We start from the raw sequence: 55,527 nt of genomic DNA on the forward strand, positions 1-55,527 counted from the left end.
CGATAACAGCTTTTACAGCCGCACCTTTCGTTAATGTACCTTCTTCCACAACTACTTTGTGTAAGTTTTGACCATTTGGTGCTTTTTGTACATCTTTTACAACAACTTTCACGCCATCAGCAAGAAGGTAACCACGGTCTGCAATTTGTCCGCCGCTCTCAGCATAGAATGGTGTTACATCAAGCATTAACTGTCCTTCTTCACCTGCTTGTAAGCTATCTGTATACTCACCGTTTTTCACAAGTGCAACAATGTTACTTTCTGTTGCAACTGTACCGTAACCAACGAATTCGCTCGCTACTTTAACTTCACCAAGTACACCGCCTTGAACTTGCATAGAATCAACGTCTTGACGAGCAGCACGTGCACGCTCACGTTGTTTTTCCATTTCAGCTTCAAAACCTTTATGGTCAACTGTCATACCAGCTTCTTCTGCATATTCTTCTGTTAATTCAATTGGGAAACCGTACGTGTCGTATAAACGGAACGCATCTACGCCAGAAATAACAGTTGTTTTTTCTTCTTTCGCTTTTGCAATAACTTCAGCCAAAATAGCTTCACCATCATGAAGTGTTTCGTGGAAGCGTTCTTCTTCATTTTTCACAACTTTTGCGATGAAATCTTTCTTTTCCAGTACTTCTGGATAGAAGTCTTTCATTACTTCTCCAACAACCGGTACTAATTCAAACATGAATGGACGGTTGATGTTTAATTTCTTAGAATAACGAACAGCACGGCGTAATAAACGACGTAATACATAACCACGGCCTTCGTTAGATGGAAGAGCACCGTCACCAACAGCGAATGTTACTGTACGAATATGGTCAGCAATGACTTTAAACGCCATATCTTTTTCTAAGTCTCCATTACGATACTTCTCACCAGAAATTGATTCTGTTGCACCAATCATTGGCATGAATAGATCCGTATCAAAGTTCGTAGGTACATCTTGAACGATAGATGTCATACGCTCTAGACCCATCCCTGTATCAATGTTCTTCTTAGGAAGTGGTGTATATGAACCGTCTGGATTATGGTTAAATTGAGAGAATACAAGGTTCCATACTTCTAAGTAACGCTCGTTTTCTCCGCCCGGATATAATTCTGGGTCACTAAAGTCATTACCGTAAGCTTCCCCGCGATCATAGAAAATCTCTGTATTCGGTCCACTTGGTCCTTCACCGATATCCCAGAAGTTTTCTTCTAAGCGGATGATACGCTCTTTTGGAACACCCATTTTCTCATTCCAAATTGTAAATGCTTCTTCATCTTCCGGATGGATTGTAACTGATAGTAATTCTTTATCGAATCCAATCCACTTGTCGCTCGTTAAAAATTCCCAAGCCCAAGTAATTGCTTCTTCTTTGAAGTAATCACCGATCGAGAAGTTCCCTAACATTTCAAAGAATGTATGGTGACGAGCTGTTTTCCCTACGTTTTCAATATCGTTTGTACGAATTGATTTTTGAGCATTTGTAATACGTGGATTTTGCGGGATTACGCGTCCATCAAAATATTTTTTTAATGTTGCTACACCACTGTTAATCCATAGAAGAGATGGATCTTCATGTGGAACTAGTGATGCACTAGGTTCTACTGCATGTCCTTTTTCTTGGAAAAAGTCTAAAAACATTTGACGAATTTGTGCGCCTGTTAGTTGTTTCATTGTATTTTCCTCCTTAAATATAAAAAACTCCCGCCCCTATAAAAGGGACGAGAGTTAACTCGCGATACCACCCTAATTATGAATTGATTATTATAACAATCAATTCATCACCTCATGGTGCCGTAACGTGGCAAGACGGCAGTGATTAGCTGCTCTCAGGATTAGCTTTCTGTTACCCTTCATTTAAAGCTCCTTTCAGCCAGTGGAAGCTTCTCTCTACAAATGGACTGTAACGTACTTGTTCCGTCATTGATTTAATGTATTATATGACTAAATATAATAGAATTCTCTTAAGTTTGTCAATGTAGATAATCATTTATATTGTATCAATTGTTTATTACTCATAGTTATTCTACTATTCATTCTTAACAGCCTTTCAATATATTATGCATTTATTACTAAATAGGAATCTCCTCACAAAAAATACTTTATACAAATTTCTAAATATTACATTATTTGTTATAATTAAATTATTAACAATAAAGGAGCAATTACAATGACAACTTTATTGAATCAAGCTAGAGAAATGTTAACAACTGATGAAAAAATTCTTTTTTATGCAGCATGTTCATTAGACATATTTATTTATCGTTCCGTCGCAAGGCCAGGCCTATTGATTTTAACGGACAAAAGGCTATTCTTTTATGGACCAGATGTAAGTAAGAATCCAATATTTGAAGAGTACTCTTTCGCAAAAATTTCTAATCTAAAAGAACAAAAGCGCCTTTTCAGCAATCAAATTGTATTTATGTATGATACGGAATGGAAAAGAATAAAACATATTCAAACAACTGATGTGAGCTCTTTTGTTCAAAAAATAAAAAATCAGCTCACTAAATAATCATATGATTAGCCCTCTATTTTTTAAATAGAGGGCTTCATTTTAAACATCTTCTCTTTTCCAAAGAGGCCTCACATGAACAATCACTGTACGAATAACTGCTAAAATCGGAACCGATATTAGCAATCCTACAATCCCGGCTATCTCTCCTCCAACTAGTAAGGCAAGCATAATAATAACGGGGTGCATACGAAGCGACTTACCAACGATGTAAGGCGATAAAATGTTACTTTCCAAAAATTGCAAAATAGCAATTGTAATCCCCGCCTTAATGAGTAAACTCGTTGATACCGTTGCCGCAATCATCAACGTGGGAATCGCCCCTAAAATAGGACCAAAGTATGGGATTATATCCGTTACCCCAATAATAATGCCGAGCAGCAATGGATACTTCATACCGATAAACCAAAAAGAAAGAACAGATACTCCCCCTAATACTAAGCAAACAAATAACTGTCCTCGAATATAACTTCCGAGTGATTTATCAATTTCTTTCGCAAGCATTTGACCCGTACTACGCCACTTACTCGGAACTAGTTTCCAAAAGATATGATAAAACTCACCGTAATCTTTTAATATGTAAAATACAATGAACGGAATCAAGAAAATAATGAGCAATGAATCCAGTACACCACGGGCTGTGCTCATAACTTTATTTAAAAGCGTTTGTATCTTCATTTCTACACCAACGAAAATTTGCTTTACCTTTTCATGAATAAATGATGGGAAATTCGCTGTTTGTTCTGTAACGCCATCCATCCAAGAATCATACATTTTTGTGAACTGCGGAAATTGTTCATTAATTTCTTGTAACTGTTTAATAACAACTGGCGTTCCTTTATAAATCCCATAGCCAATCCCGCCAAAGAACAGGATGTAAATGAGCAAAATAGCGAGTGTGCGCGGCATCCCTTCCTTATGAATTTTTTCAATTAAAGGATGCAATAAATACGCAATAAAACAAGCGATAAGAAACGGTGTAATCGCCACTTTACATACAAAAATAATCGGCGCCCATAGTGGCTTGATCTTTAAGAAGACAAGCAAACAAAGAAATACAAGTAACAATAATCCTAAACGGTATATCCAAATGATTTTAAGATTCTTCACACGAAAAACCTCCTCCACCTTTATTTTGAAAATAAATAGGGTAGGTTATGTGCAAAACTTTTAAAATCTTTTCATACAGACCATACTGTTTTGTAAAGACGTACATATACATAACATAACAAGGACAACCATCCCTGAGAATGCAGCATGAAACAATATAATCAGGAGGACTCATAATGGTTTTATTTATGCTCGTATTATCAGCACTTTTTATGATTCTTGAATGGGTTTGTATCGGATTTGGTATTTGGAAAGGTTTCTTTATTCGTTCCTCACGAAAAGAGAGGGCGAAGCAATTATTTCATTACGGAATGCTTGGTGTTGGGTGTTACGGTCTATCTTATCTCTTCTCTGAAATTGGACTTTTATATTTGCATACGAGCGCATAAAAAAACTCCCTTATCATGAAGGGAGTTTTTTACGTTTATAAATAAGATTTAATCATCTTACGTGCTTTTTTCATATTGCGTTTTGAAAATACATCTTGCTTGCGAGCATATTGATATGCTGCAGCTCCAACACCTAATGCGATTAATGAATTGCGTAGATTCAAAGTAAATCCCCCTTTTCGTTATCCGATCGTTCTTTCATTCTCATCAAATAAATCATCAAGAGAGCTTAATGAACCATCTTCCTCTACTTGATGCGTATGGATTTTCCCCTTTGAAACCGATAATTCGATATAACAATTCCAGCAATAAAATTGGTTGACACCTATTTTTCCGATGTCTTTCCCTTTACAATTTGGACAAATAAACATATGGCTTTCATCTCCTTACAGTCTCCCAGATTCTATTCGCCATTATGTCCAAACCGCATTCATTTATACATTGCTGGAGCCTTTCAACGTTATACGTTTGAAAGTTTCACTATATAATTTCACCTCGTTACATGAAATCATACGGTGAAATGTTTTCCACGTCCATTTCCTCGCCATTAACCGTTACCATCTGCACCTCTCCTTGTGATTCTTGCAAACGACTAGCTAAAGTCGTTTGACGCATTGCATCGTCAAGGCGATTTACACCGGATTGAAAAGCCGCTTCCTCCCCACAAATAATAAGGAATTTCTTACTTCTTGTAATGCCCGTGTAAATTAAATTACGACGTAACATACGGTAGTAGCTCTTTACAATCGGCATAATAACTATTGGAAATTCACTACCTTGTGATTTATGAATCGAGCAGCAATATGCATGGGTAATTTGATTTAAATCCGGCTTTGTATACGTTACTTCGATTCCATCAAATGAAACGATAATCATGTCCTGTTGCTCAACATTTTCTTTTGCATAAAACACCGAAACAATTTCTCCAATATCACCATTAAATACTTGGCTTTCCGGCTGATTGACTAATTGAAGTACTTTATCACCTCTTCGATACACAACGTCACCGTAGGCGATCTCTTTACTTTTTTCTTTTTTCGGATTAAACACTTCTTGAAGAGCTTCATTTAACACATTAATACCTGCTGGTCCGCGGTACATAGGTGCCAACACTTGGACATCTCTTGCGCTAAACCCTTTCGTCTTCGCGTTTTCACATACTTTTTTTACAACTTCAACAATTTGAGCCCCTGCACAGCTGATAAATGAACGATCTTTTTTATTTTGCGCTAAATCCGGTGGAAGTGTTCCGTCTTTTATCGCATGGGCAAGCTGAATAACAGACGACCCTTCCGCCTGACGATAAATTTCTGTAAGTTTTACCGTTGGAATGGCTCCTGCATTTAATAAATCTTTTAACACTTGTCCAGGTCCTACAGATGGCAACTGATCTTCATCACCTACAACGATAACTTGAATATTTGTCGGAAGTGATTTGAATAGCTGATTTGCAAGCCAAATATCTACCATCGAAAACTCATCAATAATGAGTAACTTCCCTTGAACTGGATCGGTTTCATTACGCTGGAAAGACCCTTCTGGCGTCCAACCAAGCAGACGATGAATTGTACAAGCAGGGAGCCCGGTAGATTCACTCATTCGCTTCGCTGCTCTTCCTGTTGGAGCCGTTAATAATATTGGAAATGGATTATCATCACTGTATTCATTCGGATTTAATGATACCCCATGCAAGGACGCGTACATTTCAACAATTCCTTTAATAACTGTTGTTTTCCCCGTACCTGGTCCACCTGTCAATAACATCATCGGCTTATGAAGTGCCGTTTGAATTGCTTCTTGCTGAAACGGTGCATACTGCACCTTCAGCTGTTCTTCAATTTCACCTAATGTTTTTAACATTTCTGCTTCAGGAAATGAAGGGGTTTCCTCTTGATTCATAAGCCTACGAATAGACTTTACAACACCTTTTTCAGAGTAAAATAACGATGCTAAGTACACTCGTTCTTCTTCAATGATGACTTTCCCTTCACTTTGCATCATTTCAACACAGCCTATAATGTCTTCCTCAGTCACTCTACCTTCTTGATTATTTAAAAGTGATATCGTTTCTCTTACAAGTTGATCTTTCCCCATATAAACGTGGCCGAGCTGCAGTGAAACATTCTCTAACGTATAAAAACATCCCGCACGTACACGGTCATCATGATTACCCGATATACCTAACGCACGTCCTATATCATCTGCTCGTCCAAAACCAATCCCGTCCACTTCTTCAATAAGTTGATATGGATTATTACGAATCACTTCTAATGTCATTTCTTTATATTGCTGATAAATTTTAATAGAAAGCTTCGTTCCAAAACCGTAACCATTTAAAAAGCTCATTACTTTCTCTAACCCTTGATGCTCCACAATTGTCTCATATATTTCCTGTGCTTTTTGTTTGTTAACAACACCATTTAACGCATCAGGATCATCCATAATTTTAGAAATGGCATGCTCACCAAGGTGATCTACGATTTTTTCAGCCGTACGCTTTCCAATCCCTTTAAATAAATCGCTCGCTAAATATTGCACCATACCTGCTTTTGTTTGCGGCAATTCTTTTTTAAACGTTTCAACTAAATATTGTTTCCCATACTTCGGGTGGTCTTTAAAATGACCTGTTAATGTAAACACTTCATCTTCATGCATACGGGGAAAATGACCGTTTATCATTACTTTTTTTTCGTCGTATGTTTCATTCGTTTCAATGATTTTCATACTGACAACGGAATAGAGGTTTTCTTCGTTGTGGAAAATGGTATGAAGAACTTGCGCTTTTATAAATTTTTTCTCTTCCTCAAACAAATCCATGGCATGTTGATTTCCCATCTTTCCTCTCCTTCCCGAGTTCTTTTCACCTTAATGAGCAGTACATCCCCCACCTCTTTCACAATCTTTAGATGAGGGGTAACTGCGCATTAAACTATCATTTCACTTTATTCAGCTTCTTGCTCTAATAAACGAATACCATTACCAGCTAAAAAGTGGTCTGGCTGAATTTCAGTTGCTTTCTTAAATAAAGTAAGAGCTTTCTCGTTATTTTCTTCAAATACGTACGCAACACCTAAATTATAATACGCATCTGCATGCTCTTCATCCATTTCTAATACCTTTTCAAAATAAGGTTTTGCCTCTTGAATATGTTCTAGTCGCGCGAAGCAAAGTCCGCATTGGAAAACAGCTTCTACATCGTCTTCATCTAATTCCGTCGCCCTTTGTAAAAACGGTAATGCAAGACGATCATTTCCAAGTTGCACATGTGTAATACCTAACATAAATGTTACATCAGCTGACTGTAAGCCCGATTGCATTGCTTGTTCAAATACAGATTTTGCCTCTGCAAATTGCTCTTGACCGTAATATACGTTTCCTAAGCCATAATAAGCAGCCGCAGATTTATCATCTAACTCTAATGCACGCTTATAAAATAAAATTGCTCGTTCACTATCACCTAATACATCTAATAAATTCGCAAAGTTAATATATCCAAGCGCATCTTTCGGATTTTCTTCGATTGCTTCTGTAAAATTTTTAGCTGCCTCTTCCCAGTTTCCTTCTTGCATATACTGAATACCTGTTTCAAGTTTGTTTGACATGTCCTTCACCTCTACAACAAATTATAACAAAGAATGTATTTTCCAAGCGAACGAAAATTCGCTTTATGTAAAAGAAACCTCTAACCGCTAATCGGCAGAGGCTTCTCGTTTTATCCTAAATAATCTAATTTCTTACCACTATGATATACTTCATCAATTGTAGCGCCGCCTAAGCACTCATCTCCATCATAGAAAACAACTGCTTGGCCTGGCGTAATCGCACGAATTGGCTCATCACAAAGAATACGAACTGTATTTTCATCAACAATTTGAACCGTTACTTTATTATCTGCTTGACGATAGCGGAATTTCGCTGTGCATTTAAATTCTGTTTCTTTTGCTTTGTTACTTACCCATCCTACATTCGTAGCGATAACTTCATCACCATATAGAAGTTCATTATGGAATCCTTGATCAACATATAAAATGTTGTCTTTTAAGTTTTTCCCAACAGCGAACCATGGATCACCGTTACCACCAATACCAAGGCCATGACGTTGTCCAATTGTATAGTACATTAAACCGTCATGTTTTCCTTTCACTTCACCAGATAACGTTTGCATCACACCTGGTTGCGCTGGTAAATAGTTACTTAAGAAATCTTTAAAGTTACGCTCGCCAATGAAGCAAATACCAGTACTATCTTTCTTCGCCGCTGTCGCTAAACCAGCTTCTGTCGCCATTTCGCGAATTTGCGGTTTCTTTAATTCACCTAATGGGAACATTGTTTTTGATAATTGCTCTTGGCTTAATTGATTTAAGAAATACGTTTGGTCTTTATTGTCATCAACGCCGCGAAGCATTTTATATTCGCCGTCCATATAAGCAACACGTGCATAATGGCCTGTCGCTACATAATCAGCACCAAGCGCAATTGCATGCTCTAAAAATGCTTTAAATTTAATTTCTTTGTTACACATTACATCTGGGTTTGGTGTACGACCAGCTCGGTACTCATCTAAGAAGTACGTAAATACTTTGTCCCAGTATTGTTTTTCAAAGTTTACTGCATAATACGGAATACCGATTTGGTTACACACTTCAATTACATCATTGTAATCTTCTGTTGCTGTGCAGACACCATTCTCATCTGTATCATCCCAGTTTTTCATAAAAATTCCGATCACATCATAACCTTGCTCTTTTAATAAAAGAGCTGCTACAGATGAATCGACGCCACCGGACATCCCGATGACAACGCGTGTTTCGTGAGGTAGTTTGTTCATCATGTCACCTCCCATGCTAATTTTGTGTTAATCGCTTCACGATTTTCACTGTTTCGTACGCCGCTTTTTCAATTTGCTCTTTCGTATTTCCAAGACCGAAACTAAAGCGTACGGATGAACGTATTTGATCGGAGTCTTTTCCGAACATCGCCACTAATACATGTGATGGATCAATCGAACCAGCTGTACAAGCAGAACCACTTGATACTGCAATGCCAGCTAAGTCTAAGTTCACAAGAAATGGTTCAATGTTCATTCCTGTAAAACTGATATTCAACACATGTGGTAAGCGATATTCCAAGTTTCCGTTTACCTCGAAAGTAATGCCTTCATTTTTGAAGACAGATACCATTATATCTTTAAACTCTTCATATTGGGCATTTTTTTGCTCACGAGTTTTTTCAGCTAAAAGAATTGCATGTTGAAGTCCGACAATACTAGGTACATTTTCAGTACCAGCACGGCGTTTTCTTTCTTGCTCTCCGCCTATTAATAACGGTTCAAATTTCAAATTTGCACTAGCGTATAAGAACCCTACGCCTTTTGGCCCGTTAATTTTGTGCGCTGAAATTGATAATAAATCAATCCCAAACTCTTTCACATTTATTTCTACTAAACCGTAAGCTTGTACCGCATCTGTATGAAAATAAGCTTGATGCTCTTTTAGCAGTTTTCCTATTTCCGCAATCGATTGCATCGTCCCTACTTCATTATTCCCAAACATAATAGATACAAGAATTGTCTCTTCTGTTAATGCCTTTTGTATGTCAGAAAGTTGAACACGCCCCGTTTCATCGACAGGTAAATATGTCACTTCAAACCCTTCACGCTCAAGCAATTCACACGTATGCAAAATCGCATGATGTTCAATTTCCGTCGTTATAATGTGGTTACCTTTATGACGGTTTGCGCGTGCTACACCTATAAGCGCTAAATTATCAGCTTCTGTACCACCGCTCGTGAATATAATTTCATTCGGGTTCGCATGGATGCTTTTTGCACACACGCGTCTCGCCTCATCTACTGCATGGCGCGCTTGACGTCCATAAAAGTGAATACTAGACGGGTTTCCGAATGTTTCTGTCATATATGGAATCATCTTTTCGACCACTTCTGGGTGAGTCGGAGATGTCGCAGCATGATCTAAGTAAATGCGTTCCATTAAATCTCCTTCTTTCCAAATCGTTTCACAAGGAATTAAATGTAAAACATATAGCCCCCGTGATTTTCTTCCTCATAACGCACTAAATCTTCTAAAGTTGTACTATCTAACACTTCTTGCACCGCATCTCGAACACGCATCCATAATTGGCGCTGTGCTGGTTCTTCTTCTTCTATCATTTCTACAACACTAATTGGACCCTCTAGTACACGGATTACATCCCCAGCTGTAATGTTAGCCGGTTGATCAGATAATACATATCCGCCATATGCACCACGCGTACTCTTTACAAGACGAGCGTTACGAAGTGGTGAAATTAATTGTTCTAAGTAATGTTCCGATAAGTCATGTGCCTGTGCGATTGATTTTAATGAAATCGGACCTTCACCAAACTTTTTTGCAAGATCGATCATAATTGTTAAGCCGTAGCGGCCTTTTGTTGAAATCTTCATCTATTTTGCACCTCTTTTCAAATTTTCACTTCTATTGGTTATATCTTATTTATCCCGCTATTTGCGGGCAGTAAAACTCCCACCTCAAAATTCGGCTGGAGCAAAGAAGTTAGGTAGGGGATAAACAAAACCCCCACTGATTAAAGTTTCACTTTATAAAAGAACACAATTTAAAATCCTATGAAATTATAGCATAATATAGTATTATAAGAAATTTCAACTTGTGTATCAAAATGATAACATAAAATCGCATTGAAAAACTCGGAAATTATTAAAATTGAAAGAAAAATGAAAATATTCATATTCATCTTTCCCATAAAACAGCATCCTATTTCAAATTCCACTAAAAAAAATGATACGATAGAATGAGATTATATAGTAAGGGAGACGGTAAAAATGAAACAACCACTCGCACATCGAATGCGCCCTACAAATATTCAAGAAATTATTGGACAACAGCATTTAGTTGGTGAAGGAAAGATTTTATGGCGAATGGTCCAAGCAAATCATTTTCAATCTATGATTTTATACGGTCCTCCAGGTACAGGAAAAACATCAATAGCTAGCGCAATTGCGGGAAGTACTGGAACACCGTTTCGCCTATTAAATGCTGTTACTCACAATAAAAAAGATATGGAAGTTGTCGTACAAGAAGCGAAGATGCATCGACACCTCGTTTTAATTTTAGATGAAGTTCACAGGTTAGATAAGGCGAAACAAGACTTTCTATTACCTCATTTAGAAAGTGGACTCCTTACTTTAATCGGTGCAACGACGAGTAATCCATTCCATGCGATAAACTCTGCTATCCGAAGCAGATGTCAAATCTTCGAGTTACACGCACTAACAGAAGATGATATTTTAATTGGTTTAAAACGAGCTCTTGAAGATAAAGAAAAAGGGCTTGGGGAATATGATGTAACTGTTACGGATGGAGCATTACATCACTTTGCAAATGCATCAGGCGGAGATATGCGTTCAGCTTATAATGCACTTGAATTAGCTGTTTTATCTAGCTTTACAACTGACGACAAAGCTGCGGAAATCACGCTAGAAATCGCAGAAGAATGCTTACAAAAAAAGAGTTTCGTTCATGACAAAGGTGGAGATGCTCATTATGACGTATTATCGGCATTTCAAAAATCAGTGCGCGGAAGTGATGTAAATGCAGCACTTCATTATTTAGCACGCCTTATTGAAGCAGGTGATTTACAAAGTATCGGTAGACGCCTTCTTATTATGGCATATGAAGATATCGGACTTGCTAGCCCGCAAGCTGGACCGCGCACACTTGCAGCGATCGAGTCAGCTGAACGAGTTGGATTCCCAGAGGCACGCATACCACTTGCAAATGCCGTTATCGAGCTATGCCTATCACCAAAATCAAATTCAGCTTATAAAGCACTTGATGCTGCATTGCACGATTTACGTAACGGTCAAACAGGTGACATTCCAGGTCATTTAAAAGACAGTCACTATAAAGGCGCTGAATCGTTAGGTCGAGGCATTGGATACTTATATCCACATGACCATCCAAATGGCTGGGTACACCAACAATACTTACCTGATAAAATAAAAAACAAGCAATATTATAAACCGAAAACAACAGGGAAATTTGAGCAAGCACTTTCTACTGTTTATGAAAGATTACAAAGTTCGAATAAAACGAAAAATAAAGGGTAACATAAACGAAAACGTCACCATTACGGAGGCTTCGCTTATGAAAACACGTCAAGATGCATGGACAAGAGAAGACGATCTCCTTTTAGCAGAAACTGTTTTACGACATATTCGTAGCGGCAGTACACAAATCAAAGCATTCGATGAAGTTGGCGATGCTTTGAACCGCACTTCAGCAGCTTGCGGTTTTAGATGGAATGCTGAAGTACGAGCGAATTACGAAGATGCGGTACAGATTGCAAAAAAACAACGTAAAGAATTAAAACGTTCTGAAGCTAAAATAGAAAAAGAGCAGTTTACACAAACTCAGCAGCTCGTAATCGATGCCGAGTTTTCAGAAAATATCACGCCAAGTCAACAGGAACTTACAATGCAAAATGTCATCTCATTTTTGCAAAACATGGAACATAATAACCCTTCAACCGCAAAGTTGCAAACTGAAAATGAGGTATTACAAGATCAGCTTAATTCCTTGCAAAAAACGAATCATGAACTTGAAGCAAAATTAGCGGTACTCACAAAAAAACAACAAGCAATCGAAGAAGATTATGCAATGCTTGTTAGAATTATGGATCGTGCTCGAAAACTTGTTTCAGTTGAAGAACAAGAAGAACAGATTGCTCCCATTTTCAAAACCGATCAAAACGGGAATTTAGATATTATTTATTCTGCAGAGAATTAAAAACAAGGATGTCACTTTTTTGATTAAGTGACATCCTTGTTTGTTTTCGGTGAACCGTATATAGATATATCGGTAAATGAAATTATATCAACGATTTTTCGAATATATCTATCACAACTTGCAATATATCAACGATTTTTCAAATATATCTATCACAACTTGCAATATATCAACGATTCGAAAAAGAATATCGATTTAACGACAAAAATTGACAATAATATTTCTCCCTGTCATACAAGGAAACTCCCAAAATATATTAGATAATTTTTACTGTAATGTCATTATAACTCTTGGCCTTCTCGTCCTGACTTTAGCTCTTTTCACCATTAACAGTCTAAAAAATACATCCGCCTATAAATCAGATAAATATGATCATTACTTATTAACCTTACTTATATTTGAACTAGTAGTGATGCAAATATCAATAATTCTTTAAAACATAGAAAAAGCATATATCCGAAATGGATATATGCTTTCCTTTTATTCTTGCCCTACACGCTTCACTTCTACATTTTTAATACGCTCACGTACAACGTGACTTGCCATAATTAAGCCTGCCACAGATGGTACGAATGCATTTGAAGAAGGTGGTAATTTCGCCTTACGAATTTTTGCATTTTCGTCTGGTACGATTTCTTTACGTACTTCTTCACGAATTACGATTGGGTTTTCGTCAGAGAAGACAACTTTTACACCTTTTTTAATACCCTCTTTACGAAGCTTCGTACGAATTACTTTCGCAATCGGATCTGTATGTGTTTTAGAAATGTCCGCAATACGGAAACGAGTTGGGTCCATTTTATTTGCTGCACCCATACATGAGATAATTTTAATTTTACGACGTAAACATTGTTTAATTAAATGGATTTTGAACGTAATCGTATCAGATGCATCCACTACGAAATCTAAACCGTGTTTAAAGAACTCTTCATATGTTTCATCTGTATAAAACATTTCTAATCCAATTACTTCACATTCGGGATTAATGTCTGCAATACGCTCTTTCATTAATTCTACTTTTGAACGTCCTACAGTAGATACTAATGCGTGAATTTGACGGTTTACGTTTGTAATATCTACAACGTCTTTATCAACTAATACGAGACGTCCTACGCCAGAACGTGCTAACGCTTCAGCTGAAAATGATCCTACGCCGCCAATTCCTAAAATACCGACTGTACTATTTTTTAATATTTCAAGTCCTTCTTTACCGAAGGCTAATTCATTACGTGAAAATTGATGTAACATTCAGCTCTACACTCCTATTACAAAAATGGTCTACCATGTATTCTAGCGTTTTTCCGACTATTTGTATAGAAAAAGTTATAGAATTCCTAAAAATACATATTTCAAACAAAAACATAATATAAACCGGACTTTTATTTCTTCCTACATACACGTTTTAAAAGGAGGATTCAGAGGGCCGAGCAGATCGAGGCGCTGATGCTAGGAGGAGCGCAGTGTAGCTTTACTACTCGAGCACCGGACTGGCGAAGCAACGACGAAATGCGACAGTTATTTAAACCGGACTTTTTAAACTTCCTCTCAAAAAAAGTCTAGACGGCTATAGTATAACCATCTAGACCCTATTCTTACTTCTCTTCTTTCAAGCTTAATTTTAAGTTCAGTTCTTCAAGCTGAGCTTCTGCAACTGGGCTTGGAGCTTCTGTTAATAAGCAGCTTGCGCTTGCTGTTTTCGGGAATGCAATTGTATCACGAAGGTTCGTACGACCTGCAAGTAACATAACAAGACGGTCTAAACCTAATGCAATTCCGCCGTGTGGTGGTGTACCGTATTCGAATGCTTCTAATAAGAATCCGAATTGTTCTTGCGCTTCTTCTTGTGAGAATCCAAGTGCTTTAAACATTTTTTCTTGTACGTCACGCTCGTAAATACGAAGTGATCCGCCACCAAGCTCATAACCGTTTAATACAAGGTCATATGCTTGTGCACGTGCTTTTTCTGGTGCTGTTTCTAATAGCTCAACGTCTTCACGGAATGGCATTGTGAATGGGTGGTGAGCTGCGAAGTAACGATCTGCATCTTCATCGTACTCAAGAAGTGGCCAATCAGTTACCCATAGGAAGTTAAATTTACTTTCATCTATTAACTCAAGCTCTTTACCTAAACGTAAACGAAGTGCACCTAAGCTATCTGCAACAACGCTTTTCTTATCTGCTACGAATAGTAATAAATCGCCAGCAGTAGCTTCTAATGTACTCATTAACGCTTTTGCATCTTCTTCGCCGAAGAATTTCGCAATCGGTCCTTTTAAGCCGTCTTCTTCCACTTTAAGCCAAGCTAGACCTTTTGCACCGTATACTTTTACGAATTCAGTTAATGCATCAATGTCTTTACGAGAGTATTTGCTTGCGGCACCTTTTGCATTAATTGCTTTTACTTGTCCGCCGCTTTCTACAGCACTTGTAAATACTTTAAATCCACAATCTGCTGCAAATTCAGATAGGTCTGTTAGTTCCATTTCAAAGCGTGTATCTGGCTTATCAGAACCGTAGCGAGCCATTGCATCAGCATATTTCATACGAGGGAATGGTGCACTAACTTCTACACCTTTTGCATCCTTCATGACTTTCGTCATCATACGCTCCATCATATCTAAAATTTCATCTTGCGTTAAGAATGAAGCTTCGATATCGATTTGCGTGAATTCTGGTTGACGATCCGCACGTAAATCTTCGTCACGGAAACAACGTGCTACTTGATAGTAACGCTCAAATCCGCCGACCATAAGAAGTTGTTTAAATAATTGTGGTGACTGTGGTAATGCATAGAATTCACCGTCGTGTACACGGCTTGGTACTAAATAGTCACGAGCTCCTTCTGGTGTGCTCTTCGTTAAAATTGGAGTTTCAACTTCTAAGAAGTCTTCTGTATCTAGGAAGTTACGAATTGTTTTCGTTACGTCGTGACGCATTTTGAATGTGTTAAACATTACAGGACGACGTAAATCTAAGTAACGATATTTTAAACGCACATCTTCTGATGCATCTGTATCATCAGCGATAATGATTGGTGTTGTTTTCGCTGCGTTTAATACGTTTACTCTCGTTGCTTGTACTTCAATACGACCAGTTGCCATATTGTCATTAATTGCGCCTTCACCACGTTCAACAACTGTACCTTCTACGTGCAATACGTATTCACTACGAATCGTTTCTGCTACTTCTAGTGCTTCTTTTGATGTTTCTGGGTTAAATACGACTTGCACGATACCTGTACGGTCACGTAAATCGATGAAGATTAATCCACCTAAGTCACGACGTTTTTGTACCCAACCTTTTAATTGAACTGTTTGTCCAACAGCTTCTACTGTTACTTTTCCACATGCATGTGTTCTTTCAGCCACTGTAAGTTCCCCCTATATTAATTTCTCTGCTACGTATGAAGCAAATACATCTAATGCTACTTCTTCTTGTCCGCCTGTTGCCATATCTTTTAAGTTAATGATGCCTTTATCTAGCTCATCTTCCCCTAATACAGCTACAAATTTCGCATTTAAACGATCTGCTGATTTAAATTGTGCTTTCATTTTGCGATCTAAATAATCTTTTTCGACTGATAATCCAGCTTTACGAAGATCAAACGCAACTTTCGCAGCATGGTCTTTCGCTTTTTCACCAAGAGCTACAACGTAACAATCAATACTATGTTCAATTGGTAACTCAATGTTCTCAGCTTTTAGCGCCATAATTAGACGTTCAATACTCATTGCAAAACCGATACCTGGCATTTCTGGTCCACCGATTTCTTGTACAAGTCCATTATAACGGCCACCACCGCTTAATGTAGTGATAGCACCGAAACCTTCTGCCTCACTCATAATTTCAAAAACAGTGTGTTGATAGTAGTCTAAACCACGCACTAAGTTTGGATCTTTTTCAAATGGAACATCCATCATCGTTAATAGTTCTTGAACTTTATCGTAGTATACTGCTGAATCTTCGTTTAAGTATTCTGTAATAGATGGTGCTGTACCCATTAATTCATGGTTACGGTCCTTCTTACAGTCTAAAATACGAAGTGGATTCTTTTCTAAGCGAGATTGGCAATCAGAGCAGAACTCGCCGATGCGTGGCTCAAAATGAGCGATTAATGCATCGCGGTGCGCTTGACGGCTCGCTGCATCACCTAAGCTGTTTAATACAACTTTAATATTTTTTAAGCCCATGCCGCGGTAAAACTCTACAGCAAGTGCAATTACTTCTGCATCAATTGCAGGGTCGTTACTACCGATTGCTTCAATACCGAATTGTACGAATTGACGATAGCGACCTGCTTGTGGTCTTTCGTAACGGAACATTTGACCGATATAGTATAACTTTGTTGGTTGCGTTGCGTCACCGAACATTTTGTTTTCAACGTAAGAACGTACAACAGGTGCAGTACCTTCTGGACGTAATGTTAAACTGCGCTCACCACGATCTTGGAATGAATACATTTCTTTTTGTACGATATCTGTCGTATCACCAACACCACGTAAAAATAACTCAGTGTGTTCAAAAATTGGTGTGCGAATTTCTTTATAATTGTAACGACGGCAAATTTCGCGTGCTTGCCCTTCGATATACTGCCATAACTCAACAGTGCCTGGAAGAATATCTTGCGTTCCGCGTGGGATTTGAATAGACATATTCAGTTCCTCCTCAAATTGTTTTAATCTTAATAAAAATAAAAAAACTCCCGCCTCTACTGTTTGAACAGTAGGGACGAGAGTATTATACCCGTGGTGCCACCCTAATTGAAGCACGTATGCTTCCACTTTTTTAATAACGCTTAAATGTGCGTTCATCCCTACTAAGCATATATGCCGTTCAAGTTGAAACCTCTAGAGTGTCATTCAATCAGTCATCATGTAGAAATGTTTTCAGCCTAAGACATCTCTTCTCTTTCCATGTGTATCTCATTTACTCTTCTCTATCAACGGTTATATTCATATGTAAATATAAAATTACTATACGTTTGTTGAGTACGATTGTCAAGTGTTCTAAGAGCGTTCAATCTGCTTCTTAAGACGCTTTACATCTTGAAGAGAAATTCCAAACTCAGAAGCAAGCTCCATCGAAGTATTGTTTTGTTCTTTTGAAATAAAATCATGAAAATTCACGTTAAACAGTTGATTTGCACCGTTTGTAACAGAATGCCCTTTTTCATTCATACGCATACGTATATCCCTCACATTCAATATGGATGTTTTACTTTTTATTGTTCCATATTGATCAGGTAGTTATACGTATAAACGAATAACGTTATTCCATACCACTTTTATATAAATAATCCGCTCTTTGAATCATAAAGGTTGTTACAACCATTGCTGCTATTACAAATACTGCCCAAGTACTGTAACTTAGCACTGCGAAAGTAACTCCTAATGCATGTAAAAAAATAGCTAAGCTAAATCGCAATGAAAATTTCAAATCTTTAAAGATTGACCAATTCATGTACTATCTCCCCTTTTCACACATACATCCGAATGTTTTTACCATTTTTTACATTATACTATATAATGGATAACCCAAGCTATTGATTCCAAATCAACATCAGCATTCGATTTATAACAATAATAGTTACCAATCCACTCGCCAGCATAGGATGCTTCAAATGATACAACGCTGCAACATCCGCTTCAAACATGATAATCTCTAACAATACATGCAATATACCTTGTACTTCTCATTCTGCATGCGGAGCTCCAAATAGCTCCCAAATGACTGCAACAACAATCGAAAAAATAATAGCAAGTGTAATTTTTATAGCCGTTATTGTTCCTACCCGAAATCCCCAGTATCCAACAATCCCAAGAACACATAACTCTAGCATAAAACGTAAAGTTATATTGAATTCTTGAAGCATGCTACACCTTCTTTTCCTTTTATTCCCCTTCGAATTAATCCTATGATAAAGTGAAACTTTAATCAGTGGGGGTTTTGTTCATCCCCCACTGATTATCAGCCCTCACCAATCGGGCTTTTACGGGCAGCCCGACCCCCACCTAACTTCTTTGCTTCCGCTGAATTTTGAGGTGGGGTTCTTACTGCCCACAAATAGCGGGATAAATGAACAAAACATACAACAAAGTATAAAAAAGAGAGGATTATATAATCCTCTCTTCTTGGGCCATACTATTTACTTTCCACAATTAAGGTCACCGGACCATCATTGATTAAAGAAACGTCCATCATTGCACCGAACTTCCCTGTTTCTACATGCAATCCTTGTTTACGAACTTCTTCATTAAAGAAATCGTATAAATGCTCTGCATAGTCAGGTTTCGCAGCATCCATAAAGTTTGGACGTCTTCCCTTGCGGCAATCGCCATATAATGTGAATTGCGAAATTGATAGAACTTGTCCTTCTACATCGAGTACAGAATGGTTCATCTTTCCGCTCTCATCTTCAAAGATGCGTAAGTTCGCGATTTTTTCTGCAATGTACGTTGCATCTTTTTCAGTATCTTCATGCGTAATGCCAACTAGTAATGTTAAACCGAATGGAATTTGTCCTACAATCTCACCATCTACTGTGACAGACGCCTCTTTTGATCGTTGTAAAACAACTCTCATCTTTTCTACACTCCCTATTAATGCATCATGCGTCGTACTGCATAAATTTCAGGAACACGTTTAATGCGTTCTACTACTTTTTTCAAGTGTTGTAAGTTACGAATCGAGATCGACATATTAATCGTTGCCATCTTATTACGATCACTTCTACCAGAAACAGCTGAAATGTATGTTTTCGTCTCTGTAACAGCTTGCAATACTTCATTTAATAAACCACGGCGATCATAGCCTGAAATTTCGATATCAACGTTGTATTCAATTTCTTTTTCAGGGCTACCTTCCCACTCTACTTCTAATAAGCGCTCTACAGCTTCTTCTGTATGAATATTTACACAATCACGACGGTGAATCGATACGCCCCGACCTTTCGTAATATACCCAACGATATCATCACCTGGAACTGGGTTACAGCATTTTGACAAACGAATTAATAAATTGTCAGCACCACTTACCTTTACACCAGAATCCCATTTTCTAATTTTCATCGGTTTACGAACTTCTTTAACTTCAACAATTTCTTCTTCTTCACGCTGCTTACGGAACTTGTCCGTTAGTCGCGTAACAATTTGCGACGCTGTAATTCCACTATATCCAACTGCTGCAAACATATCTTCTTCATTTGCAAAATTAAACTTCTCAGCAACACGTTTTAAATTGTCAGGAGCTAACACTTCTTTCATCTCATACTCTAGACCACGTACTTCTTTTTCAACAAGTTCACGGCCTTTTTCAATATTTTCGTCTCTACGCTGTTTCTTAAAGAATTGACGTATTTTATTTTTCGCATGAGATGTTTGAGCAAGTTTCACCCAATCTTGGCTTGGGCCATACGAATGTTTCGATGTTAAAATTTCAATGATGTCACCCGTTTTTAATTTATAATCAAGGGTCACCATTTTCCCATTTACTTTTGCACCAATTGTTTTATTCCCGATTTCTGAATGGACACGATAAGAAAAGTCAATTGGAACAGATCCAAGTGGTAATTCCATTACATCGCCTTTCGGTGTGAAGACGAATACCATGTCAGAGAATAAATCAATTTTTAATGACTCCATAAACTCTTCTGCATTAGAAGCTTCATTTTGCCATTCTAATATTTGACGGAACCAAGTTAGTTTCTTCTCTAATGTACCTGTTGTTTCTGCGGTCTTTCCTTCTTTATACGCCCAATGTGCCGCGATACCGAATTCTGCAATTTCGTGCATTTCTTTCGTACGAATTTGCACTTCTAGCGGATCACCTTTCGGTCCAATTACCGTCGTATGAAGAGATTGATATAGATTTGCTTTCGGCATTGCAATATAATCTTTGAAACGACCTGGCATTGGCTTCCAGCAAGTATGAATAATTCCAAGCACCGCGTAACAATCTTTAATACTATTTACAACGACACGTACAGCTAGTAAATCGTAAATTTCATTAAACTGTTTATTTTGCAATGCCATTTTACGATAAATACTGTAAATATGTTTTGGTCTTCCAGAAATCTCAGGTTGAATGGAAACTTCTTTTAATTTCTCACGAATACCAGTCATTACTTCATCTAAATATTCTTCACGCTCTGCACGTTTACGCTTCATTAAATTTACAATACGATAATATTGTTGCGGATTTAAGTAGCGAAGTGACGTATCCTCTAACTCCCATTTAATAGTACTAATTCCGAGTCTATGTGCTAAAGGTGCAAAGATTTCTAACGTTTCATTCGCAATGCGACGCTGCTTCTCTTGAGGCAAATGTTTCAATGTACGCATGTTATGAAGACGATCAGCTAGTTTAATTAAAATAACTCGAATATCTTGAGCCATTGCGATAAACATTTTGCGATGGTTTTCTGCTTGTTGCTGTTCATGAGATTTATATTTAATCTTTCCAAGCTTTGTAACACCATCGACAAGCATAGCGATTTCTTTATTAAATTCTCGTTCAATATCTTCTAATGTAATCTCTGTATCTTCCACTACATCATGCAAGAAACCTGCCGATACTGTAGCTGGATCCATGTGTAAATCAACTAAAATACCTGCAACTTGAATTGGGTGAATAATATATGGTTCACCCGATTTTCTATATTGTTCGCTATGTGCATCGCGTGCATATTCATAAGCACGTGCCACTAGCTCAATATCTTCATCCGCTAAATATTGACTTGCTTTCTCGAGTACCTGTTCAGCTGTTAGTACTTGCTCATTTGCCATCGAATCACCTTTTATTGAAAATTGACTTTGTATTTATTAAATAGAATAAATTATATTCTATCATTATAACCCAATGATTGTGAATTGTGAAAAGGAAAAGATTTTACTGACATTTCACCTTATTTTTTTGTTCAATTATACAAAAGTACCCGCTCCTCTCCAAGAGATTCACGGGTACTTTTTATCACCGTAGTTTTACCTATATAGTGATTAGTATTTTTCTAATACTAATACATCGTAACCATCTAACATTTTACGACCATCTAAGTAAGTAAGCTCTACTAAGAATGCAATCCCTGCTACAACTCCGCCAAGTTCTTCAACTAGCTTAATTGTTGCTTCAATTGTTCCACCTGTAGCTAATAGATCATCAGTAATTAATACGCGTTGACCTGGTTTAATTGCATCTTTATGGATTGTTAAAACATCTGTACCATATTCTTTGCCGTAGTCAACTGTAATTACTTCACGTGGTAATTTTCCTAATTTACGAACTGGCGCAAATCCTACTTCTAATGCATAAGAAACTGGGCAACCGATAATAAAACCACGAGCTTCTGGTCCTACTACAACATCGATATCTCTTTCTTTTGCATACTCAACGATTGCATCTGTTGCTGCTTTGTATGCTTTACCGTCGTTCATTAAAGGTGTAATGTCTTTAAACACAATACCTTCTTTCGGATAATCCGGTACAATTGCGATATGTTGCTTGAAATCCATATTTCTGAATCCTCCTCAGATATAAAAGGTTTGTAAATACAAATCCTTTACCCTAACTGTTCTACTTATTTATGATTACGAATCGTTTCAAACCATGTATATAGTTGCTGATATGTGCTATAAACCAATTCTTTTTCTAATTGTAAGTGGTTCATTTTCTCACGATATGTGTTCGATTCAATTAAATCACGCTTTTGTTTTTGTTCGGCCATAAAAATGACACCGTCTTTTATTGTAACAAATTCTAACTCAAAAAACACCTGTGTCATGAAATTTACTGTATCTTTTGACCAACCTTTATGGCGACATAGTTGTTCCCCATATTGACTTAAAGAAAATGGTGATTTTTGGTTTAAGAAAGAATAGTACCATTTAAAATGTTCCCTCGTTGGGACTGTACTAAATAGATGATTGTTCTCTTGATAAAATAACGTATAGATTCTAGATGGGAATCCTACTTTAAATAAATCACGCAATTCATCTGTTCCTTTTGGCAAATCGAGTAACACGATGTATTGATCATCTAAATGAGTTACCTCTGATGCATGCACAAGATGTTCTTTATAGTCTTCTAAAGAAAACTTATTCAATACCTCTTCAGAAAAATACACCATTGTTATTTTTTCTTTCGGAAGTTCTGCTAAATTTGCTTCCACATTACGCATACTACGCCAATCAAATAATTGCCATGCCTCTACAGCAATATCTTGTACCATTAATTGTGGCTTCTTAAAATTATTCCATTCATTAATGGATGCCTCTCCTATTACAGATACCTTAGCAACTGGAGAAATTTCTTTTGCATACGCACCAAATCCGAATCCAATTGTATCCAGTGTTGCCTGTCCGTCACGAAGTGCCATTTTCAAATGTGAACCATCTGATCCGATTGCACGAATACTTTCTAATTCAGCATTTTTCACTGCAAGACGTGGTTTCGGATTTCCAACACCAAATGGCGCTAACTTTTGCATATCCTCAATTGCTGCAAGCGTTACATCTTCCACTTTACAAAATGTATCAACTGCTGTGATTGGAATAAAATCCGCTTCTGTTAAAATTGCATCCGCTTGCGCATTTAAGCGGCGACGTAACTCATCTACATCATTCATATGTAGCGTCATTCCTGCGGCCATCGGATGCCCTCCGAAGTGCGGTAATAACTCTCTACAATCCGACAAGTTTGCAAACAAATCAAATCCCGCGATACTACGTGCTGAACCCTTTGCTGTTTCTTTGACAGGATCAATGCTTAATACAATTGTTGGACGATAAAAACGTTCAACTAATTTAGAAGCGACAATTCCAATTACACCTGGATTCCAGCCTTCTTTTGCAAGCACTAACACTTTATTTTCTTCTGGCGGGAATTTATTTTCCACTTCAGCGATAGCCTCTTCTGTAATTTGCTTTACAATATCTTTTCGAAGTTTGTTCAGCTCATCAATTTCTTCAGCCAGTTCTTTCGCTTCCTCTGGGTCATCTGATAATAATAGGTGTACAGCCGGCGTAGCATCTTCTAAACGCCCAACTGCATTAATACGCGGTGCGATTGAGAATCCAATGCTTTCTTCTGTAATTTCACTTTGCAAAACGTTAGCAACTTTAAACAATGCCTTCAAACCAATATTTTTCGTCATTCGCATATGTTTTAAACCGCGCTTCACTAGCAATCTATTTTCGCCATGAAGTGATACTAAATCGGCTACCGTACCGATTACTGCAATTTCTAATAAATGTTCTGGTACACGACCTAATAGTGCATGTGCAACTTTAAACGCAACACCTACACCGGCTAAATAATGAAACGGATACACACCGCCATCTAGTTTTGGATGAATAATCGCGAGTGCTTCTGGTAATTCTGGCGGTGGCTCATGGTGATCCGTAATAATAAGATCTATTCCAAGTTCCTTCGCTACCTTCGCTTCATGTACCGCTGCGATACCAGTATCGACAGTAATAATAAGTGAGAACCCTGCACTATGCGCCCAACGAAACGCTTCTTCGTTCGGTCCATAACCTTCTGTAAAACGGTTTGGAATATAAAATTCTACCTCTGCACCTAATTCTTGCAGAGCAAGATATAAAACCGTTGTACTACTTACTCCGTCCGCATCATAATCACCAAATATTAATATTTGCTCTCCATTTTGAATCGCCTTATTTACACGTTCTACCGTTCTATCCATTCCTTCTAATAAAAACGGATCGTGAAATTCTTGATTTTCTGTATTTAAAAAATCTAAAATCTTATCTTCTGTATCTAATCCTCTACCGAGGAATAACGAAATGACAAGTGGTGATAGTTGTAACTTTTTTGCTAATTCACTCACTCGCTCTTCATTATATTCTTTTTCTTTCCAACGCGTCTTCGGTTGTAACACGAAATCACCCCTTAACCTGTTTATTATACAAGACAGATTAAGGGGTGACAATATAATGCAAACTACGATGCAATATCTATATACTAAAATGTTAATGATATTTAATTTGGAGAATACGGATTTATATGTACAAACACATTTTGTACATTATCTTGTTTCATAAGCATTTCTTTCACATGTTTTCCAATGCGGTGTCCTTCTTCTACAGTAATGTATGGATCTACAGAAACTTTAATATCGACAATAACATAGTGACCATGTTCTCTCGCATATAAAGAACCGATTTTTTTCACACCATTTACTTGCAGGACAGCTTCTCTAAGCGGAATAACATCTTCCTCATGAAGTACATGATCAAGCGTTGCATGAATCGCTTCCGCCCCAATACTCCACGCCATCTTTGCAACAAGGAGTGAAACAAATAACCCCGCAACCGGATCCGCATATACAAGCCAATCTAAACCTAGCTTACCACCGATAATAGCTGCACAAATACCGATTAAAGCTGCAATTGAAGAAAATACATCCGAACGGTGCTCATATGCATTTGCAATAATTGCATCACTATTTACCCTCTTCCCTAATCGGAATTTATATTGAAACATTCCTTCTTTCACGACAATCGAAAGAATAACAGCAAAAATCGTAATTCCTTTCGGTGGTTCTAGTTCTTGCGAAAAAGCTTTTATAGACGAAATCGCTATCTCGATGCCCACAATAAATAATAATACTGCAACAATAATCGCTGAAATCGATTCTGCTTTACCATGACCGTACGGGTGATCTTCATCTGGTGGTTGCTTTGCTGCTCGCAATCCAAAAAGTACAGCTAGCGAACCAATTACATCTGATGCAGAATGCACAGCATCCGCTAATAGTGCTTTACTGTTCCCGATATAACCAATTACCGCCTTTACAATCGCTAATATAATATTACCAACGATTCCGACAATAGCACCAAACTCGGCCTGTTTAAAACGTTCATCTTTTTCCATAATTAAAATCCCTTCTTTTCTTAACCTATCTTGTTATCCCGATTTATTGTATCAAAAACAACGATAACATCACCACTTTCTTCCATCTTTCTTCTGTAAAAAGTTGCTATCTTATTGTATCCACAAACGAAAAAAGAGATGCCTCCTAATGAGGCATCACCTTTTTATACTTGTGGTTCCGATACTTCTTTCTCAACCTTCTTCTTGTTTTTGCCCTTTTTCAAACGACGGTTTTCAAGCATTAACCAAATTTGAGAAGCAACGAAAATAGAAGAGTACGTACCTACAACTAATCCAATTAATAATGCAAGTGAGAAGTTACGCAGTGATTCACTACCGAAAATAAGTAGTGCAATTACTGGGAACAACACTGTTAAAACAGTATTAATTGAACGACCAATTGTTTGACGAATACTTGAGTTTACGATTTCTTCTAAATCTTTTAAATCACGAACTCGTTTTTTCTGTTTGTATAATTCACGGTTTCTATCAAACGTAACGATTGAGTCATTGATAGAGTAACCAATAATGGTTAATACCGCAGCGATAAACGTTAAGTCTACCTCTATTCGGAAAAGACTAAATACAACAATCATAACGAAGGCATCATGTAATAATGCGATTACTGCAGATACTGCGTACGTAAGACGGAAACGAATACTTACGTATAAAACGATTACTGCAGAAGCAATCAATACTGCGATAAATGCATTTCGTGCAATCTCTTTACCGATTGTCGGTGAAACTGTACTTACATTCGGATCTGTACCGTATTTATCGTGGAAGAATGTTTTCGTTTTCGCAATTTCATCTTTTGATAGAACACCTAATGTACGAACTGCGAAACCTTTATTGTCATCTCCAGTCGGTACAATATTTTCTTCCTTCACATCGATTTTCAATTCTTTAAAATCTTTATGAACATCAGCAACAGTAACTGCTTGTTTTGATTGCAAGTCGATACGTGTACCACTTGCAAAGTCAATACCAAGATTCATTTTGAAAATCGGTAATATAATTGCCCCAGCAATTACGACTACAATTGAGAATAAGAAGAATTTATGACCTATATTTACGAAGTTAATACGATCAAATCTCGTTGGCGGATGTACTACACCTTTTGTTAATGGAATAATATCCTTTTCCTTAACACCAAAATAAGATTGTTTTTTATCGAAGTAACGGCTCTTTACAAGTAAACCTAGTAAGAAACGAGTACCGAATACGTTCGTAATGAAACCGACTAAAATACTAACAATTAAACTTGTTGCGAAACCTTTTACAGAACTATTACCGTAAGCAAATAATACACCGGCTGCTGCAATTGTTGTAATGTTCGCATCTAAAATTGTCGCTAATGAACGATGGTTACCAGCACGAAATGCTGACATCATTGACTTACCAATTTTCAGCTCTTCCTTTAACCTCTCGTACGTAATGATATTCGCATCAACTGCGATACCTACCCCGAGCACTAATGCCGCAATACCTGGCAACGTAAGAACCGCATGCATCCAGTTAAAGACAAGTAATGTAACGAAAATGTATAAACCTAACATAATAACCGCTACAAGCCCTGGTAAACGGTAGAATACAAGCATAAATAAGAAGATAATAGCAATACCGATTGCACTAGCGAAAATCGTTTGCTCTAATGCTTGTTGACCAAATTTCGCTCCAACAGATGTTGAATACATTTCTTTTAAATCAACAGGAAGTGCACCTGCATTTAATAAAGATGAAAGTTCTTTCGCACTTTCAACTGTAAAGTTTCCACCTACGATAGATACTTCAGCTTGGTTAAACACTTGGCTTACTGTTGCTGCTGATAAAAACTTCGGATTCGGTTTTGCAGATTCTGCTTTATACGAATCTTTTCCTTCTTCAAAATCAAGCCATATTACCATTAAATTCGTTGGTGGTGGCATCTTTGAAATTTTTTCAGTTACTGCACGGAATTTTTCAGCGCTTTTTAATGTAAGACCTACGCTCGCACGGCCTTGCTCATCAAATGTTTGCTTCGCTCCGCCGCCTTTTAAATCCGTACCATCCATAAGAAGATTGTCATCCACATCACGGAATGTTAATTTCGCTTGTGTTGATAACATTTCACGTGCTTTTTGCTGATCTTGTACACCAGCAAGCTGTACACGAATTCGATTTTCTCCTTCAATTTGGATATTCGGCTCACTTACACCGAGAACATTGACACGATTTTCAAGAGCACCTACTGTACTTACAAGTGCCTCTCGGTCAATTTTATCGCCTTTTTTGGCTGGTTTTACTTCATACAGAACTTCAAAACCACCGCGAAGGTCTAGTCCTAGACTAATTCCTTTTGCTATGTCTTTTCCTGCCGCACCAATTACGCCACCGATTAATAAAACGATGAGGAAAAAGGCGGCAATTCTCGTACCACGCTTTGCCATATGTACCCTCTTTCTGCTACTAACACTTTCAATAAATCTCTTACGATTCACTGCTATACGTGTGCATACACCTAGTTAGTAGACTTCCTTTCTATAAAATACATTTGTTTTTTGCTAGTTCATCACTAGCTGTGTCGGTAAACCTTACGCAATACCTACACTTTCATTATTTATTTTTCTTCTTCACTACCTCCTTTACATATAATCTTAGACATCGTTATTTCCTCTTTATCAATACCTATCATTATACTGCAAAAGGAAGAACAAACCAATTGCAGTCAGTTATTTATTTTCATACTCATCAAATGACCAAAGTGGCGCTTGGTATGCTTCAACAGTTAAATATGTCATATATTCATTAGGTGTTATTCTTAATACATCGTTCACTAATTCATACAACCTAACATTACTGTCTATCTTTTTCCACTTTTTCACTTTAAGGAACTTCCAAATGTCATCATCTGTCACTCGGTCATAACCGAACATTTGAAACTCCTCTACTTTACTAACTAAAACGACTTGTAACTGTCCGCGGTATGATTCTACCAAATCTTCTTTTTCTAACATACGTAACATCTCCTTATAATTTCAGCACGAAAAGTCGCTTTTATTCCCGCTCTAATGGACAGCAATAACTACTTTCAAGAGCACTATCATACTTCACTCTCTTAAATGCTTGTCATTCTTGTCTCGTACGTGCATATAAATTATTGTAAATCATTCCACTGATTTTGAGAAGGTAGGAGAAGACCATGACGAGACAAAGCTTTTTAAAAGGCGCATTTATTTTAATGATTGCTGGCTTTATTACCAAAATCCTTGGATTTATTAACCGGATTGTAATGGCACGTATACTAGGAGAAGAAGGCGTTGGCCTTTATATGATGGCCGTTCCTACATTCATTTTAGCAATTACATTAACACAAATCGGTCTTCCTGTCGCAATCGCAAAATTTGTAGCAGAAGCGGAAGCGGTGAACGATAAACAAAAAATAAAAAAAATATTAACCGTATCACTAGCTGTCACTTCCTTTATTAGCATCATTTTAACAATTGGCATTATGCTCCTCACACCTATTTTAGCGAAAACATTATTAACCGATGAAAGAACGTACTATCCATTAATGGCCATTTTACCTGTCGTTCCTGTTATTGCTGTTTCTTCTGTTTTACGTGGTTATTTCCAAGGGAAACAAAATATGAAACCTAGCGCTTATGCTCAAGTGATCGAACAAGTTGTCCGCATTACAATTATCGCTGTATGTATTCGAATATTTTTACCTTATGGCGTAGAATATGCTGCAGCCGGCGCTATGCTATCAGCCGTTCTCGGCGAAGTTGCATCCTTATTATTCTTACTCACTTTATTCCAACGTGAAAAACACTTATCTATACGCTCTAGATTTTTCACTACCGTAAAGGAGAGCAAAGGTACATTTTATTCTCTTATGGATATTGCCCTTCCAACTACAGGAAGTCGTTTAATCGGTTCCATTTCTTATTTTTTTGAACCTATCGTCGTTATGCAAAGTTTAGCAATTGCCGGAGTTGCCGCTTCTGTCGCAACCCAGCAATACGGTATATTAAACGGTTATGCATTCCCGCTCCTATCACTACCCGCCTTCATTACATACGCTCTTTCTACAGCGCTCGTTCCTTCAATTAGTGAAGCAATGGCAAAAAGGCAACATAAATTAGTGGAGCACCGTTTACAACAAGCACTTCGAATTTCATTAATTACTGGTGGGTGGTCTGTCGTTATATTATACGTATTCGCTTCCCCTGTTTTAACTCTTATGTACGGATCAGACAGCGCAACAGCATTCATTCAGCTACTTGCACCTTGCTTTTTATTTCATTATTTTCAAAGTCCACTTACATCTGTATTGCAAGCTTTAAATTTAGCACGCGCTGCTATGATGAACACATTTATTGGCGCCATCGTGAAATTAATCGTTATTTTTGTACTAGCTTCAAAGCCAGAATTTCAAATGATGGGGGTTGCTCTCGCTATTGCAGCAAATATAGTAACCGTGACATTCCTTCACTACGCTACCGTTTTAAAAAAGATTACATTTACCATTTACGCAAAAGACTATATTTTCGGCGGACTTGCCATCGGTATTGCAGGTGCCTTCGGTTTTTACCTTCATAAGTATATTATTTTCTCTCATTCTCTTGGTATACAAACATTATGGGAAATCACTTTAACAACAATTGTTTATGTCGTTCTCCTCTTCATCTTTAAACTAATTCGAAAAGAGGAGTTAAGTCGCCTCCCTATCATTCGTAAACTTTCATTTTTGAAATAAAGTAAAACTTTCATTAGCGAGACTTTTCCGGGCTTACTATTTAAAATGGTAAGCTTTTAGTTTTCTTTCAAATCAACAAAAAATTGTCCATTTTGAAAACTACAGTATAAAATTTGTGTTATATCGTTATAACCTAAGTTTTTTAGTTTTTCAATGAGCCATTCGTCTGTATGTTCAATCATTTGCAAATGATTAGATTGAATTTCTCCATCAATAATTAATGGGAGAGTAAAAATAGGCGTATCATTTTTACTCTTTTTACTTTTTTGTTTTTGAAAAACGGATAACTTCCCTGATGGTTCCAAAATAGCGTATTCCACATCCCGCACGTCTCCGACCCCTTGCTCCCTTAATTGCATCATTAAATCATCTATGTTATAGCGCTGTTTTCTCATCTTTTTTTCATCGATTTTTCCCGCATTTATAAGAATAGCAGGCTCCCCTTCTATTAAATGCCGAAATCGTTGAAACTTCAAAGAAATAACCGACAAAATGATTTGTATGCACATAAGGAAAATCATCGGAACTAATTGATGCCAAAGTGATTTATCTGTATTTTCAATCGCTACTACAGCCATTTCACCAAGCATAATGAATACGACTAAATCTAATACACTTAGCTCTCCAATTTCACGTTTACCCATAAGACGGAAAATAATTAAGATAATGATATACAAAAGCATCGTCCGGCCAATTATTGATACCCATTCCATTTCTACATCTCCTTTTTTACTTATAGATTCCCCTATAGAAAAGAAAATAGTCTAACTTAAGCAAAAGAGAAATATGCTTGTATTAAAAAGGGGGAATGCATAAATGGATGGAACGAAAAAATTATCAACTGCAATTGGTTTCGGTATTATTACCCTACTAATTCTCGCATCTATTACTAGCATGGTTATGGCTCTATTATTAAAGTTTACGAACATGAATGAAAGTACATTAACCGTCACTATTTTGATACTAGCTCTTTTATCTATGCTTATGTCTGGGTTTATTGCTGGTAAAAAAGCCCAAGGGAAAGGTTGGCTAGTAGGTTTTACAACAGGACTCACATTCGCCATACTCGTTTTTCTAGTTAACTATTTAGGCTTCTCTCAAACTTTATCGAACTCACAGTTACTTTACCAATTGGCATTAATGGGCGCGAGTACACTCGGTGGTATTTTCGGTGTAAATATGTCAAAGCAAAATAATTAAAAAAAGGCCCTGCACATTTCATGCAGGGCCTTCCTCATTAGTTTTTCACAACTTCACGAATCGCATTGCGATCGAAAGTTAAGTGTGCACCACCAGATTTAACAACGATTTTCGTTTCATCTACTGATTCGATTGTACCGTGTAAGCCACCAATTGTTATGATAGCATCACCTTTTGCTAATTCGTTTTGCATTTGAGCAACTGCTTTTTGACGCTTTTGTTGCGGGCGAATTAATAAGAAATAGAAAATCGCAAACATCGCAACGATCATAACGATATTCATCATACCTGCATTCATCTTTTGTTCCTCCTTTTAAATTATGTATTAGAAGTTTTTAGCATTCGGTTTATTAAAGCCATACTGTTCAAAGAACTCTTCGCGGAAATCACCAAGACGGTCTTCACGAATAGCTTGTCTCACCTGCTCCATTAAGTTTAACAGAAAATGAAGGTTGTGATAAGACGTTAAACGAATTCCGAACGTTTCATCACATTTCATTAAGTGACGAATGTACGCACGAGAGTAATTTTTACATGTGTAGCAATCACAATTAGGATCAAGCGGACCGAAGTCTCTTGCGAATTTCGCATTTTTTACAACTAGACGGCCTTCACTTGTCATACATGTACCATTTCGAGCGATACGAGTTGGAAGTACGCAGTCAAACATATCAACGCCGCGAATTGCCCCATCAATTAACGAGTCAGGAGAACCTACTCCCATTAAGTAACGTGGCTTATCATCTGGAAGAAGTGGTGTTGTAAACTCAAGCACACGATTCATAATATCCTTCGGTTCACCAACAGATAAACCACCTATAGCATAACCAGGGAAGTCCATTGAAACAAGGTCTTTTGCACTTTGGCGACGAAGCTCTTCAAACTCTCCGCCCTGTACGATACCGAATAAACCTTGATCTTGTGGACGTTCATGCGCTTTTAAGCAACGTTCTGCCCAGCGGCTTGTACGTTCTACAGATTTCTTCATATATTCAAAAGTAGCTGGGAACGGTGGACACTCATCAAATGCCATCATAATATCTGAACCTAATGCATTTTGGATTTCCATCGCTTTTTCTGGTGATAAGAATAATTTATCTCCATTTAAGTGGTTACGGAAGTGAACGCCTTCCTCTTCAATACGGCGGAAGTCACTTAAACTGAATACTTGGAAACCACCAGAATCCGTTAAGATTGCACGGTCCCAGTTCATAAATTTATGCAAACCACCTGCTTCACGAACAATTTCGTGACCTGGACGTAGCCATAAATGATACGTATTACTTAAAATAATGCCAGAATCCATTGCTTTTAATTCTTCTGGTGACATTGTCTTAACTGTTGCAAGTGTACCAACTGGCATGAATGTTGGTGTATCAAATGAACCGTGCGGCGTGTGTACACGACCTAAACGCGCACCCGTTTGTTTACAAGTTTTAATAAATTCATAACGAATTGCTGTCATAATTTACTCCTTTTATTTGTTTCTCATTTTAGCGTGAGATGCAACGAACATTGCGTCACCGAAGCTAAAGAAACGATATTTTTCTTTTACTGCTTCATTATAAGCATGAAGTACATTATCTCTATTTGAAAATGCACTTACAAGCATAATTAATGTTGATTTCGGCAAATGGAAGTTTGTAATTAAACCATCAATTGCTTTAAATTCATATCCTGGGTACATAAAAATATCTGTCCAACCAGAAGCTGCGCAAAGCTTACCACTATGATCGGTCGCAATCGTTTCTAACGTACGAGTTGATGTCGTACCTACAGTGATAATACGTCCACCATTCTCTTTCACACGATTTAATAATGCCGCTGTCTCTTCAGACATATGGTAATATTCTGCGTGCATATGATGCTCTTCAATCGTATCTGCAGAAACTGGTCTAAATGTTCCAAGCCCTACGTGAAGTGTAATAAATGCTAACTGAACGCCTTTTTTCTTTAACTTCTCAAGTAACTCTTCTGTAAAGTGAAGTCCCGCTGTCGGCGCTGCTGCTGAACCGATTTCTTTCGCATATACTGTTTGATAGCGATCGCGATCTTCCAGTGTCTCTTTAATATATGGAGGAAGTGGCATTTCCCCAAGTTCATCTAAAATTTCATAGAAGATGCCGTCATATGAAAATTCAAGCTGACGCCCACCTTGATCTGCAGTCCCTGTGCAAGTTGCTTTTAATTTCCCTTCACCAAAAGAAATTACAGTTCCTTCTTTTACACGTTTCGCTGGCTTAACAAGCGTTTCCCACTTATCGCCTTCCTCTTGTTTCAAAAGAAGCACTTCAATGTGCGCGCCTGTATCTTCTTTCACACCGTGCAAGCGAGCAGGCATAACTTTCGTTTCATTTAAAACTAAGCAATCCCCCTCATGTAAGTAAGAAAGAATGTCCGTAAAATGTTTATGCTCAATATCACCAGTTTCACGGTCTAACACCATTAATCTTGATGTTTCACGATCCTCTAACGGGACTTGTGCAATAAGTTCTTCTGGTAAATGAAAATCAAACAGATTAATATCCATAACTGTATCCACCTATTTCTTATTTGAATCGATTTATTATATACATAATAAAAGATAATGCAATACTTAACACAATACATGTAATGATAGGAAAATAAAAGGTAACGTTACCTTTTTTCACAAAAATATCGCCTGGAAGCCTTCCAATGAACTTCCAAGCTAAGCCAACAACAATGAGTAAGATACCTGCTGTTATAAGCAATTTCGGTATCTCCGTCATACTTTTGGCATCTTCATTCCGAAATGTTCATACGCAAGTGGCGTTACGATTCGGCCTCTTGGCGTTCGTTGTAAAAAGCCAATTTGTAATAAATACGGCTCATACACATCTTCAATTGTATGAGATTCTTCTCCAATCGTTGCCGAAACTGTCTCTAATCCAACTGGGCCACCACGGAATTTCTCAATTATACCGAGCAATAATTTATGATCAATATGATCGAGTCCTAATTTATCTACCTGCAGTAGTTCTAATGCCATTTGTGTAATTTCCATTGCAATTGTTCCGTCGCTGCGAACTTGTGCGAAGTCACGTACACGTCGTAATAAACGATTCGCAATACGAGGTGTACCACGGGCACGTCTTGCAATTTCTAGTGCGGCTAACGAATCAATTTCCACTTCGAATACTTCCGCTGTACGTTCAACAATCGCAGAAAGCTGATCCACTGTATAATACTCTAATCTTGAAAGTACACCGAAACGGTCACGGAGCGGCGCTGATAATGCTCCGGCACGTGTTGTCGCTCCAACTAATGTAAATGGAGGTAAATCTAAACGTACAGACCGTGCTGACGGTCCTTTTCCAATTACGATATCAAGGCAAAAATCTTCCATCGCAGGATATAGTACTTCTTCAATTGATCTATGCAAACGATGAATTTCATCAATAAACAATACATCTCCAGGCTGAAGTGCTGTTAATACCGCTGCTAAATCTCCTGGTCTTTCAATTGCGGGACCTGACGTCGTTCGAATGTTAACACCCATTTCATTGGCAATAATATTCGCAAGCGTCGTTTTACCAAGTCCAGGTGGTCCATATAAAAGTACGTGATCTAACGTTTCTTCACGCATTTTCGCCGCTTCAATAAACACTTCTAAATTATGTTTCGCTTTATCTTGGCCAATATACTGACGGAGCGTCTGTGGCCGTAATGAATACTCTAAATCCGCATCTTCGTATCCAGATTCCCCTGAAAGGAGACGTTCGTCCATTATACTCACCTCTTACCATTTAGTAAAAGACTAAGTGCCTTTTTAATATATTGATCCGTCGTTAATGATTCTTTTAATAACTCTGGTACAACACGAGAAACTTCCCGTTCTGCATAACCAAGTGCACGCAGTGCTTCCAGTGCTTCATCAAGTTCAACTGAGGAACCTTTCTTCTCATCAAAACTTTCAACATCTGAGAACAAATCAACAAATGCATCTGGTACAACATCTGCTAGTTTTCCTTTTAAATCTAAAATCATTTGGCGCGCTGTTTTCTTTCCGACGCCCGGGAATTTCACTAAAAACTTCTCATCTTCATGTTCAATCGCTTGAACGACCTGTCCTGTTTGACCAGAAGCTAAAATCGCAAGAGCGCCTTTTGGCCCAATGCCAGACACACCTAACAATTTTGTAAATAATAAACGCTCTTCACGTGTTTTAAACCCGTAAAGTGCCATAATATCTTCTCTCACATAATGATATGTATAGACACGGATTTCTTGCTTACTTCTTTGAAATACATACGGATTTGGTGTGAAAATTTGGTACCCAATTCCATTATGGTCAATTACGACATATTCCGGTCCTACATACTCCACGTAACCTGTAACATATTCAAACAAAATACGATCTCTCCCTCTTAAATCATGTATTCCATTTTAACATATTTAATGATAGAAAAGCGAGACTACCCCAACAAATGTTCTCTGTTTAAAACTTCTGTTATTTTCCATTGACAGAAAGGATAAAGCACCTTAATATACAGGAGTCGATAATGATTATCAATACTAATTAAAGGGGTTACATCAGGATGAAACGTAAGTTATTTATTTTATTAACTATTATGCTAGTCGTTCTTTCTATCGTTGGCTGTTCTTCTCAAAAAGAAGCGTCAAAAGCAAAAGAACAACCGAAAACAAAAGTTGTGAAACACGCTAAAGGGGAAGCTACAATTCCAGTAAATCCAAAGAGAATTGTTGACTTATCTGGATCAACAGAAGAGTTATTACTTCTTGGACACAAACCTGTTGGTACAGCAAATACATATAAAGATAAAATCCAAAATCACTTAACAGACAAGCTAGATGGCGTAAAAGCAGTTGGCTGGTACTGGGCACCTAAAGTTGATTTAGAAGCTGTTACAGCTTTAAAACCGGACTTAATTATTTTAAATAATCGTCAATTAAAAATTTATGATCAATTAGAAAAGGTTGCACCGACTGTTGTTCTAGAAACAAACTTAGAAGACTGGCGCGGTAAGTTTAAAGAAGTAGGTAAACTATTTGATGAAGAAAAGAAAGCTGACAAATGGATTGCCGACTACGATAAAAAAGCAGACTCTTTATCTAAAAAAATTAAAGAAAAAACAAAAGATGAAAACTTTATGTTTGTCGCAGTTACACCACAAAACTTCCGTGTATACGGTAGCTTCGGATACGGTGACATCATCTTTAACGACTTAAAACTTCCAGCAACAAAAGGTACAGATTTAAAACAAACGATGGCGCAAGTATCATTAGAAGGGCTTGTTGCATTCCAACCTGATCAAATGTTTATTGTAAACTTCGGCGGCGAGGCTGATAAAGTGTACGAAGACTATAAAAATAGTGCTGTTTGGAAAGACAATAAAGCAGTAAAAAACAATCACGTATATGAAGTATCGAATGAAATCTTCAATACGAAAGCATTCAATCCAATCGGAAAAGATATGCTAATTGATGAAATCGCAAAAGAAATTTTAGCTAAAAACAAGTAAGAAAAAGCAGCTCACCATGAGCTGCTTTTTTTCTTATTTTGCACTGCATATTGCCTCATTTTTTCAATCGTCTTCACAAAACTTTCTTTTGATTTTATACGAATACCACGTTTCAATTTCGCACGCTCATAACTCTCAAGTTTTTTCATATCAATTTGAAAGAAAGAATGAATCGCATTATCGCTTTTTGGTACACCCTTGAAAATTTGTAATATCCCTTCCTCTGAAACACCAAAATAGCCGCTCGTCTTCAATAACGGAGAAATATCGTCCACTTTCTTTTGCAATACAATTTGTACATCATCACGATCAACGAGTTGCCATTCTTTATATTTCTGTAAAAACTTTTCTAAATCCGCTACTTTTTCTGTAAATATTTCTTCACTTACTTCTCCATCAACATACATACGCTCTAATAAAATTGTAACTTCAGGTTCTTTTTCTGTTACTTCTGGTACTGGTCCTTCCGCCCTCACACTCGTTTCATAGGCTAAACAAAACATCATCACGAAAGCTTGCACTGCAATCAGTATCCATTTCATTTCCGTTCACCTCTTTTAGGCAAAATCAAACTTTCATTAGTAGTTTTGCCGAAAGTGGAGGTTTTATCCATATAAACAACCACATTACATTTCTCTCAAAAATAAAAAATGCAGATAAGGTTTTATCCTTATCTGCATTAGCATTTGTTTTTATATAAAATGAAAGACGCCTGCAAGCAGGCGTCTTGATGCGTTTACGGCGAGAGACCAGGCGACCACATTCGCGTGTTTAGCACTTAAGCATATCTCTCGTCTTACGTAAATTAGCTCATCGCTTTGCTAATATAACATTAATAACGTATAAGTGCAACATGTTTATAAAAATATTTTATTTTCTCTTTCACCCAAACGAACTTTATGTAAATTATAAATTGATAAATGTAATTTATATGTTTCAATTGATGTGACAGCGAAATCATAATAAACAGGAGATGGATATTGTGAAAAAAATAAAGGATGAACGTCTCATTCTGAAAACATTAAAAAACATACGTATTGCCTTTCTTTTTCAATCGCTTGGTATAATTGGCATTTTAGGCTATATCGGATTCACTGAAGGAATGGATCAAATTACGAAATCTCCATTATGGTTATTATTTATCCTTACAAGTATCGTACTTAGTTATTTACAGTTAAGTGTTTCAATCGATGTAGAAGAAGGCGAAAAAGAAATAAAATTAACTCCTTATTACAAACTTGTCTTACGCTCTCTTATTGTAGCAACTATCATAGTTATTATTTATATCATTTTCAGTCCAGAAAGACCTCTGTTTGAAGCACTTCTAGCTGGTAGTATTTTCTTCATATGCTTTTTAGTTTCTTATTCCGTTAGTTATTTTATTAAAAAACGTCGTTTACAAGATAACGATGAATAAAGAGGAAGGGCAATCCCTTCCTCTTTTGTTTTGCTATCGCACTGTACCAGTTAAACCGTAACGAATGTCTCGGAACATATTCACTATGTCACGATTAAAATCGTTTGTAACTGTACCGTTACGTAGACGCGTACTCATTGCATCGACACGAGTAAACATATCATTTCTTACAGAAACATATACGTTTCTGTTTCCAACTTCATTTGAAACCGCTTGACGAATTTCGTTCGCCATCGCCGTTTCATTTGTCGCTGTGTTACGTGGTTTTACTGCAATCGCTACGTCGTTTCCATATACAACCGTAGACACGCGGTCTACGTTATTCATACGTTTCACACGATTTGTAATTCTTTCTGCAGTTTTACCATCATTGTTAATGTATGAATTGTTCATTGTAATATTACGAGTTGGATGCGGATTAGCAATTTGCCCGTTGTAATTTACATCACGGTAATAATTATTATATCCTGTATCGTTACGACCGTTTCTATATGTTACATAATCTGTATAACGATCGTTACGCGCTACATTATCACGATACTGATGTGTATCATTATAAGATGTACGCTCGTAATTGTAGTTACGTCCATCCATCGCATTGTTATCTTTTGGTGTACCACATGCAGCTAATGCACTGGTAACTAACAAAGAAGCAGCAATCACTTTTACTTTCGTATTCAATACAAAAACCCCCTCTGTTAGAATGAACTTCTCTTCTGAAAAGCTCCCTCTTATGATGAGTAACAGAGAAGGTTTTTACACTGTTAATATTTCACTGGGAATTTTCTAACACTTGATGTAAATCTTCCGTTTTCAAAACAATTCTACATACAAAAAAGGTGGGAATAATCCCACCTTTTTTTAAACTTCTTCTTCGTCCTCTTCTTCTGCGACTGGCTCTCCAAATACATTTGGTGGATCTGGTTGATAATACATCGTCCCTGGCTGTGGTGCATATGCAGACTGCGTTGGTTGATAATATAAAGGATTAGCGTATTGTGGTCCCCCAGGCTGCGGACTATATAACCTACTCTCTCCTCCGCATCCACAATCTTCCTCACCTTGTATGAGTGGCGGCATATTATTATCCATTGGCATCATATTTGGATTTGGCATAGACGTATACTGTGGTCCAAAAGGTGCCCCTTGCTGATACGGCATATTGTAATATGGGTTTTGTTGTTGATAATATGGATTTGGCGGCATCATCGGCTGTTGATACGGCATTTGATATGGCATCATATTCGGTGGTTGATTATTATCCATGATCGGCATCATATTCGGCATTTGGTTATTATCCATGATCGGCATCATATTCGGCATTTGATTGTTATCCATAATCGGCATCATATTCGGCATTTGATTGTTATCCATAATCGGCATCATATTCGGCATTTGGTTATTATCCATAATCGGCATCATATTCGGCATTTGGTTATTATCCATAATCGGCATCATATTTGGCATTTGATTGTTATCCATAATCGGCATCATATTTGGCATTTGGTTATTATCCATAATCGGCATCATATTTGGCATTTGGTTATTATCCATAATCGGCATCATATTCGGCATTTGATTGTTATCCATAATCGGCATTATGTTTGGTGGTTGGTTGTTATCCATTATTGGCATTATGTTTGGTGGTTGATTGTTATCCAACATTGGCATTATGTTTGGTGGTTGATTGTTATCCAACATTGGCATTATATTTGGTACTTGAATATTTGGCGGTATGACTTGTGGGATAACTACATTTTCTTTCGATACATTTGGTGATACTATGCTTCCTACATTTTCTTTCTTTACTTGCGGTGACACTATATTCCCTACATTTTCTTTCTTCACTTGCGGCGATACTATATTCCCTACATTTTCTTTCTTCACTTGCGGCGATACTATATTCCCTACATTTTCTTTCTTTACTTGCGGCGATACTATATTCCCTACATTTTCTTTCTTTACTTGCGGTGATACTATGTTTCCTACATTTTCTTTCTTCACTTGCGGCGATACTATGTTTCCTACATTTTCTTTCTTTACTTGCGGTGATACTATATTATCCTTTTTCGTTTGCGGAGAAATGACGTTGTTAGGTTTCATTTTCGTAATTTGTGGAGCAATTAACTCGCTTCCTTTTTTAATTACATCTGAAATTTTATATTCTTTTTTCGTTTTTATTGGCGGTTGCGGCGGCTGTGGTAATACATTTATCGAAAACTTCGTATTTTCTTTTTCCGCCGGTTTTTGTTTTTCTATAACAGGTGGCTTTTGAATAACAGACGGTTTTTCAGCTGGTTTTTCTTTTTGAATTGGCTGTTCTTTTTGCACTTCTTTTTGTGGTTTCACCTGTACTTCTTTTTGCGGCTTCACTTGCATTTCCTTTTGTGGTTTTATCTGTACTTCTTTTTGCGGTTTTACTTGCACTTCTTTTTGTGTTTGTTGCATAGCGGGCTGCTGGGTAATTGGTGCCGATTGATACGTAACTTCTTCCTCATCTTCTATTCCAAGCGGCGTTGGTGTTGCTGCAAATTCTTTTTGTTGCACTTCTTTTACGTATTGCTTTGGAGGTGCTGATCCTGCTCCAGCTTGCTGTTTCACGTGGACGCCGTTTGATGGTACTTTAATTTTCATACCTGGCATGATTAAATCTGGATTACTAAGCTGTGTATTTGTTTTTTTCAGCGTGTCAAAATCCACTCCGTACTTTTTCGCAATTTTCCAAAGGGTATCCCCTTTTTGCACGATATGAATTTTCAAATTTTCCCCCTCCTGTATAACTTATCTATAAGTAACAAATCTCATGAAGTAACCCTTTCTAAATAACATTAACTTCTTTTCACTTTTATCACTTCTTCTATTTTCAATATAGTTGGAAGTGGAATAGGCATAAAAACCACAATGATTTCTTCAAAACAATGTATGCCCATTTCGCTCTCGTTATGATTATATGTATGAAAAAAAGCAACGGTATTCCCGTTGCTTTAAACACGCTCTAACATACGATTTAATGCGAGAACTGCTTCTTTCGTTACTTGTTTGTCTACGCTAATAACGTTAATCTCTTCTCCGCCTTCTACCGTTTCAAGCACCCATAGTAAGTGAGGGAGGTCAATTCGATTCATCGTTAAGCACGGACACATAAATGGATTAAGTGAAACAATTTCTTTATCTGGATGTTGCTGAATAATTCGGTTCACTAAATTCATTTCTGTACCAATTGCCCATTTACTTCCAACTGGAGCTGATTCAATCATATCAATAATGTATTTCGTTGAACCTGCATAGTCGGAAGCGGCTACAACTTCATAGCAACATTCTGGATGTACAATAATATTCATATCCGGATGATTTTTCCGCACACTTTCAATATTTGTCACTGTAAAGTTTTGATGAACTGAACAATGTCCTTTCCATAAAATCACTTGGATTTCTTCTATGTTTCCATCGTATTCTAATGAATCTGTATGTGGATCCCATACCGCCATTTTATCTAACGGAATACCTAAATCGTACGCTGTATTTCTTCCTAAATGTTGGTCTGGTAAAAAGACAAGACGCTCTTTTTGTGTAAACGCCCAAGAAACCAATTGTTTTGCATTTGAAGAAGTTACTGTCGCTCCACCATTACGACCGCAAAACGCTTTAATTGCAGCTGTAGAATTTACATACGTTAACGGAATCATCGTATCTCCAAATAACTTCGTGAGCTCTTTCCACGCTCTTTCTGTTTGTTCAATATCTGCCATGTCCGCCATTGAACAACCTGCGCGCATATCTGGTAAGATGACAACTTGTTCATCTGTCGTTAACATATCTGCTGTTTCTGCCATAAAGTGCACACCACAAAACACAATGTATTTTGCTTCTTTATTACTCGCTGCAACTTGCGCAAGCTGAAGTGAGTCCCCTGCTGCATCAGAAAATTGTACAACTTCATCCTTTTGATAATGATGCCCTGGAATAAATAACGTTTTCCCCATTTTTTCTTTAATTTCACGAACACGCTTTTCCATATTTTCCGTTGACATTGTGTAATAACGCTCTGGTAACATCGTTTCAATTGGCTGTACTTTTTCTAAAATACTCATATACCTTTCTCCCCCTCTAAGCCACTTTCCTTACGCTTCAATATTGAAACTAATATCAAGTGCTTTCACTGAATGTGTTAACAATCCAAGTGAAATATAATCTACCCCTGTTTTTCCATATTTCGATAAATCTTCAACTGTAATGCCACCTGACGCTTCCGTAACAATGGCGCTTGGCACAATCTTTGAAAACTCTCGAATTTCATCTGGCGTACGGTTATCAAACATAATAATATCCGCACCGGCTGCTACTGCCTCTCTCACTTGCTCCTCCGTTTCTGTTTCCACTTCTACTTTCACCATATGTCCTAATTTTTCTTTCACCGATGTAATAGCTTTTGTAATAGAACCAGCAAACGCAATATGATTGTCTTTAATCATGACACCGTCATATAAACCGAAGCGGTGGTTAAATCCACCTCCGCACACGACTGCATATTTATCAAACATACGTAGCCCAGGCATCGTTTTTCGCGTATCACAAATGCGAGTATGACTACTATCTAACGCAAGAACCGCTTTACGTGTCATCGTGGCTATCCCACTCATACGCTGAATAACGTTTAATATAACGCGCTCTGCTGTTAATAACGAGGCAATTGGACCTTGCACAGTTGCAATGATTTCGCCTTTTTCTACAAGATCCCCATCTTTTTTATGAAGCTCTACTTCAATTCTCTCATCAATTAATTTAAATCCTGATTCAATTACTAAACGTCCTGCAAAGACCCCTGTATCCTTCGCAAGAAACGCTCCTTTCGAAAGCAAGTTATCTGGAAAAATAAGCTGAGATGTTACATCTCTTTCCCCTATATCTTCTAAAAAAAATCGATTTAATGCTTCTTTAACTTTTATCGTGTTCATAAAGCCCCTCTTCCCCTCATCACACAATTTGTAGTTTTCTCTTTACTCGAACAATCTCTTTCTTTCCTATATTTCTATCTGGATAATCACTCCGGTAATGCCCGCCAATACTTTCTTCTCTTTGCAAGGCTGACACAACTATAAGCTCACAAACCGTTAACATATTAATAAGCGTTATCTCTTCATTCGTAAGAACATCATGTTGTAATATCATATTTCGAACACCATACTTACTAAGCCATCTCTTCGCATAAGATAAACTTTGCTCTGTTCGCACAATCCCAACATATTTCATCATGCATTTTTGTATTTCTTCTTTCGTCGGTAAATGATTCAGAACGATAAACTTTGCTTCCTTTTCGGCTAGCATGTTCACCTTTTCTTTTGTCTCTCTAGATAAAATGTGTCGTCCGATTCTTTTTCCAAACACAAGACCTTCTAATAATGAATTACTCGCTAATCTATTTGCACCATGAACCCCGTTACAAGCTACTTCACCGACTGCGTATAAGTTCAGAATAGACGTCTCTCCATCACAGTTCGTTTTCACGCCGCCCATGTGAAAATGAGTACCGGGCACGATCGGAATAAGTTTTTTATTTATATCGACTCCATTTGTTTTACATATCGATGACACGGTCGGAAAGCGTTGTTCAAAGTTTTGAATCATTTCGATGTTTAAGTACACTTTTTCACCCTCAAGTAGCTGTTCATGAATAGCCCTAGCCACTACATCACGCGGGGCTAGATCCTGTTCAGGATGTATCTCCATCATAAAACGCTGTCCTTTTCCATTTATAAGGACAGCTCCTTCTCCGCGAACAGCTTCGGACACGAGACCGGAACAACGCCCACCCGCGTATAACATCGTCGGATGAAATTGTATAAACTCTAAATCTACAAGTTCCCCACCTGCGCGGTACACCATTGCAAGTCCATCGCCTGTAATTGTCTCATCATTAGAAGTAAAGGCGTATAAACCGCCAATACCGCCTGAAGCTAACACCGTATAATCTGCATTGTAACGTTTCAGTTCTCCTTTATTGTTGCGAGTTAAAGCCCCAACACATTTATCTTTTTCTATAATAAAATCGAGCACCATTTCCTGTTCCACTACCGTAACGTATGGAGCTACTTCTTGAATAAGATGCTCTAATAAATTCTTTCCTGTTGCATCGCCACCTGCATGTAAAATACGACGTTTTCGATGCGCCCCTTCTTTTCCAAGATGAGGACCTGTTTCATCTCCATCAAATTTCATTCCTCTTTCAATAAGGTTATTAATTTCTTTCGGTCCTTCCTCGACTAAATAACGGACCACTTCTTCATTGTTATAATGACACCCTGCTACTAACGTATCTTCAAAATGATCATTAGGATTGTCATATGTCGCTACCGCTGCGGCAATTCCACCTTGAGCTAAATGTGTATTATTATTACGTTTCGTCTCCTTTGTGATAATAATCACATTCTTTTCGTGACAAATCTCTTTTGCAACACGAAGTGCCGCAACGCCACTTCCAATAATTAAGACATCTGCACTTGGCATAATTGTTGCCTCCTACTTTACACTTTTCAACTGTCTTGACACCTATATTTACATAGTTTTAAAATAATGACAAGAGTTTTTTTATAATTCTTATTTTCACTACTACCATTTAAAAAGTAAAAGAAATGTAACTCTTACTAGAGAGAGGAACTTACATGATGATATATCTTGACTATGCAGCTACTACACCTATGAGCGAGGAAGCGTTACAAACATATATGAAAGCAGCTTCGCAATACTTCGGAAATGAACAAAGTTTACATGATATTGGAGGAACGGCTTCTTCTTTATTACAAGTTTGCCGAAAAACATTTGCGGAAATGATTGGAGGCAAAGAACAAGGAGTATTTTTCACAAGCTGTGGATCGGAATCGAACTATCTTGCGATTCAATCACTTCTAAGTGCCCGAAATAAGAAGCATATTATTACGACACCTATGGAACATGCATCCATTCGAAGTTATTTTCAATCTCTAAAATCAAAAGGCTATATGATCACTGAAATTCCTGTTGATAAAAGCGGACTCATTTGTTTAGTAGATTTAGAGGCAGCTATTACAGAAGATACTGTACTAGCAAGTATACAGCATGGAAACTCTGAAATTGGGACTGTTCAAAACATAGCAGAAATTGGGGCCCTTTTAAAAACATATAATATTTTATTTCATACGGATTGTGTGCAAACGTTTGGTAAACTGCCTATCCATGTTTTTGAGATGGGAATTGATAGTCTTTCTGTTTCAGCACACAAAATATACGGTCCAAAAGGTGTCGGCGCTTGCTATATAAATCCACAAGTTCGCTGGGCACAAATATTCCCGGGAACTTCTCACGAAAAAGGATTTCGCCCAGGCACAGTGAACGTTCCTGGCATCGCATCTTTTTTAACAGCTGCTGAAAATATATTGAAAAATCAACAGGTAGAAAGTTTACGTTTTAAAGAGTTACGATCCTACTTTTTAGAGGAATTACAAACACTTCCGCTAGAAATTGAAGTAGAAGGTCATTCTACTTCTTGTTTACCACATATTATTGGGGTTACAATAAAAGGAATAGAAGGTCAATATACAATGCTAGAATGCAACCGCCGCGGTATTGCCATCTCGACCGGAAGTGCTTGCCAAGTTGGTAAACAAGAACCTTCGAAAACAATGCTTGCAATTGGAAGAACGTATGAAGAGGCTAAACAATATGTCCGCTTCTCTTTCGGACAACAAACAACGAAAGAACAAATTGATACTACTATTCATGCACTACACACAATTGGAAATCAATTTTATAGAGGTGTTAAATCATAATGAAACAAAATGAACAAAAAAAGATTTTAGGTGAAGAAAGACGACAACTTATCCTTCAGTGGCTGCTTGCTGCAAATGAACCGTTATCTGGAAACGAACTATCTAAGAAGACAAACGTAAGTAGACAAGTTATTGTGCAAGATATCTCCTTACTAAAAGCAAGAAACGAGCCAATTATCGCAACTGCTCAAGGCTATTTATATTTAAAACCACAGGAGAAGCAACAGGCTTTTGAACGCGTGATTGTATGCCAACATAAACCAGCAGAAGTACGTCAAGAACTTACAATGCTTGTTGATCATGGCGTTACGATTAAAGACGTAAAAGTTGAGCACCCTGTATACGGCGACTTAACAGCATCAATTATGGTAAGTAATCGATTTGATGTAGAGCAATATTTACAAAAAATCGAAAATACAAATGCTTCCTATCTTTCGCAACTTACAGATGGTATTCACTTACATACAATTGAAGCAGATTCTAAAGAAAAATTAGACGCTGCTTGCGAGGCTTTAGATAAAGCAGGATTTCTCGTTTATTAATGTAAAGCACAGAGTTTTTATAATTCTCTGTGCTTTTTTAATGCTATAATATTGTAATCAATCGTAAAGGAGATCGAATATGGGAATTGAACTCGTTCACTTTAGTACTGGTAAACCGAAACAAATGAAATATGGCGAAGATAAAGAAATGATAACAGGTATATGTAAAGATCCTACAGAAGAGGCCTTTCTCTCAAAAGACGGATTTCGTGGTGATGACGTAGCGGATTTAAAACATCACGGCGGTCCTGATCGCGCTGTTTGTGTGTACCCACACGAGCATTACGCACTATGGGAAGAGGAATTTCAAACTACGCTTCCAGCTTCCACATTTGGCGAAAACATTACCGTAACAAATATGTTAGAGCGTGATGTTTGCATCGGAGATACATATCAACTTGGTGAAGCAATCATTCAAGTGACACAAGCAAGAGTACCTTGTAGCACTATTTCAAAACGCCTCGGTATTCCTGGCATACTGCCGCGCATTGTAGCAACTGGATTTACTGGCTACCTATGCCGCGTTCTTCAAGAAGGTACTGTACGTAAAGATTCTAAAATCACATTGCTAAAACGTCCATCAAACAATGTATCTGTTTTGTTTTCTAACGAAATTTATTTTCATAATAGAAAAGATAAAGATGGCATTGAAAAGATTCTTGCTGTTCCTGAACTAGCCAATATTTGGCGTGGTCAGTTAGAGGATCGTCTTGCTAAGTTAAAGTAAAGAATCCCACCTATAAATGGTGGGATTTTATTTATCTATCAGACGGTATATTATCGACTGAAATTATATCGATTTAACTACAAAATACGACAAATACTCTCCCTTACCCTTTACAACCAATAAGAAGAATAGCTCCCCAGCACAGTAACAGAAAAACCGAGCGCTTCAAGTTCCATCGTTACGCCTGGCAATAATACGTCATCGTATGCTTTATCGACATCGATTAAGAAAAAGTAATTTCCGAGTCCTGTTTTCATCGGGCGTGATTCGATTTTTGATAAATTTAATTTTCTCCATGCAAAAGCTGATAACACTTGATATAGTGCCCCTGCATAATCTGCAGGTAACGTTATCATAAGCGTCGTTTTCTCCCCGCGGTTTTCTCCGTTATTTGAGAGTATTGCTTTCTTTTTCTTATGGAGCACTAGGAAGCGTGTATGATTGTTTTTATGCGTATGAATGTCACGTCTTACAATTGTTAATCCGTATTTTTCTGCGGCTGCTTCATTTGCAATGGCAGCGATTTTTTCTTCAGGATGTTCTTTCACATATTGTGCAGCAGCACTTGTTGATGTCATGTCTCGAACAGTTACCCCTTTTAATTCTTCATTTAAAAACTTATGACATTGTGCGATAGCATGTGGATGAGAATGCACTGCATATACTTCTTCCCACACTTCTGCATACTGCGGATGTACGAGTAAATGTTGCTGAATTGGCACTGTAATTTCTCCTACAATAGAAAGTGGTTGCTCATGCACGAGGTAATCGACCGTTATATTTACTGAACCTTCTATTGCGTTTTCTAACGGTACGACTGCGAAATCTACACTTTCATTTGCGGCTGCATCTATACAATCCGGAATCGTTCGATACGGTACATGCTCTGCTTCCGGAAAAAAACGACTCACCGCCATATTTGTAAATGTTGCTTCTGGTCCTAAATATCCTACTCGAATCATCGTCTTTTCCCCTCTTTTTCGTTTTCTTACTGTTATACCATACTTTTTTATATTCTTCTATGTAAATTTCGAATATTAAAAAAAGACTAGCATTCGCTAGTCTAAATGTTTCTTATATTCTCTTTGAGCGAAGAAGAAATAAACGATGCATGCAGCGATATAATACAGAATAAACAAGCCTACTTTTCTTAATGAACCGTCCATAAAAATCGTATTATGAAATGTATATAACGCAACTGCACTATGCATACTTCCTACTATAATAGGTGCAAAAAATAACATACATAATTGCCAACGAGAAACCTTCCACACTTCTTCCTTCGTCATTCCAAGTTTAGAAAGTGCCCCGTACTGTTTTCGATCCGATGCAATATTATGAAACCATTTAAAATATACGATGCTACATGAAGTAAGGAAGAATAATATACTAATAAATGAGCCTACAAATAGAGTAACATTGCCAAACTCTTTCATATTCACATATAGCTCCATATTACTTCGAAATGCATCATTTGTATCTTTGTTCATATGTTTCCGTAAACCAGCGTTTAATTCCTTCGTATTTTCGATATTCGGTAATGTGTAGCCTCTATATATCAATTTTTCAGATTCAGGAACCTGATTTGCTATACTAGCAAAATCTTCATCATTCATGACAAAAAATAGACCATTAATGTACGAAGGATGATGGTTAAATTGCACCCCTTCTTTCTGACCGTTAAATGCGAATTGATACGTTTGTTTCATTACTTGTAATTGGATTCCTTTTTGATTATATACATTCGGATCATTACGTTCATTATAATAAACAAGCGTAACGGTTCCTTTTTTAGGGTGATACGTTTTCTGTTTTTGTTTTCTCGCCTCTTGATTGTATTCACTTTCCTTTATAAGCGACGCTACCTCTGTTTCTCCTTTATTGGACTGAAATGATGCATACACTCCAACAAAACTCATAGATTGAAAATCATTATACCCATATTGGTGTAATAATTGTTCAACCGTCCCCTCCGCAAAGACTTCATGAGAAGAAGTACCTTTTTCTATGTATGAAAATGAGTGTACTCCTCCGCCCCGCCACATATCTTGCATACCGGAAAAATATAAGAACACCGTACCTGTTGCCGTAACTACAAACGTCGTTGCCATAGACATCAGAAAGAAAAAGCGTCCATTTTCCTTCATTCGATGTGACAATTGGTTTACTATAAATAAATACGGATATGTATACATAATCTTTTTATTTCGTTTTATCACTTCTAACAATTGGCTAACACCATGTGTAAAAGAAAAATACGTTCCGAAAAAGACAAGTATAGACACAGGGAAAAAGTATAATGCTATCGTTGGCATCGTCGTTTGTAACGCTAACGCATATCCTATACCTAAACAAATAAAGCCAAATATACAAAGCCACATTGATGTTTTCTTCTCTTTTTTATCTGCTCGAAATTCTTTCAATAACCGAATGATTTTTATATTCCATATACGTAAAGCACTTATAAAAGATAAGACAATAAAAACGACCATATATGTAACAAACGTTCCCCCAATTGCTCTCACGTCAAATATGACAGGGAGTTCTTTCGGAAGCCCCAATAACATACTAAACACCATGAAGAAGAGCTTTAAAAAAATCATGCCAAGCCCAATACCGAAAATATTAGCAAATACCCCGATCAATATTTGCTCGGTCATAATCACTCCAATTACGTTAGACTTCGTTGCTCCCATTAACATATATAACCCTAATTCTTTCTTACGTGCCTCTATGAAAATAGAAGTAGAGTACAAAATAAATATAACGAAAAAAGAAATGATTATAACATTACATATAATAAGTCCCCAGCGTACGTTTTGATACCACATCGTCTCCTGCATATACGGATGCACAATAACCGACATATATGCAAAAGACGCAAATATCGCAAAACAACTACTTAAGAAAAACACTTTATAATTACGCCAATTTCCTTTTATATTTTGCAGCGCTAGTTGCCGAATGTTCATCTATCGTCCCCCTGTAACTTACTACATAGGCAAAAAGCTAGAGGTTTCCCTAGCTTTTTACGTGTTTTAAATATCCTCTTTGCGCGATCATAAAGTAAATTGCAGAAGCTACAATGTATGCCCCAATTACAATCGCACCTGATTTCCATAAATCAATATAAAGCATTTTTCCTAACGTATGAAGAGCAAACCCGCTATGAATAGAACCGATTAAAATCGGGATAAAGAAGATAACGCCCATTTGTCGAATTGCAATTTTACGAATTTCTTTATCTGTCATACCAATTCTCTTTAACGATTTAAATTGAATACGATCTTGTTCTTTATCGTTAAACCATTTAAAGTATGTCATACTACAAGCGAAGAAGAAGAACAGTACAGCTACAAAGAAGCCTATGAACATTGTAATTGCTCCTTGCTCCTTTATCGCTTTATACGTAAGGATGGAATTGTGGAAATTCTGTTGTTGTTCTTGCACAATTTCTTTCTTTAAGTCTAGTACAAGATTTTCTGTTTCTTTCCAATCTTCAATGTAATATCCATAATATTTCGTCTTTTCTTCATCTGCTGTGAGCTGTGAATATTTTACAAAATCCTCATCATTCACAATTAAATAACTATCATCATTAAAAACAGACTTTGATACTGGATCATTTAGCTTAATATACTGTTTTTGTCCGTTCAATGTAAATTCAAATGGCTTCGTAAGATCCGGCTTGACAATATCATTCATCATATCAATTACAACCATCGTTGCACTTCCCGGCTTATTTTGCACTTCTGGCACGTTCTGTTTACGCGCTTCTTTATTATATTCCTTTTCAGATATAATCCCTAATGGCATCTCATGTTCACCGTTAAACATCGTTACCTTTTGAGTTGCAGGAAGTTTTACATACGTTACTTCTCGCGCTTCTTCAAATCCGTGTTTTTTTATTAATTCTTTTGTTTTTCCTTCTTTTATAACATTATGCGTATTGATTCCCTTTTCCTCATACGAAATAGCATGCGGGGTACTAGTTACTGTCTTATAACTCATATCTTCAAAGAATACGTACAGTGTACCGACTGCTGAAGATACAACCGCCGTAATGATAGAAATTACAAATAAAAAACGAGCATTATCTTTCATTTTATAAATAAGATTGCTAAGTACGAACATATTTGGATATGTATAAAAAGATTTTTTTCGTTTTTGCAACGCCTTTAATACGACTGTACTACCTTGTGTAAACAGCAAATAAGTTCCGCCTATCGTCAGCCCTACAATCGGTAAAAACAGCATGATAAAATTCATAAATGTCACTTGGAAGCTAAGCACATATGCGGCAATAATACATCCTATTCCTGCTACACATAACGATGTAAATGCAAAAGGTTCTACTTTTTGTTTTCTTGCTTCTCTTAATAAATCAATAATTTGCAAGCGTCCTACTGTCCAAACGCTAAACAATGATAGAATTAAAAATAGAATAAAGTATACACCCGCTGTAATCAAAACCGCTTTACTATTCCATACGAGTGGAAGTGTTTTATCTATTTTCAATATTACGCTTAATGCTTGGAAGAATAATTTTGAACAAAGCATACCAAGTCCAATACCTACTACAATTGCAATACTACCTAACATAAGCTGTTCTAATATAATCATTCGGCCAAGTTGAGATTTCGTTCCGCCTATTAATGTTAATAGACCAAACTCTTTTTTTCTTGCTCGTAAAAATGTTGAATTTGCATATAAAATAAAGAGCGCTGAGAAGATGACTACAATATAATTCATCGATTCTAATCCTTTTGAAATCATCGTCTTCATACTAATATTACCGCTTACGACATCTGGATGATAAATGAAGGAAGCATACATGAAAAATACGACAATCGATAAACAACTGCTAATAAGAAACGCTTTATAATTACGCCAATTTCCTTTTACGTTATTAAGCGCGAGCTGGCGAAAGTTCATGATATTCTCCTCCTAGCATCGCAAGTACGTCCAAAATTTCTTGGAAAAAGGCTTGTTTCGTTCTTCCCTTATGTATTTCTGAGAAAATCTCTCCATCACGTATGAAAAGAATACGTTCGCAATAACTCGCCGCTACTGGATCATGCGTTACCATTGCAATTGTTACTTTCTTTTGTTCATGCAAATCTTGCAACGCGCTCATTAATGATTTTGCCGACTTAGAATCTAAGTTTCCAGTTGGCTCATCCGCTAAAATTAACGTCGGTTCATGAATAATCGCTCTCGCAGCTGCTGCACGTTGTTGTTGTCCGCCTGATACTTCATATACTTTTTTATTTAATATTTCTTCAATGTTTAAAAACTTCGCAATTTCTAGTACTTTCGCATCGATTTCATTTACAGATTTTTTCGCCATTACAAGCGGTAAAATAATGTTTTCTTTAATCGATAACGTATCAAGTAAGTTAAAATCTTGGAAAATGAATCCTAAATGTGTACGACGAAACTCTGCTAATTTTGCAGCACGCATTTGATTAATTTCTTCACCATTTACAAGCACATGACCTGAAGTTTGCTTATCAATTGTTGCTAATAAATTTAAAAGCGTTGTTTTTCCACTTCCTGAAGGACCCATAATCCCTACAAATTCGCCTTCTTCTATTTTAAAATTTATATCATTTAAAGCAGTCGTCGCTACTGAACCTTTTGATTGATACACCTTCGTTAATCCTTTTACTTCAAGAACACTCATTTCTAATCCCCCTATGTGTTTTCTTCTTACATTTACTATAAGAAAAATAAGAAAAAGAAACGAGTGATTTCCCTTACAAAACGTTTTGTTATCTTACAGTTTTGTCATTTTTCTCATTAATGTATGATATTCTTCATCTTTTGCAAATTGGAACGTAAATGTTGTCCCTTCCCCTTCAGCCGATTGCACATAAATACCGTGATGTAAATTATCACAAATTTCCTTCGTAATATATAAACCCATTCCAGTCGCTTCTCTCGTTTTACGGCCATTTATCCCCGTAAAGAACGGATCAAATATACGCTTTACATCTTGCTCCGGAATACCGATTCCATTGTCTTTAATATGTAATAACACCTTTTGATCTTTCTCTTCAATTTGAAATTGAATTTCCTTTTTCTCTGCTTCTGAAATTCTCGTATACTTAATTGCATTTACAACAATTTGCCCTATAGCAATACTAAGCCATTTTCTATCAGATGCAACCATACAAGTATCTTCTTCAAACATTACTTTCGGAAATACAGACGATTGAATGAAAGACTTTCGATTTTCATTAATAATACCTCGAATAATATCTATCACATTTACTACTTCTACTTTATAATCTTTCGCAAATTGCTCTAACCTTGCCATATGTAACGCTAAATCTAAACCATTTAGTATACGGTTATTTTCTTCACGAATACTTTCAACTGTTGCTCTCGCTTCACGATGCTCTTTACCAAACTTCTGTAAGAGTAACTCAATAACAGATACTGGTGTCTTCATTTGATGAATCCATTGGTTCATAAATATCATTTGCTGTTGCTCTTTCGCATGCTGTTTGTGAACTTCATTCATATATTGCTGTCTTAATAGCGTAAAAGATTCAACGATCATCTCTTGTTCTGTCGTATACGAAGTATCAATAAGTAAAGAATCATGTAATGTATTTCCATCAGCAACATATTTTTCGATTCTCTTTAAAAAAACACTTCTTTTTCGGTAATCGTAAATGAGGTATACAGTAAACACAACTGTCCCTAATAAAAGTCCGTATAACCACGTACTCCAATCAATTGATCTTTTTTCTAAAAGACTTTGCAACTGCAATACGAGTCCAAATAAACAAAGACTTACAACATAAGAAAGAAGTAAAGCAAAGCGGTCTATGATGTAACTTTTAACCTGCATGCCCTTCACTCCACTCTGTAAGAAGCGCATAACCGTATCCACGTTTCGTTACAATCGCATTTTTAATACCTAGCTCCTCTAGTTTCTTCCTTACGCGCTTTACATTCACAGTCAGTGTATTATCATCAACAAAAGCTACTTCATCCCACAGAGCTTCTAACAATTCTTCACGCGTTACATATTGATTCGCTTGTTTCATTAAACACTCTAATAAGTAAAATTCATTTTTTGTCAGCTCTGTTTGTTGCCCTTGCCACTCAACAACGTGTTGGGACGGGCATAACAAAAGTCCATTCACACCTAAACAATCACTTTCTGCCGCAGAAGCATACTCACCATACCCACGTCGAAGTGCACTTTTCACCTTAGCCATGACAATATCTAAATGGAATGGCTTTGTAATGTAATCATCTCCGCCATTTTCAATTGCCATTACTTGATCCATTTCCCCTGTTCTTGCAGAAACAAAAATAATCGGCGCATTCGATACAGTGCGGATTTGACGACACCAATAGAAACCATCAAAATATGGTAAATTGATATCCAGTAATACGAGATGTGGATTCACTTTTACGAATTCATCTTTTATATGACGTAAATCAATTGCTCTAAATGATTGATAGCCATACCTTTCTAAATGCTCCTCTAATATTCCCGCAATTTTCTCATCGTCTTCTACAATTAATATTTTATACATGTTCTCTTTCTCCCCATAAATATTCTTCTAAAATTACTTCTTTTTCTATTATAAATTGAAAATTTAATTAGTGGGGATTTTTTCCTATCTTCGTAATTTTTAACTAGCAGCCTGATTCACACCTAACTTCTTTGCTTCAGCTGAATTTTGAGGCGGGAATCTTACTACTTGCAAATAGCAGAATAAAAAAAAGACCGCCATACTGATATTATCCCCTTTAGGTAGACAGTGTGAAAAAGACCATGTATACACATGGATGTTACACTATTACTTGGAGGGGATTTTTCATGGCCAAAAAAGGTACAACATTTAATACATACTCAAATGAGATAAAGTT

At 37.1% G+C, this 55,527-nt stretch carries 50 protein-coding genes, 2 pseudogenes and 2 other annotated features (1 of these 54 cut by a window edge); of the genes and pseudogenes, 11 read left to right on the forward strand and 41 right to left on the reverse strand.

The genetic code is table 11. The features are described 5' to 3' along the window. Positions 1 to 1,666, reverse strand: the 5' portion of a protein-coding gene (gene alaS / locus JDS92_RS08675; protein ID WP_199631819.1) for an alanine--tRNA ligase. It extends 977 nt beyond the left edge of the window; only the first 1,666 of its 2,643 coding nucleotides appear in the window; it begins with the start codon at positions 1,664 to 1,666; the stop codon falls past the left edge of the window. A gap of 40 nt (positions 1,667 to 1,706) precedes the next feature. Then, positions 1,707 to 1,925 (reverse strand) — a binding site (T-box leader). Positions 1,926 to 2,162: 237 nt separating this feature from the next. On the opposite strand from alaS, the gene JDS92_RS08680 reads away from it, so the two are divergent. Further along, positions 2,163 to 2,507, forward strand: a complete 345-nt coding sequence (locus JDS92_RS08680) for a PH domain-containing protein (protein ID WP_199631820.1) — start codon at positions 2,163 to 2,165, stop codon at positions 2,505 to 2,507. A 42-nt stretch (positions 2,508 to 2,549) separates the two neighbouring features. On the opposite strand, the gene JDS92_RS08685 is transcribed toward JDS92_RS08680, so the two are convergent. After that, on the reverse strand, positions 2,550 to 3,617 hold the full coding sequence (locus tag JDS92_RS08685) for an AI-2E family transporter (RefSeq protein ID WP_000793112.1): 1,068 nt from the start codon (positions 3,615 to 3,617) through the stop codon (positions 2,550 to 2,552). Between the two features lie 176 nt (positions 3,618 to 3,793). On the opposite strand from JDS92_RS08685, the gene JDS92_RS08690 reads away from it, so the two are divergent. Continuing rightward, complete coding sequence (locus JDS92_RS08690) at positions 3,794 to 4,006, forward strand: hypothetical protein (protein WP_000242555.1); 213 nt, start codon at positions 3,794 to 3,796, stop codon at positions 4,004 to 4,006. A gap of 35 nt (positions 4,007 to 4,041) precedes the next feature. On the opposite strand, the gene JDS92_RS08695 is transcribed toward JDS92_RS08690, so the two are convergent. The 7 genes from JDS92_RS08695 to cymR all read right to left on the reverse strand — a co-directional run bounded on the left by JDS92_RS08695 (position 4,042) and on the right by cymR (position 10,448). Further along, positions 4,042 to 4,170: a YrzQ family protein gene (locus JDS92_RS08695; protein ID WP_001053553.1), complete on the reverse strand. Its 129-nt coding sequence runs from the start codon at positions 4,168 to 4,170 to the stop codon at positions 4,042 to 4,044. A gap of 18 nt (positions 4,171 to 4,188) precedes the next feature. After that, entirely contained in the window at positions 4,189 to 4,377 is a 189-nt protein-coding gene (locus JDS92_RS08700) for a hypothetical protein (RefSeq protein WP_000469281.1), read from the reverse strand. 127 nt (positions 4,378 to 4,504) lie between these two features. Beyond that, complete coding sequence (gene recD2 / locus JDS92_RS08705; protein WP_199631821.1) at positions 4,505 to 6,841, reverse strand: SF1B family DNA helicase RecD2; 2,337 nt, start codon at positions 6,839 to 6,841, stop codon at positions 4,505 to 4,507. Positions 6,842 to 6,948: 107 nt separating this feature from the next. After that, complete coding sequence (locus tag JDS92_RS08710) at positions 6,949 to 7,608, reverse strand: tetratricopeptide repeat protein (protein ID WP_000066402.1); 660 nt, start codon at positions 7,606 to 7,608, stop codon at positions 6,949 to 6,951. A 110-nt stretch (positions 7,609 to 7,718) separates the two neighbouring features. Next, positions 7,719 to 8,834 carry a tRNA 2-thiouridine(34) synthase MnmA gene (mnmA, locus tag JDS92_RS08715; RefSeq protein WP_001038014.1) on the reverse strand — a complete coding sequence of 372 codons (1,116 nt, stop codon included), beginning with the start codon at positions 8,832 to 8,834 and terminating at the stop codon, positions 7,719 to 7,721. A gap of 16 nt (positions 8,835 to 8,850) precedes the next feature. Further along, the gene (locus JDS92_RS08720; RefSeq protein WP_000439899.1) at positions 8,851 to 9,996 is read right to left on the reverse strand and encodes a cysteine desulfurase family protein; all 1,146 of its coding nucleotides are present in this window, start codon (positions 9,994 to 9,996) and stop codon (positions 8,851 to 8,853) included. Positions 9,997 to 10,031: 35 nt separating this feature from the next. Further along, positions 10,032 to 10,448, reverse strand: a complete 417-nt coding sequence (cymR, locus tag JDS92_RS08725) for a cysteine metabolism transcriptional regulator CymR (protein WP_000704116.1) — start codon at positions 10,446 to 10,448, stop codon at positions 10,032 to 10,034. A 396-nt stretch (positions 10,449 to 10,844) separates the two neighbouring features. On the opposite strand from cymR, the gene JDS92_RS08730 reads away from it, so the two are divergent. Both JDS92_RS08730 and JDS92_RS08735 read left to right on the forward strand, forming a co-directional pair. Continuing rightward, the gene (locus JDS92_RS08730) at positions 10,845 to 12,131 is read left to right on the forward strand and encodes a replication-associated recombination protein A (RefSeq protein ID WP_000812925.1); all 1,287 of its coding nucleotides are present in this window, start codon (positions 10,845 to 10,847) and stop codon (positions 12,129 to 12,131) included. Positions 12,132 to 12,168: 37 nt separating this feature from the next. Then, a complete protein-coding gene (locus JDS92_RS08735) occupies positions 12,169 to 12,810 on the forward strand; it encodes an RsfA family transcriptional regulator (RefSeq protein ID WP_199631822.1) in 642 nt (213 codons plus the stop codon). Between the two features lie 480 nt (positions 12,811 to 13,290). Here the strand turns inward: JDS92_RS08735 and JDS92_RS08740 are convergent, their stop codons facing one another. From JDS92_RS08740 to JDS92_RS08800, 13 genes and pseudogenes are all read right to left on the reverse strand, one after another. Continuing rightward, entirely contained in the window at positions 13,291 to 14,058 is a 768-nt protein-coding gene (locus tag JDS92_RS08740; RefSeq protein WP_000903182.1) for a tRNA threonylcarbamoyladenosine dehydratase, read from the reverse strand. Between the two features lie 344 nt (positions 14,059 to 14,402). Beyond that, positions 14,403 to 16,178 carry an aspartate--tRNA ligase gene (aspS, locus tag JDS92_RS08745; protein WP_000840918.1) on the reverse strand — a complete coding sequence of 592 codons (1,776 nt, stop codon included), beginning with the start codon at positions 16,176 to 16,178 and terminating at the stop codon, positions 14,403 to 14,405. Positions 16,179 to 16,190: 12 nt separating this feature from the next. Continuing rightward, positions 16,191 to 17,462 (reverse strand): histidine--tRNA ligase, encoded by a 1,272-nt coding sequence (gene hisS, locus JDS92_RS08750; RefSeq protein WP_033657340.1) that lies wholly within the window; start codon positions 17,460 to 17,462, stop codon positions 16,191 to 16,193. 69 nt (positions 17,463 to 17,531) lie between these two features. Then, positions 17,532 to 17,762 (reverse strand) — a binding site (T-box leader). A 54-nt stretch (positions 17,763 to 17,816) separates the two neighbouring features. Continuing rightward, positions 17,817 to 17,993: a hypothetical protein gene (locus JDS92_RS08755; protein WP_001242605.1), complete on the reverse strand. Its 177-nt coding sequence runs from the start codon at positions 17,991 to 17,993 to the stop codon at positions 17,817 to 17,819. A gap of 85 nt (positions 17,994 to 18,078) precedes the next feature. Next, positions 18,079 to 18,270 (reverse strand): hypothetical protein, encoded by a 192-nt coding sequence (locus tag JDS92_RS08760; protein ID WP_001104578.1) that lies wholly within the window; start codon positions 18,268 to 18,270, stop codon positions 18,079 to 18,081. Positions 18,271 to 18,349: 79 nt separating this feature from the next. Then, positions 18,350 to 18,682, reverse strand: a pseudogene (locus JDS92_RS08765) (YrdB family protein). Between the two features lie 269 nt (positions 18,683 to 18,951). After that, on the reverse strand, positions 18,952 to 19,392 hold the full coding sequence (locus tag JDS92_RS08770) for a D-tyrosyl-tRNA(Tyr) deacylase (protein ID WP_001266954.1): 441 nt from the start codon (positions 19,390 to 19,392) through the stop codon (positions 18,952 to 18,954). 17 nt (positions 19,393 to 19,409) lie between these two features. Further along, the gene (gene relA, locus JDS92_RS08775; protein ID WP_001262799.1) at positions 19,410 to 21,593 is read right to left on the reverse strand and encodes a GTP diphosphokinase; all 2,184 of its coding nucleotides are present in this window, start codon (positions 21,591 to 21,593) and stop codon (positions 19,410 to 19,412) included. Positions 21,594 to 21,803: 210 nt separating this feature from the next. Next, entirely contained in the window at positions 21,804 to 22,316 is a 513-nt protein-coding gene (locus JDS92_RS08780) for an adenine phosphoribosyltransferase (protein WP_000346217.1), read from the reverse strand. Positions 22,317 to 22,381: 65 nt separating this feature from the next. Beyond that, positions 22,382 to 24,703, reverse strand: coding sequence for a single-stranded-DNA-specific exonuclease RecJ (gene recJ, locus JDS92_RS08785; protein WP_199631823.1), 2,322 nt, complete (start codon positions 24,701 to 24,703; stop codon positions 22,382 to 22,384). A 101-nt stretch (positions 24,704 to 24,804) separates the two neighbouring features. Continuing rightward, positions 24,805 to 25,698: a cation diffusion facilitator family transporter gene (locus JDS92_RS08790; RefSeq protein WP_000409731.1), complete on the reverse strand. Its 894-nt coding sequence runs from the start codon at positions 25,696 to 25,698 to the stop codon at positions 24,805 to 24,807. 164 nt (positions 25,699 to 25,862) lie between these two features. Next, on the reverse strand, positions 25,863 to 28,127 hold the full coding sequence (gene secDF, locus JDS92_RS08795; RefSeq protein WP_001119094.1) for a protein translocase subunit SecDF: 2,265 nt from the start codon (positions 28,125 to 28,127) through the stop codon (positions 25,863 to 25,865). Between the two features lie 282 nt (positions 28,128 to 28,409). Then, a complete protein-coding gene (locus JDS92_RS08800) occupies positions 28,410 to 28,694 on the reverse strand; it encodes a post-transcriptional regulator (protein WP_000890217.1) in 285 nt (94 codons plus the stop codon). A gap of 185 nt (positions 28,695 to 28,879) precedes the next feature. Here JDS92_RS08800 and spoVB point away from each other — a divergent pair, with 185 nt between their 5' ends. Next, the gene (spoVB, locus tag JDS92_RS08805; protein ID WP_199631824.1) at positions 28,880 to 30,439 is read left to right on the forward strand and encodes a stage V sporulation protein B; all 1,560 of its coding nucleotides are present in this window, start codon (positions 28,880 to 28,882) and stop codon (positions 30,437 to 30,439) included. A gap of 56 nt (positions 30,440 to 30,495) precedes the next feature. Here spoVB and JDS92_RS08810 read toward each other — a convergent pair whose 3' ends face one another. Continuing rightward, complete coding sequence (locus tag JDS92_RS08810; protein WP_000455375.1) at positions 30,496 to 31,152, reverse strand: DUF421 domain-containing protein; 657 nt, start codon at positions 31,150 to 31,152, stop codon at positions 30,496 to 30,498. Between the two features lie 103 nt (positions 31,153 to 31,255). On the opposite strand from JDS92_RS08810, the gene JDS92_RS08815 reads away from it, so the two are divergent. Beyond that, positions 31,256 to 31,639: a TIGR04086 family membrane protein gene (locus JDS92_RS08815; protein ID WP_000349137.1), complete on the forward strand. Its 384-nt coding sequence runs from the start codon at positions 31,256 to 31,258 to the stop codon at positions 31,637 to 31,639. 37 nt (positions 31,640 to 31,676) lie between these two features. Here the strand turns inward: JDS92_RS08815 and yajC are convergent, their stop codons facing one another. The 6 genes from yajC to ruvA are packed head-to-tail and all read right to left on the reverse strand — an operon-like array spanning position 31,677 to position 36,010. Then, positions 31,677 to 31,937, reverse strand: coding sequence for a preprotein translocase subunit YajC (gene yajC / locus JDS92_RS08820; protein WP_000991114.1), 261 nt, complete (start codon positions 31,935 to 31,937; stop codon positions 31,677 to 31,679). Positions 31,938 to 31,964: 27 nt separating this feature from the next. Beyond that, positions 31,965 to 33,104: a tRNA guanosine(34) transglycosylase Tgt gene (tgt, locus tag JDS92_RS08825; protein ID WP_000125368.1), complete on the reverse strand. Its 1,140-nt coding sequence runs from the start codon at positions 33,102 to 33,104 to the stop codon at positions 31,965 to 31,967. 12 nt (positions 33,105 to 33,116) lie between these two features. Next, positions 33,117 to 34,169: a tRNA preQ1(34) S-adenosylmethionine ribosyltransferase-isomerase QueA gene (gene queA, locus JDS92_RS08830; protein ID WP_000354012.1), complete on the reverse strand. Its 1,053-nt coding sequence runs from the start codon at positions 34,167 to 34,169 to the stop codon at positions 33,117 to 33,119. 19 nt (positions 34,170 to 34,188) lie between these two features. Beyond that, complete coding sequence (locus JDS92_RS08835; RefSeq protein WP_000136158.1) at positions 34,189 to 34,389, reverse strand: DUF2905 domain-containing protein; 201 nt, start codon at positions 34,387 to 34,389, stop codon at positions 34,189 to 34,191. Continuing rightward, on the reverse strand, positions 34,386 to 35,387 hold the full coding sequence (ruvB, locus tag JDS92_RS08840) for a Holliday junction branch migration DNA helicase RuvB (protein ID WP_199631825.1): 1,002 nt from the start codon (positions 35,385 to 35,387) through the stop codon (positions 34,386 to 34,388). The genes JDS92_RS08835 and ruvB overlap by 4 nt, the downstream gene beginning before the upstream one ends. 5 nt (positions 35,388 to 35,392) lie before the next feature. Then, complete coding sequence (gene ruvA, locus JDS92_RS08845; protein WP_000464514.1) at positions 35,393 to 36,010, reverse strand: Holliday junction DNA helicase RuvA; 618 nt, start codon at positions 36,008 to 36,010, stop codon at positions 35,393 to 35,395. 188 nt (positions 36,011 to 36,198) lie between these two features. On the opposite strand from ruvA, the gene JDS92_RS08850 reads away from it, so the two are divergent. Beyond that, entirely contained in the window at positions 36,199 to 37,143 is a 945-nt protein-coding gene (locus JDS92_RS08850; protein ID WP_000823617.1) for an iron-hydroxamate ABC transporter substrate-binding protein, read from the forward strand. A gap of 11 nt (positions 37,144 to 37,154) precedes the next feature. Here the strand turns inward: JDS92_RS08850 and JDS92_RS08855 are convergent, their stop codons facing one another. Continuing rightward, a complete protein-coding gene (locus tag JDS92_RS08855) occupies positions 37,155 to 37,685 on the reverse strand; it encodes a BofC C-terminal domain-containing protein (protein WP_000871203.1) in 531 nt (176 codons plus the stop codon). Positions 37,686 to 38,116: 431 nt separating this feature from the next. Here JDS92_RS08855 and JDS92_RS08860 point away from each other — a divergent pair, with 431 nt between their 5' ends. Further along, a complete protein-coding gene (locus JDS92_RS08860; RefSeq protein WP_015000989.1) occupies positions 38,117 to 38,560 on the forward strand; it encodes a hypothetical protein in 444 nt (147 codons plus the stop codon). A 33-nt stretch (positions 38,561 to 38,593) separates the two neighbouring features. On the opposite strand, the gene JDS92_RS08865 is transcribed toward JDS92_RS08860, so the two are convergent. The 5 genes and pseudogenes from JDS92_RS08865 to nadB all read right to left on the reverse strand — a co-directional run bounded on the left by JDS92_RS08865 (position 38,594) and on the right by nadB (position 45,064). Then, the gene (locus JDS92_RS08865; protein WP_001093526.1) at positions 38,594 to 39,241 is read right to left on the reverse strand and encodes a YhcN/YlaJ family sporulation lipoprotein; all 648 of its coding nucleotides are present in this window, start codon (positions 39,239 to 39,241) and stop codon (positions 38,594 to 38,596) included. A gap of 1,916 nt (positions 39,242 to 41,157) precedes the next feature. Next, positions 41,158 to 41,320: pseudogene (gene safA, locus JDS92_RS31515) on the reverse strand (SafA/ExsA family spore coat assembly protein); the annotation flags it as partial. Positions 41,321 to 41,544: 224 nt separating this feature from the next. Continuing rightward, positions 41,545 to 42,651, reverse strand: a complete 1,107-nt coding sequence (gene nadA / locus JDS92_RS08875) for a quinolinate synthase NadA (RefSeq protein ID WP_199631827.1) — start codon at positions 42,649 to 42,651, stop codon at positions 41,545 to 41,547. 30 nt (positions 42,652 to 42,681) lie between these two features. Further along, positions 42,682 to 43,515: a carboxylating nicotinate-nucleotide diphosphorylase gene (gene nadC / locus JDS92_RS08880; protein ID WP_001092204.1), complete on the reverse strand. Its 834-nt coding sequence runs from the start codon at positions 43,513 to 43,515 to the stop codon at positions 42,682 to 42,684. Between the two features lie 19 nt (positions 43,516 to 43,534). After that, positions 43,535 to 45,064 (reverse strand): L-aspartate oxidase, encoded by a 1,530-nt coding sequence (gene nadB / locus JDS92_RS08885; protein WP_052943868.1) that lies wholly within the window; start codon positions 45,062 to 45,064, stop codon positions 43,535 to 43,537. A 155-nt stretch (positions 45,065 to 45,219) separates the two neighbouring features. Between nadB and JDS92_RS08890 the strand changes: the two genes are divergently transcribed. From JDS92_RS08890 to JDS92_RS08900, 3 genes are all read left to right on the forward strand, one after another. Beyond that, positions 45,220 to 46,362, forward strand: coding sequence for an IscS subfamily cysteine desulfurase (locus JDS92_RS08890; RefSeq protein ID WP_199631828.1), 1,143 nt, complete (start codon positions 45,220 to 45,222; stop codon positions 46,360 to 46,362). Then, a complete protein-coding gene (locus JDS92_RS08895; protein WP_000812272.1) occupies positions 46,362 to 46,904 on the forward strand; it encodes a transcription repressor NadR in 543 nt (180 codons plus the stop codon). The genes JDS92_RS08890 and JDS92_RS08895 overlap by 1 nt, the downstream gene beginning before the upstream one ends. Positions 46,905 to 46,983: 79 nt before the next feature. Next, positions 46,984 to 47,631: an MOSC domain-containing protein gene (locus tag JDS92_RS08900; RefSeq protein ID WP_000510705.1), complete on the forward strand. Its 648-nt coding sequence runs from the start codon at positions 46,984 to 46,986 to the stop codon at positions 47,629 to 47,631. A gap of 110 nt (positions 47,632 to 47,741) precedes the next feature. Here the strand turns inward: JDS92_RS08900 and pheA are convergent, their stop codons facing one another. The 6 genes from pheA to JDS92_RS08930 all read right to left on the reverse strand — a co-directional run bounded on the left by pheA (position 47,742) and on the right by JDS92_RS08930 (position 55,190). Continuing rightward, entirely contained in the window at positions 47,742 to 48,593 is an 852-nt protein-coding gene (pheA, locus tag JDS92_RS08905; protein ID WP_052943870.1) for a prephenate dehydratase, read from the reverse strand. Positions 48,594 to 48,689: 96 nt separating this feature from the next. Continuing rightward, positions 48,690 to 50,603 (reverse strand): ABC transporter permease, encoded by a 1,914-nt coding sequence (locus JDS92_RS08910; protein ID WP_199631829.1) that lies wholly within the window; start codon positions 50,601 to 50,603, stop codon positions 48,690 to 48,692. Between the two features lie 49 nt (positions 50,604 to 50,652). Beyond that, positions 50,653 to 52,566, reverse strand: coding sequence for an ABC transporter permease (locus JDS92_RS08915; protein WP_097957295.1), 1,914 nt, complete (start codon positions 52,564 to 52,566; stop codon positions 50,653 to 50,655). Further along, positions 52,541 to 53,317 (reverse strand): ABC transporter ATP-binding protein, encoded by a 777-nt coding sequence (locus JDS92_RS08920; protein ID WP_000114530.1) that lies wholly within the window; start codon positions 53,315 to 53,317, stop codon positions 52,541 to 52,543. Before JDS92_RS08920 ends, JDS92_RS08915 begins: the two co-directional genes overlap by 26 nt. A gap of 93 nt (positions 53,318 to 53,410) precedes the next feature. Then, on the reverse strand, positions 53,411 to 54,493 hold the full coding sequence (locus JDS92_RS08925) for a HAMP domain-containing histidine kinase (protein ID WP_199631830.1): 1,083 nt from the start codon (positions 54,491 to 54,493) through the stop codon (positions 53,411 to 53,413). Beyond that, on the reverse strand, positions 54,483 to 55,190 hold the full coding sequence (locus JDS92_RS08930; RefSeq protein ID WP_199631831.1) for a response regulator transcription factor: 708 nt from the start codon (positions 55,188 to 55,190) through the stop codon (positions 54,483 to 54,485). The genes JDS92_RS08925 and JDS92_RS08930 overlap by 11 nt, the downstream gene beginning before the upstream one ends. Between the last annotated feature and the right edge of the window lie 337 nt (positions 55,191 to 55,527).

It is taken from the genome of Bacillus cereus group sp. N12 (assembly GCF_016483575.1).
GTDB lineage: Bacteria > Bacillota > Bacilli > Bacillales > Bacillaceae_G > Bacillus_A > Bacillus_A toyonensis.

Bases quoted from the DNA above. Each gene is read 5' to 3' on its own strand.
- JDS92_RS08680 (WP_199631820.1), top strand. From the start codon at position 2,163: ATGACAACTTTATTGAATCAAGCTAGAGAAATGTTAACAACTGATGAA.
- JDS92_RS08690 (WP_000242555.1), top strand. From the start codon at position 3,794: ATGGTTTTATTTATGCTCGTATTATCAGCACTTTTTATGATTCTTGAA.
- JDS92_RS08700 (WP_000469281.1), bottom strand. From the start codon at position 4,377: ATGTTTATTTGTCCAAATTGTAAAGGGAAAGACATCGGAAAAATAGGT.
- recD2 (WP_199631821.1), bottom strand. From the start codon at position 6,841: ATGGGAAATCAACATGCCATGGATTTGTTTGAGGAAGAGAAAAAATTT.
- JDS92_RS08710 (WP_000066402.1), bottom strand. From the start codon at position 7,608: ATGTCAAACAAACTTGAAACAGGTATTCAGTATATGCAAGAAGGAAAC.
- mnmA (WP_001038014.1), bottom strand. From the start codon at position 8,834: ATGAACAAACTACCTCACGAAACACGCGTTGTCATCGGGATGTCCGGT.
- JDS92_RS08720 (WP_000439899.1), bottom strand. From the start codon at position 9,996: ATGGAACGCATTTACTTAGATCATGCTGCGACATCTCCGACTCACCCA.
- cymR (WP_000704116.1), bottom strand. From the start codon at position 10,448: ATGAAGATTTCAACAAAAGGCCGCTACGGCTTAACAATTATGATCGAT.
- JDS92_RS08730 (WP_000812925.1), top strand. From the start codon at position 10,845: ATGAAACAACCACTCGCACATCGAATGCGCCCTACAAATATTCAAGAA.
- JDS92_RS08735 (WP_199631822.1), top strand. From the start codon at position 12,169: ATGAAAACACGTCAAGATGCATGGACAAGAGAAGACGATCTCCTTTTA.
- JDS92_RS08740 (WP_000903182.1), bottom strand. From the start codon at position 14,058: ATGTTACATCAATTTTCACGTAATGAATTAGCCTTCGGTAAAGAAGGA.
- hisS (WP_033657340.1), bottom strand. From the start codon at position 17,462: ATGTCTATTCAAATCCCACGCGGAACGCAAGATATTCTTCCAGGCACT.
- JDS92_RS08755 (WP_001242605.1), bottom strand. From the start codon at position 17,993: ATGCGTATGAATGAAAAAGGGCATTCTGTTACAAACGGTGCAAATCAA.
- JDS92_RS08760 (WP_001104578.1), bottom strand. From the start codon at position 18,270: ATGAATTGGTCAATCTTTAAAGATTTGAAATTTTCATTGCGATTTAGC.
- JDS92_RS08770 (WP_001266954.1), bottom strand. From the start codon at position 19,392: ATGAGAGTTGTTTTACAACGATCAAAAGAGGCGTCTGTCACAGTAGAT.
- relA (WP_001262799.1), bottom strand. From the start codon at position 21,593: ATGGCAAATGAGCAAGTACTAACAGCTGAACAGGTACTCGAGAAAGCA.
- JDS92_RS08780 (WP_000346217.1), bottom strand. From the start codon at position 22,316: ATGGATTTCAAGCAACATATCGCAATTGTACCGGATTATCCGAAAGAA.
- JDS92_RS08790 (WP_000409731.1), bottom strand. From the start codon at position 25,698: ATGGAAAAAGATGAACGTTTTAAACAGGCCGAGTTTGGTGCTATTGTC.
- secDF (WP_001119094.1), bottom strand. From the start codon at position 28,127: ATGGCAAAGCGTGGTACGAGAATTGCCGCCTTTTTCCTCATCGTTTTA.
- JDS92_RS08800 (WP_000890217.1), bottom strand. From the start codon at position 28,694: ATGTTAGAAAAAGAAGATTTGGTAGAATCATACCGCGGACAGTTACAA.
- spoVB (WP_199631824.1), top strand. From the start codon at position 28,880: ATGACGAGACAAAGCTTTTTAAAAGGCGCATTTATTTTAATGATTGCT.
- JDS92_RS08810 (WP_000455375.1), bottom strand. From the start codon at position 31,152: ATGGAATGGGTATCAATAATTGGCCGGACGATGCTTTTGTATATCATT.
- JDS92_RS08815 (WP_000349137.1), top strand. From the start codon at position 31,256: ATGGATGGAACGAAAAAATTATCAACTGCAATTGGTTTCGGTATTATT.
- yajC (WP_000991114.1), bottom strand. From the start codon at position 31,937: ATGAATGCAGGTATGATGAATATCGTTATGATCGTTGCGATGTTTGCG.
- tgt (WP_000125368.1), bottom strand. From the start codon at position 33,104: ATGACAGCAATTCGTTATGAATTTATTAAAACTTGTAAACAAACGGGT.
- queA (WP_000354012.1), bottom strand. From the start codon at position 34,169: ATGGATATTAATCTGTTTGATTTTCATTTACCAGAAGAACTTATTGCA.
- JDS92_RS08835 (WP_000136158.1), bottom strand. From the start codon at position 34,389: ATGACGGAGATACCGAAATTGCTTATAACAGCAGGTATCTTACTCATT.
- ruvB (WP_199631825.1), bottom strand. From the start codon at position 35,387: ATGGACGAACGTCTCCTTTCAGGGGAATCTGGATACGAAGATGCGGAT.
- JDS92_RS08850 (WP_000823617.1), top strand. From the start codon at position 36,199: ATGAAACGTAAGTTATTTATTTTATTAACTATTATGCTAGTCGTTCTT.
- JDS92_RS08855 (WP_000871203.1), bottom strand. From the start codon at position 37,685: ATGAAATGGATACTGATTGCAGTGCAAGCTTTCGTGATGATGTTTTGT.
- JDS92_RS08860 (WP_015000989.1), top strand. From the start codon at position 38,117: ATGGATATTGTGAAAAAAATAAAGGATGAACGTCTCATTCTGAAAACA.
- nadA (WP_199631827.1), bottom strand. From the start codon at position 42,651: ATGAGTATTTTAGAAAAAGTACAGCCAATTGAAACGATGTTACCAGAG.
- nadC (WP_001092204.1), bottom strand. From the start codon at position 43,515: ATGAACACGATAAAAGTTAAAGAAGCATTAAATCGATTTTTTTTAGAA.
- nadB (WP_052943868.1), bottom strand. From the start codon at position 45,064: ATGCCAAGTGCAGATGTCTTAATTATTGGAAGTGGCGTTGCGGCACTT.
- JDS92_RS08890 (WP_199631828.1), top strand. From the start codon at position 45,220: ATGATGATATATCTTGACTATGCAGCTACTACACCTATGAGCGAGGAA.
- JDS92_RS08895 (WP_000812272.1), top strand. From the start codon at position 46,362: ATGAAACAAAATGAACAAAAAAAGATTTTAGGTGAAGAAAGACGACAA.
- JDS92_RS08900 (WP_000510705.1), top strand. From the start codon at position 46,984: ATGGGAATTGAACTCGTTCACTTTAGTACTGGTAAACCGAAACAAATG.
- pheA (WP_052943870.1), bottom strand. From the start codon at position 48,593: ATGATTCGAGTAGGATATTTAGGACCAGAAGCAACATTTACAAATATG.
- JDS92_RS08910 (WP_199631829.1), bottom strand. From the start codon at position 50,603: ATGAACATTCGGCAACTAGCGCTGCAAAATATAAAAGGAAATTGGCGT.
- JDS92_RS08915 (WP_097957295.1), bottom strand. From the start codon at position 52,566: ATGAACTTTCGCCAGCTCGCGCTTAATAACGTAAAAGGAAATTGGCGT.
- JDS92_RS08920 (WP_000114530.1), bottom strand. From the start codon at position 53,317: ATGAGTGTTCTTGAAGTAAAAGGATTAACGAAGGTGTATCAATCAAAA.
- JDS92_RS08925 (WP_199631830.1), bottom strand. From the start codon at position 54,493: ATGCAGGTTAAAAGTTACATCATAGACCGCTTTGCTTTACTTCTTTCT.
- JDS92_RS08930 (WP_199631831.1), bottom strand. From the start codon at position 55,190: ATGTATAAAATATTAATTGTAGAAGACGATGAGAAAATTGCGGGAATA.